The organism is Pseudomonas sp. W2Aug9, assembly GCF_023127755.1.
GTDB classification, from domain to species: domain Bacteria; phylum Pseudomonadota; class Gammaproteobacteria; order Pseudomonadales; family Pseudomonadaceae; genus Aquipseudomonas; species Aquipseudomonas synxantha_A.
In genome coordinates this window covers 285,407-342,094 of the sequence record NZ_SPKL01000002.1, presented here as the reverse complement: position 1 = coordinate 342,094, position 56,688 = coordinate 285,407, and the positions used below count along the sequence as shown (strand labels likewise).

The 56,688-nt window shown below is 59.8% G+C and carries 56 protein-coding genes (1 of these 56 running past the window's edge); 32 read left to right on the top strand and 24 right to left on the bottom strand.

What is annotated here, in order from left to right; all coding sequences use genetic code 11:
• Positions 1-263: 263 nt before the first annotated feature.
• The gene (locus E3O56_RS02735) at positions 264-1,484 is read right to left on the bottom strand and encodes a CaiB/BaiF CoA-transferase family protein (RefSeq protein ID WP_032878530.1); all 1,221 of its coding nucleotides are present in this window, start codon (positions 1,482-1,484) and stop codon (positions 264-266) included.
• 13 nt (positions 1,485-1,497) lie between these two features.
• On the bottom strand, positions 1,498-2,679 hold the full coding sequence (locus tag E3O56_RS02730) for an acyl-CoA dehydrogenase (RefSeq protein WP_005783512.1): 1,182 nt from the start codon (positions 2,677-2,679) through the stop codon (positions 1,498-1,500).
• Between the two features lie 156 nt (positions 2,680-2,835).
• Between E3O56_RS02730 and E3O56_RS02725 the strand changes: the two genes are divergently transcribed.
• The 19 genes from E3O56_RS02725 to E3O56_RS02635 all read left to right on the top strand — a co-directional run bounded on the left by E3O56_RS02725 (position 2,836) and on the right by E3O56_RS02635 (position 23,133).
• Positions 2,836-3,735, top strand: a complete 900-nt coding sequence (locus tag E3O56_RS02725; RefSeq protein WP_005783510.1) for a LysR family transcriptional regulator — start codon at positions 2,836-2,838, stop codon at positions 3,733-3,735.
• Between the two features lie 452 nt (positions 3,736-4,187).
• The gene (locus tag E3O56_RS02720) at positions 4,188-5,309 is read left to right on the top strand and encodes a Re/Si-specific NAD(P)(+) transhydrogenase subunit alpha (protein ID WP_005783509.1); all 1,122 of its coding nucleotides are present in this window, start codon (positions 4,188-4,190) and stop codon (positions 5,307-5,309) included.
• Between the two features lie 15 nt (positions 5,310-5,324).
• Positions 5,325-5,648, top strand: coding sequence for an NAD(P) transhydrogenase subunit alpha (locus tag E3O56_RS02715; protein ID WP_005783507.1), 324 nt, complete (start codon positions 5,325-5,327; stop codon positions 5,646-5,648).
• Positions 5,648-7,084, top strand: a complete 1,437-nt coding sequence (locus E3O56_RS02710; protein WP_005783504.1) for an NAD(P)(+) transhydrogenase (Re/Si-specific) subunit beta — start codon at positions 5,648-5,650, stop codon at positions 7,082-7,084. The genes E3O56_RS02715 and E3O56_RS02710 overlap by 1 nt, the downstream gene beginning before the upstream one ends.
• A 179-nt stretch (positions 7,085-7,263) precedes the next feature.
• The gene (locus tag E3O56_RS02705; RefSeq protein WP_032878531.1) at positions 7,264-8,757 is read left to right on the top strand and encodes an acetyl-CoA hydrolase/transferase family protein; all 1,494 of its coding nucleotides are present in this window, start codon (positions 7,264-7,266) and stop codon (positions 8,755-8,757) included.
• 318 nt (positions 8,758-9,075) lie between these two features.
• Positions 9,076-9,291 (top strand): DUF1127 domain-containing protein, encoded by a 216-nt coding sequence (locus E3O56_RS02700; RefSeq protein WP_005783500.1) that lies wholly within the window; start codon positions 9,076-9,078, stop codon positions 9,289-9,291.
• Positions 9,292-9,619: 328 nt separating this feature from the next.
• A complete protein-coding gene (locus tag E3O56_RS02695) occupies positions 9,620-9,940 on the top strand; it encodes a DUF2388 domain-containing protein (RefSeq protein ID WP_032878532.1) in 321 nt (106 codons plus the stop codon).
• A 105-nt stretch (positions 9,941-10,045) separates the two neighbouring features.
• The gene (locus E3O56_RS02690; protein WP_032878533.1) at positions 10,046-10,354 is read left to right on the top strand and encodes a DUF2388 domain-containing protein; all 309 of its coding nucleotides are present in this window, start codon (positions 10,046-10,048) and stop codon (positions 10,352-10,354) included.
• Between the two features lie 26 nt (positions 10,355-10,380).
• The gene (locus tag E3O56_RS02685; protein ID WP_005783494.1) at positions 10,381-10,701 is read left to right on the top strand and encodes a DUF2388 domain-containing protein; all 321 of its coding nucleotides are present in this window, start codon (positions 10,381-10,383) and stop codon (positions 10,699-10,701) included.
• Positions 10,698-12,659, top strand: coding sequence for a DUF4105 domain-containing protein (locus E3O56_RS02680; RefSeq protein ID WP_248127780.1), 1,962 nt, complete (start codon positions 10,698-10,700; stop codon positions 12,657-12,659). The genes E3O56_RS02685 and E3O56_RS02680 overlap by 4 nt, the downstream gene beginning before the upstream one ends.
• 367 nt (positions 12,660-13,026) lie before the next feature.
• Positions 13,027-14,334 carry a CitMHS family transporter gene (locus E3O56_RS02675; protein WP_003187405.1) on the top strand — a complete coding sequence of 436 codons (1,308 nt, stop codon included), beginning with the start codon at positions 13,027-13,029 and terminating at the stop codon, positions 14,332-14,334.
• Between the two features lie 64 nt (positions 14,335-14,398).
• Positions 14,399-15,166, top strand: coding sequence for a TerC family protein (locus tag E3O56_RS02670; protein WP_005783489.1), 768 nt, complete (start codon positions 14,399-14,401; stop codon positions 15,164-15,166).
• A 212-nt stretch (positions 15,167-15,378) separates the two neighbouring features.
• Positions 15,379-17,037 carry a Na/Pi cotransporter family protein gene (locus E3O56_RS02665; protein WP_005783487.1) on the top strand — a complete coding sequence of 553 codons (1,659 nt, stop codon included), beginning with the start codon at positions 15,379-15,381 and terminating at the stop codon, positions 17,035-17,037.
• Between the two features lie 58 nt (positions 17,038-17,095).
• A complete protein-coding gene (locus tag E3O56_RS02660) occupies positions 17,096-18,481 on the top strand; it encodes a pitrilysin family protein (protein ID WP_248127778.1) in 1,386 nt (461 codons plus the stop codon).
• 69 nt (positions 18,482-18,550) lie between these two features.
• Positions 18,551-19,582, top strand: a complete 1,032-nt coding sequence (locus E3O56_RS02655; RefSeq protein WP_005783485.1) for a DUF5924 family protein — start codon at positions 18,551-18,553, stop codon at positions 19,580-19,582.
• Positions 19,583-19,636: 54 nt separating this feature from the next.
• Positions 19,637-20,785: an ABC transporter permease gene (locus E3O56_RS02650; RefSeq protein ID WP_248127776.1), complete on the top strand. Its 1,149-nt coding sequence runs from the start codon at positions 19,637-19,639 to the stop codon at positions 20,783-20,785.
• Entirely contained in the window at positions 20,782-21,585 is an 804-nt protein-coding gene (locus E3O56_RS02645; RefSeq protein ID WP_014716351.1) for an ATP-binding cassette domain-containing protein, read from the top strand. The genes E3O56_RS02650 and E3O56_RS02645 overlap by 4 nt, the downstream gene beginning before the upstream one ends.
• A gap of 1 nt (position 21,586) precedes the next feature.
• On the top strand, positions 21,587-22,525 hold the full coding sequence (locus E3O56_RS02640) for an MlaD family protein (RefSeq protein WP_005783479.1): 939 nt from the start codon (positions 21,587-21,589) through the stop codon (positions 22,523-22,525).
• Complete coding sequence (locus tag E3O56_RS02635) at positions 22,522-23,133, top strand: ABC-type transport auxiliary lipoprotein family protein (protein WP_103734067.1); 612 nt, start codon at positions 22,522-22,524, stop codon at positions 23,131-23,133. Before E3O56_RS02640 ends, E3O56_RS02635 begins: the two co-directional genes overlap by 4 nt.
• Positions 23,134-23,223: 90 nt before the next feature.
• Here E3O56_RS02635 and E3O56_RS02630 read toward each other — a convergent pair whose 3' ends face one another.
• The 5 genes from E3O56_RS02630 to E3O56_RS02610 form a co-directional block, all read right to left on the bottom strand.
• A complete protein-coding gene (locus tag E3O56_RS02630) occupies positions 23,224-24,453 on the bottom strand; it encodes a spore maturation protein (protein ID WP_005783476.1) in 1,230 nt (409 codons plus the stop codon).
• Between the two features lie 98 nt (positions 24,454-24,551).
• A complete protein-coding gene (gltP, locus tag E3O56_RS02625; protein ID WP_005783475.1) occupies positions 24,552-25,883 on the bottom strand; it encodes a glutamate/aspartate:proton symporter GltP in 1,332 nt (443 codons plus the stop codon).
• 741 nt (positions 25,884-26,624) lie between these two features.
• Entirely contained in the window at positions 26,625-27,092 is a 468-nt protein-coding gene (locus E3O56_RS02620; RefSeq protein WP_103734068.1) for an inhibitor of vertebrate lysozyme family protein, read from the bottom strand.
• Positions 27,093-27,094: 2 nt separating this feature from the next.
• Positions 27,095-27,259 (bottom strand): DUF1328 domain-containing protein, encoded by a 165-nt coding sequence (locus E3O56_RS02615; RefSeq protein ID WP_003187386.1) that lies wholly within the window; start codon positions 27,257-27,259, stop codon positions 27,095-27,097.
• Between the two features lie 78 nt (positions 27,260-27,337).
• Positions 27,338-27,622 (bottom strand): hypothetical protein, encoded by a 285-nt coding sequence (locus E3O56_RS02610; protein WP_005783470.1) that lies wholly within the window; start codon positions 27,620-27,622, stop codon positions 27,338-27,340.
• 392 nt (positions 27,623-28,014) lie between these two features.
• Here E3O56_RS02610 and algB point away from each other — a divergent pair, with 392 nt between their 5' ends.
• Together algB and E3O56_RS02600 are read left to right on the top strand one after the other, a co-directional pair.
• A complete protein-coding gene (algB, locus tag E3O56_RS02605; RefSeq protein WP_032878543.1) occupies positions 28,015-29,361 on the top strand; it encodes a sigma-54-dependent response regulator transcription factor AlgB in 1,347 nt (448 codons plus the stop codon).
• Between the two features lie 10 nt (positions 29,362-29,371).
• Positions 29,372-31,159: an ATP-binding protein gene (locus E3O56_RS02600; RefSeq protein WP_248127773.1), complete on the top strand. Its 1,788-nt coding sequence runs from the start codon at positions 29,372-29,374 to the stop codon at positions 31,157-31,159.
• A 65-nt stretch (positions 31,160-31,224) separates the two neighbouring features.
• Here E3O56_RS02600 and E3O56_RS02595 read toward each other — a convergent pair whose 3' ends face one another.
• From E3O56_RS02595 to E3O56_RS02570, 6 genes are all read right to left on the bottom strand, one after another.
• A complete protein-coding gene (locus tag E3O56_RS02595; RefSeq protein ID WP_078822724.1) occupies positions 31,225-32,001 on the bottom strand; it encodes an N-acetylmuramoyl-L-alanine amidase in 777 nt (258 codons plus the stop codon).
• Between the two features lie 88 nt (positions 32,002-32,089).
• Positions 32,090-34,135, bottom strand: a complete 2,046-nt coding sequence (locus E3O56_RS02590) for a GGDEF domain-containing protein (protein ID WP_248127771.1) — start codon at positions 34,133-34,135, stop codon at positions 32,090-32,092.
• A complete protein-coding gene (locus tag E3O56_RS02585; protein ID WP_248127769.1) occupies positions 34,132-35,010 on the bottom strand; it encodes an endonuclease/exonuclease/phosphatase family protein in 879 nt (292 codons plus the stop codon). Before E3O56_RS02585 ends, E3O56_RS02590 begins: the two co-directional genes overlap by 4 nt.
• 10 nt (positions 35,011-35,020) lie before the next feature.
• Positions 35,021-35,656, bottom strand: a complete 636-nt coding sequence (dsbA, locus tag E3O56_RS02580; protein WP_248127767.1) for a thiol:disulfide interchange protein DsbA/DsbL — start codon at positions 35,654-35,656, stop codon at positions 35,021-35,023.
• Positions 35,657-35,822: 166 nt separating this feature from the next.
• Positions 35,823-36,449, bottom strand: coding sequence for a cytochrome c4 (locus E3O56_RS02575; RefSeq protein ID WP_248127765.1), 627 nt, complete (start codon positions 36,447-36,449; stop codon positions 35,823-35,825).
• Positions 36,450-36,482: 33 nt separating this feature from the next.
• Positions 36,483-36,704 carry a cytochrome gene (locus tag E3O56_RS02570; RefSeq protein ID WP_103734073.1) on the bottom strand — a complete coding sequence of 74 codons (222 nt, stop codon included), beginning with the start codon at positions 36,702-36,704 and terminating at the stop codon, positions 36,483-36,485.
• Positions 36,705-36,896: 192 nt separating this feature from the next.
• On the opposite strand from E3O56_RS02570, the gene yihA reads away from it, so the two are divergent.
• The gene (gene yihA, locus E3O56_RS02565) at positions 36,897-37,538 is read left to right on the top strand and encodes a ribosome biogenesis GTP-binding protein YihA/YsxC (protein ID WP_005783451.1); all 642 of its coding nucleotides are present in this window, start codon (positions 36,897-36,899) and stop codon (positions 37,536-37,538) included.
• 268 nt (positions 37,539-37,806) lie between these two features.
• Here the strand turns inward: yihA and polA are convergent, their stop codons facing one another.
• Positions 37,807-40,602 carry a DNA polymerase I gene (gene polA, locus E3O56_RS02560; RefSeq protein ID WP_078822721.1) on the bottom strand — a complete coding sequence of 932 codons (2,796 nt, stop codon included), beginning with the start codon at positions 40,600-40,602 and terminating at the stop codon, positions 37,807-37,809.
• 74 nt (positions 40,603-40,676) lie between these two features.
• Here polA and E3O56_RS02555 point away from each other — a divergent pair, with 74 nt between their 5' ends.
• A complete protein-coding gene (locus E3O56_RS02555; protein ID WP_032878552.1) occupies positions 40,677-40,967 on the top strand; it encodes a DUF2782 domain-containing protein in 291 nt (96 codons plus the stop codon).
• 55 nt (positions 40,968-41,022) lie between these two features.
• Complete coding sequence (locus E3O56_RS02550) at positions 41,023-41,976, top strand: homoserine kinase (RefSeq protein ID WP_248127763.1); 954 nt, start codon at positions 41,023-41,025, stop codon at positions 41,974-41,976.
• A 112-nt stretch (positions 41,977-42,088) separates the two neighbouring features.
• On the opposite strand, the gene E3O56_RS02545 is transcribed toward E3O56_RS02550, so the two are convergent.
• On the bottom strand, positions 42,089-43,018 hold the full coding sequence (locus tag E3O56_RS02545) for a zinc ABC transporter substrate-binding protein ZnuA (RefSeq protein WP_103734075.1): 930 nt from the start codon (positions 43,016-43,018) through the stop codon (positions 42,089-42,091).
• A 46-nt stretch (positions 43,019-43,064) separates the two neighbouring features.
• Between E3O56_RS02545 and E3O56_RS02540 the strand changes: the two genes are divergently transcribed.
• From E3O56_RS02540 to E3O56_RS02525, 4 genes are read left to right on the top strand one after another with little or no spacing between them, the layout of a single operon-like run.
• A complete protein-coding gene (locus tag E3O56_RS02540; RefSeq protein WP_177327430.1) occupies positions 43,065-43,559 on the top strand; it encodes a Fur family transcriptional regulator in 495 nt (164 codons plus the stop codon).
• Positions 43,559-44,329, top strand: a complete 771-nt coding sequence (znuC, locus tag E3O56_RS02535; protein WP_005783440.1) for a zinc ABC transporter ATP-binding protein ZnuC — start codon at positions 43,559-43,561, stop codon at positions 44,327-44,329. Before E3O56_RS02540 ends, znuC begins: the two co-directional genes overlap by 1 nt.
• Positions 44,322-45,110 (top strand): zinc ABC transporter permease subunit ZnuB, encoded by a 789-nt coding sequence (gene znuB, locus E3O56_RS02530; RefSeq protein ID WP_032878556.1) that lies wholly within the window; start codon positions 44,322-44,324, stop codon positions 45,108-45,110. Before znuC ends, znuB begins: the two co-directional genes overlap by 8 nt.
• 37 nt (positions 45,111-45,147) lie before the next feature.
• A complete protein-coding gene (locus E3O56_RS02525) occupies positions 45,148-45,867 on the top strand; it encodes a PA5502 family lipoprotein (protein WP_005783438.1) in 720 nt (239 codons plus the stop codon).
• Positions 45,868-45,967: 100 nt separating this feature from the next.
• Here the strand turns inward: E3O56_RS02525 and katE are convergent, their stop codons facing one another.
• Complete coding sequence (gene katE, locus E3O56_RS02520) at positions 45,968-48,109, bottom strand: catalase HPII (RefSeq protein WP_078822718.1); 2,142 nt, start codon at positions 48,107-48,109, stop codon at positions 45,968-45,970.
• Between the two features lie 265 nt (positions 48,110-48,374).
• Between katE and E3O56_RS02515 the strand changes: the two genes are divergently transcribed.
• Genes E3O56_RS02515 through E3O56_RS02505 form a run of 3 tightly spaced genes read left to right on the top strand, consistent with a single transcriptional unit; the run spans position 48,375 to position 50,878 of the window.
• Entirely contained in the window at positions 48,375-49,382 is a 1,008-nt protein-coding gene (locus E3O56_RS02515) for a methionine ABC transporter ATP-binding protein (protein WP_032878559.1), read from the top strand.
• Positions 49,382-50,056 (top strand): methionine ABC transporter permease, encoded by a 675-nt coding sequence (locus tag E3O56_RS02510; protein WP_005783435.1) that lies wholly within the window; start codon positions 49,382-49,384, stop codon positions 50,054-50,056. The genes E3O56_RS02515 and E3O56_RS02510 overlap by 1 nt, the downstream gene beginning before the upstream one ends.
• A 51-nt stretch (positions 50,057-50,107) precedes the next feature.
• Positions 50,108-50,878, top strand: coding sequence for a MetQ/NlpA family ABC transporter substrate-binding protein (locus E3O56_RS02505; RefSeq protein WP_032878561.1), 771 nt, complete (start codon positions 50,108-50,110; stop codon positions 50,876-50,878).
• 78 nt (positions 50,879-50,956) lie between these two features.
• On the opposite strand, the gene E3O56_RS02500 is transcribed toward E3O56_RS02505, so the two are convergent.
• From E3O56_RS02500 to E3O56_RS02480, 5 genes are read right to left on the bottom strand one after another with little or no spacing between them, the layout of a single operon-like run.
• Positions 50,957-51,592: an SCO family protein gene (locus E3O56_RS02500; RefSeq protein WP_005783433.1), complete on the bottom strand. Its 636-nt coding sequence runs from the start codon at positions 51,590-51,592 to the stop codon at positions 50,957-50,959.
• Positions 51,589-52,488, bottom strand: a complete 900-nt coding sequence (cyoE, locus tag E3O56_RS02495) for a heme o synthase (protein WP_005783432.1) — start codon at positions 52,486-52,488, stop codon at positions 51,589-51,591. Before cyoE ends, E3O56_RS02500 begins: the two co-directional genes overlap by 4 nt.
• Positions 52,476-53,555, bottom strand: a complete 1,080-nt coding sequence (locus tag E3O56_RS02490; RefSeq protein WP_248127760.1) for a COX15/CtaA family protein — start codon at positions 53,553-53,555, stop codon at positions 52,476-52,478. The genes cyoE and E3O56_RS02490 overlap by 13 nt, the downstream gene beginning before the upstream one ends.
• A 10-nt stretch (positions 53,556-53,565) precedes the next feature.
• Positions 53,566-54,150 (bottom strand): hypothetical protein, encoded by a 585-nt coding sequence (locus tag E3O56_RS02485; protein WP_005783430.1) that lies wholly within the window; start codon positions 54,148-54,150, stop codon positions 53,566-53,568.
• Positions 54,116-54,880 (bottom strand): SURF1 family protein, encoded by a 765-nt coding sequence (locus tag E3O56_RS02480; RefSeq protein WP_078822714.1) that lies wholly within the window; start codon positions 54,878-54,880, stop codon positions 54,116-54,118. Before E3O56_RS02480 ends, E3O56_RS02485 begins: the two co-directional genes overlap by 35 nt.
• Positions 54,881-54,912: 32 nt before the next feature.
• On the opposite strand from E3O56_RS02480, the gene E3O56_RS02475 reads away from it, so the two are divergent.
• Positions 54,913-55,116 carry a twin transmembrane helix small protein gene (locus E3O56_RS02475; protein WP_032878566.1) on the top strand — a complete coding sequence of 68 codons (204 nt, stop codon included), beginning with the start codon at positions 54,913-54,915 and terminating at the stop codon, positions 55,114-55,116.
• A gap of 6 nt (positions 55,117-55,122) precedes the next feature.
• Here the strand turns inward: E3O56_RS02475 and E3O56_RS02470 are convergent, their stop codons facing one another.
• The 3 genes from E3O56_RS02470 to ctaD all read right to left on the bottom strand — a co-directional run.
• On the bottom strand, positions 55,123-56,010 hold the full coding sequence (locus tag E3O56_RS02470; protein ID WP_005783427.1) for a cytochrome c oxidase subunit 3: 888 nt from the start codon (positions 56,008-56,010) through the stop codon (positions 55,123-55,125).
• A 35-nt stretch (positions 56,011-56,045) separates the two neighbouring features.
• The gene (locus E3O56_RS02465) at positions 56,046-56,597 is read right to left on the bottom strand and encodes a cytochrome c oxidase assembly protein (protein WP_078822713.1); all 552 of its coding nucleotides are present in this window, start codon (positions 56,595-56,597) and stop codon (positions 56,046-56,048) included.
• Positions 56,598-56,660: 63 nt separating this feature from the next.
• Positions 56,661-56,688: the 3' end of a cytochrome c oxidase subunit I gene (ctaD, locus tag E3O56_RS02460; protein WP_005783425.1), read on the bottom strand. Its footprint extends 1,556 nt past the window's final position; 28 of the gene's 1,584 nt are visible here — the last part of the coding sequence; its start codon lies off the right edge, out of view — the gene reads right to left on this strand; its stop codon occupies positions 56,661-56,663.

Sequence of the window (56,688 nt, the reverse complement as noted above, 5' to 3'; positions counted from 1 at the left end):
CGTTACACGCTGCTGTCAACACCTCTTTTTCAACTTCCTTTTGGCTTCGATGAACTGAAGCAACCCGCTGCCGAAAACCACGTAACTCATTGTTTACCAAGGAGTTTTCCGTTTCGACTGCGCCGGAAGTGGGGCGAATTATAGGCTTCCAGAATCTGCCGTCAACTCTTAATTCTGCTTTTCTATCAATTAGTTAGAATTGATTAAAAAACCACCACCACTTATAGGAACGTCATGAGTGCCCTCTATATAGAAGGAATCATTCAGACGATACCCGCCTCCTTCAACGCAGCCACATTAGCTGCCCCTAGCCCCAAAATCCCCTGCAGCACCTGAAGCGTGTGCTCCCCCAGGAGAGGTGGTGCATTTCGATATTCCACTGGCGTCTTGGACAAGCGTATCGGGCTGGCAACCTGAGGCACCATCCCCGCCAGCGCATGGGGAAGCTCCATCGCCAGGCCGCGCGCCTGGACCTGAGGATCGGAGAAAACTTGCGCCAGATCATTGATCGGTCCACACGGCACGCCCACTCGCTCCAATTGCGACACCCACTCAGCCGTTGTCTTGAAGACAGTCGCCTGGCGGATCAACGGAATCAGCGCAGCACGGTTGGCCACTCGCGCCTGGTTAGTGGCGAAACGCGGGTCATCCCCCCATTGCGGCTGCCCAGCAACTTCAGCGAACTTGCGGAACTGGCCGTCATTACCCACCGTCAGGATGAAATCACCATCAGCCGTAGGAAAGTCCTGATACGGCACGATGTTCGGATGCGCATTGCCCAGGCGTTTTGGCGAGACTCCGGTGGTCAGGTAATTCATCGCCTGATTAGCCAGGCAAGCCACCTGCACATCCAGCAGCGCCATATCGATATGTTGCCCACCGCCATCATGATCGCGGTGAGCCAACGCTGCCAGGATCGCGACGGTCGAATAGAGTCCCGTGAGAATATCGGTCAATGCCACACCGACTTTCACCGGCCCTGCGCCCTCATCACCTTCAGGCCGGCCGGTCAGGCTCATCAACCCACCCAGCCCTTGAATCATGAAGTCGTAGCCGGCACGCGCGGCATAAGGCCCCGTCTGCCCAAAGCCCGTGATCGAGCAGTAGATCAACTCAGGATTTATCTCCTTGAGCGACTCGTAATCCAGCCCATAAGCCGCCAGACCACCCACTTTGAAGTTCTCGATCAGGATGTCTGACTTGGCCGCCAGATCACGCACCAGTTTCTGCCCTTCAGGCTTAGTGAAGTCGATGGTCACCGATTCTTTATTTCGGTTGGCGGACAGATAGTACGCCGCCTCACTGGTATTTTCGCCGTATGCGTCCTTGAGGAAGGGCGGCCCCCAGGCGCGCGTGTCATCACCGCTGCCTGGCCTTTCGACCTTGATCACCTCGGCCCCAAGGTCCGCAAGAATCTGCCCGGACCAAGGGCCCGCCAGTACACGCGATAAATCCAGTACCCGCAGGTGGGAAAGCGCGCCCATGTCCGTGCTCCTATTAATAGAACGCCTGAAGACCGGTCTGTGCGCGCCCAAGAATCAAGGCATGCACGTCGTGGGTTCCCTCATAGGTATTGACCACTTCGAGGTTGACCAGGTGGCGCGCCACCCCGAATTCGTCGGAGATGCCGTTGCCGCCCAACATATCGCGGGCCATGCGGGCGATGTCCAGGGACTTGCCACACGAGTTACGCTTCATGATCGATGTAATCTCGACCGCTGCGGTCCCCTCGTCTTTCATCCGCCCCAGACGCAGGCAACCTTGCAGAGCCAAGGTGATCTCGGTCTGCATATCGGCCAGCTTCTTCTGGATCAACTGCGTTGCAGCCAATGGCCGACCAAACTGCTGACGATCCAGGGTGTACTGGCGCGCGGTATGCCAGCAGAACTCAGCAGCCCCCAACGCCCCCCAGGAGATACCGTAGCGCGCCGAATTCAGGCAAGTAAAAGGCCCCTTCAAGCCACGCACATCCGGAAAAATGTTCTCGTCCGGCACAAACACGTTATCCATGACAATTTCGCCGGTAATGGACGCTCGCAAGCCGACCTTGCCGTGAATCGCCGGGGCGCTAAGGCCCTTCCAACCTTTTTCCAGGACGAAACCACGGATATCGCCTGCATCATCTTTGCCCCACACCACAAACACGTCGGCTATCGGGCTGTTGGTGATCCACATCTTCGCGCCGGTCAGGCTGTAGCCGCCATCTACCTTTCGCGCACGGGTAATCATCGCGCCCGGATCAGAACCATGGTTGGGTTCGGTGAGCCCGAAACAGCCAATCCATTCTCCGGACGCCAATTTCGGCAGGTATTTTTGTTTTTGCGCCTCGGTGCCGAACTCATTGATCGGCACCATGACCAGTGACGACTGAACACTCATCATCGAACGATAGCCGGAGTCGACACGCTCCACCTCACGCGCAATCAGCCCGTAGCTGACGTAGTTCAAGCCGCTGCCACCGTACTGCTCGGGAATCATCGCCCCCAGCAAACCGGTTTCTCCCATCTCACGGAAAATAGCGGGATCAGTCTTTTCATGACGGAAGGCTTCGAGCACGCGAGGGGCCAGCTTGTCCTGAGCAAACTGCTCGGCACTGTCACGCACCATGCGCTCCTCTTCGGTGAGCTGTTGATCCAGCAGCAGTGGATCGATCCAGTTGAAGCTTGCCTTGCCAGCCATGAATAAGTCCTCGCGGATAAAAACTGAAGTCGTGATTCAGACTAGGCCGGCCACGCGCAGAGGGCAAACGAGGTTTCTGCATAGGGTTGTGCTAATTTCTCACTCCGTAATACTCGAAAAGCCCATAAATGCGCCTTATCTGTGAGGGCAACGTACATGCGCAGAAAAATCCCTAGCACCACCGCGCTTATCAGCTTCGAAGCGGCAGCCCGTCACGAAAGCTTCACCAAGGCGGCACAGGAGCTTTCCATCACCCAAGGCGCCATCTGTCGACAGATCGCCAGCCTTGAGGAGTTTTTAAGTGTCGAACTGTTTCGCCGCTCGCGTCGCGGGGTGAAGCTGACAGAGGCAGGGCTCTCTTACAGCCGCAGAGTTGCTACACAGCTGGACGCCGTAGAGCGCGACACCCTCTCGGTCATGGGTCAGCAGGGCACCAACGCCATCGAGTTGGCGGTGGTACCGACCTTCGGCACGCAATGGCTGATTCCACGCCTCAAGGACTTTCAGGACCGGCACCCGGAGGTGACCGTGAATCTGACCAATCGGACACGCCCGTTCCTGTTCGCCGACACCGCGTTCGACGCCGCGATCTACTTCGGCGATGCCGATTGGTCCGGCACAGAGTCACACCGGCTGATGGGAGAAAACCCTGTCCCGGTGTGCAGTCCACACTTACTTGGAGGCCGCGCGCACTTAACTCCTCAAGAGATCGCCGAATTACCGCTGCTACAGCAGACAACACGCCCCTATGCCTGGCGTCAGTGGTTCAACGCGCAACAGCTGAGTCTGCCTCGCGACATGACAGGCCCTCGATACGAGCTATTCTCGATGTTGTCCCAAGCGGCTATGCATGACATGGGCATCGCACTGATACCACCCTTCCTCATCCAGCGCGAGCTGAAGGAGCAGCGACTGGTGATTGCGAGCACCGAAACGCTAAGCAGCGAAAAGGCGTACTACCTCATGATTCCCGATAAAAAAGTCGAATCGGCCTCCCTACACGCATTCAAGGACTGGCTGATTGAACAATCAAAGCGCTATAACCCCGGCATTTAAAGGATAAAGCTGCCTTGTTGACCCTGTAGTCAGGTTAATTTGAATCCTACAGATATACGTATATGTCGCATTTAGACAGTCTGTACCGGTTGAGCAAAAACAAGGCTCAAAGCCATGATCTACATGGCTTGTAGCGACTAATACCAGCCTATAAGCGACCATTCACATCGGCGATTGGAAAACATCGAATAAATACCCTTGACCCTTTAAAGACTTGTATTTAAAGAGGTTATTCAAGGCGGTTGCGACAATCAGTCACAGGGTGACTTGTAGTTAATTTTTCGTCACCCGTCATAATCTCTTGAAGGCCGTAAAGTTCGCCTGCAAAATGCCGCGCCCCGCTGTCATTTCAGCGGGATCGTGCTGATCGGTCGCCCCAGTTGCGCCACTCGCGGTGCACTGGCCTTTTTACAAAAAGATCAAAAGCAAAAAGATCATGCAGGAGATTTGACGTGCACATTGGTGTTCCTCTCGAAACCCAGACCGGTGAAACGCGGGTGGCTGCCACCCCGGAAACCATCAAGAAGCTGATCGGCCAGGGCCATAAGGTCACTGTACAAAGCGGTGCAGGCATCAACGCCAGCATCGTCGACAGTGCTTATGAAACGGCAGGCGCAACCATTGGCAGTGCCAGCGATGCGTTCGGCGCCGAGCTGATCCTCAAGGTGGTTGCCCCCAGCGACAGCGAACTGGCGCTGATCAAAAGCGGCACCGTATTGGTGGGCATGCTCAATCCGTTCAGCAACGAAACCATCGCCAAGCTTGCCGAATGCGGCATCACCGCCTTCGCCCTCGAAGCCGCGCCACGCACTTCACGGGCCCAAAGCCTCGACGTGCTGTCTTCGCAAGCCAATATCGCCGGTTACAAGGCTGTGTTGCTGGCCGCTCATCACTACCCGCGCTTCATGCCGATGCTGATGACCGCCGCCGGCACTGTGAAAGCTGCGCGCGTGTTGATCCTCGGCGCCGGTGTCGCGGGCCTGCAAGCTATCGCCACGGCAAAACGCCTGGGCGCGGTCATCGAAGCGTCCGACGTCCGTCCGGCGGTAAAAGAGCAAATCGAATCCCTGGGCGCCAAGTTCGTCGACGTGCCCTACGAAACCGATGAAGAGCGTGAATGCGCCGTCGGTGTCGGCGGCTACGCGCGCCCGATGCCCACCAGCTGGATGCAGCGCCAGGCCCTGGCCGTGCACGAACGCGCGAAGCAGGCCGACATCGTCATCACCACCGCACTGATTCCAGGCCGCAAGGCACCTACCCTGCTTAGCGCCGATACCGTCGCGCAGATGAAACCCGGCTCGGTGGTCATCGACCTCGCCGCAGCTCAGGGCGGCAACTGCCCGTTGACCGTCGCTGACCAAGTCGTGGTGGAAAACGGTGTGATCATCTGCGGCCCGACCAACCTGGCAGGCGCTGTCGCCGCAGATGCCTCGGCCTTGTACGCGCGCAACCTGCTGGACTTCCTGAAGCTGGTCTTCACCAAGGAAGGGCAGTTTGAAATCAACCTCGAAGACGACATCGTCGCCGCGTGCCTGATGTGCCGCGACGGCCAAGTCATCCGCAAAAACGCCTAAGCAGGGATTCAGACGATGGAAGAGCTTATCTCCCCCGGTATCTACAACCTGATCATCTTTGTGCTGGCGATTTATGTCGGTTACCACGTGGTCTGGAACGTTACCCCCGCGCTGCATACGCCATTAATGGCAGTGACAAACGCGATTTCCGCGATCGTGATTGTGGGCGCCATGCTGGCCGCCGCCCTCACCGTGACGCCGTTGGGCAAGACGATGGGCACCCTGGCGGTAGCTTTGGCTGCGGTTAACGTGTTCGGCGGTTTCCTGGTTACGCGTAGGATGCTTGAGATGTTCAAGAAGAAAGCGCCCAAAGCTGTGAAAGAAGAGGTGCAGAAGTAATGAGCATGAATCTGGTGACGACGCTCTACCTGATCGCGTCGATCTGCTTCATCCAGGCCCTCAAAGGCCTGTCGCACCCCACCACCTCCCGACGCGGCAACCTGTTCGGCATGCTCGGCATGGCACTGGCGGTGCTGACCACCGTAGGCCTGATCTATAAGCTCGGCGCGGAGCTGGCCACCGCCGGTATCGGCTACGTCATCGTCGGCCTGCTGGTCGGCGGCACGGCCGGCTCGATCATGGCCAAACGCGTAGAAATGACCAAGATGCCGGAGCTGGTGGCGTTCATGCATAGCATGATCGGCCTGGCAGCGGTGTTTATCGCGATTGCAGCGGTCGTCGAGCCGCAATCCTTGGGTATCGTCAAACACTTGGGCGATTCGATCCCGGCCGGTAACCGCCTGGAGCTGTTCCTCGGTGCCGCCATCGGTGCTATCACCTTCTCCGGCTCGGTGATCGCATTCGGCAAGCTGTCGGGTAAGTACAAGTTCCGCCTGTTCCAAGGCGCACCGGTACAGTTTGGTGGGCAACACAAGCTGAACCTTGTGCTCGGCTTGGCAACCCTGGGCCTGGGCCTGGCGTTCATGTTCACCGGCAACCTCACTGCGTTCGCGCTGATGCTGGCCCTGGCCTTCGTGCTGGGCGTGCTGATCATCATCCCGATCGGCGGCGCCGACATGCCGGTAGTGGTATCGATGCTCAACAGTTATTCCGGCTGGGCAGCGGCGGGCATTGGTTTCTCGCTGAACAACTCGATGCTGATCATCGCCGGCTCCCTGGTCGGCTCCAGCGGCGCGATCCTGTCTTACATCATGTGCAAGGCGATGAACCGCTCCTTCTTTAATGTACTGCTGGGCGGTTTCGGCAATACGCCAGACGCCGGTGCAGCAGCTGGCTCGAAAGAAGCTCGGCCGGTGAAGTCCGGCTCGGCCGACGACGCTACCTTCCTGCTGACCAACGCCGACACGGTCATCATCGTGCCGGGCTATGGCTTGGCTGTCGCACGGGCACAACACGCGCTTAAAGAGCTGACCGAGAAGCTCACCCATCGCGGCGTCACCGTGAAGTACGCGATCCACCCGGTGGCGGGCCGTATGCCTGGACATATGAACGTGCTGCTGGCCGAGGCCGAAGTGCCTTACGACCAGGTGTTCGAGATGGAAGACATCAACTCTGAGTTCGGCCAGGCTGACGTGGTGCTGGTGTTGGGCGCCAACGATGTGGTCAACCCGGCGGCCAAGAACGATCCGAACTCACCGATTGCCGGTATGCCGATCCTCGAGGCGTTCAAGGCCAAGACCATCATCGTCAACAAGCGCTCGATGGCCAGCGGCTATGCAGGCCTGGATAACGAGTTGTTCTACCTGGACAAGACCATGATGGTCTTCGGTGATGCCAAGAAGGTCATCGAAGATATGGTCAAAGCCGTCGAATAACACTGCGCCAGCGCAATACCCGAAACCCTGGCCTCACGTAGGCTGGGGTTTTTTATTAGCGGATGAAACCCGACCAAAGGCTCTAAATCGCCACCTGGCATTCGACCATGGTAGCGGGCCGAAACTTTTTGAAATCACTACACTGCCCACCTTGCTTCCGTAGCCTGAGATAACAATTCATGTACCGTGATCGTATCCGCTTGCCTTCGTTGTTGAACAAGGTCATGAGCGCGGCAGACGCCGCTGCACTGATCGAGGACGGCATGACCGTCGGCATGAGCGGCTTCACCCGCGCCGGTGAAGCCAAGGCCGTCCCCCACGCCCTGGCCGAACGCGCCAAGACTTCGCCCCTCAAAATCACCCTGATGACCGGCGCCAGCCTGGGCAACGACCTGGACAAGCAACTGACTGAAGCTGGCGTACTGTCGCGACGCATGCCGTTTCAAGTCGACAGCACGCTACGCAAAGCGATCAATGCTGGCGAGGTGATGTTTATTGACCAGCACCTATCGGAAACCGTCGAGCAACTGCGCAACAACCAGCTCAAGTTGCCGGACATTGCGGTAATCGAAGCGGTCGCCATCACTGAACAAGGGCACATCGTGCCCACCACGTCCGTAGGCAACTCAGCCAGCTTCGCAATTTTTGCCAAGCACGTGATCGTCGAGATCAACCTCGCGCACAATCCGAACCTGGAAGGGCTGCATGACATCTATATCCCGACCTACCGGCCGACGCGCACGCCTATCCCGCTGGTGAAGGTCGACGACCGCATTGGCAGCACTGCGATTCCGATCCCGCCAGAGAAAATCGTCGCTATCGTGGTCACTAACCAGGCCGACTCTGCCTCAACCGTGACGCCGCCTGACGGTGACACTCAAGGCATCGCCAACCACCTGATCAACTTCCTCAAGCAGGAAGTTGACGCCGGACGCATGACCAACAAACTCGGCCCGCTGCAAGCCGGGATCGGCAACATTGCCAACGCGGTGATGTGTGGCTTGATCGATTCGCCCTTCGAAGATCTGACGATGTACTCGGAAGTGCTGCAGGATTCGACCTTCGACCTGATCGACGCCGGTAAGCTGAGCTTCGCATCCGGCAGCTCGATTACCTTGTCGGAGCGCCGCAATGCCGACGTTTTCGGCAACCTGGAGCACTACAAAGACAAGCTGGTACTGCGCCCACAGGAAATCTCCAACCATCCTGAAGTGGTGCGCCGCCTGGGCATCATCGGTATCAACACCGCGCTGGAGTTCGATATCTACGGCAACGTCAACTCCACCCACGTCTGCGGCACGCGGATGATGAATGGCATTGGCGGCTCCGGGGACTTCGCGCGCAACGCGCACCTGGCAATCTTTGTCACCAAATCGATTGCCAAGGGGGGCGCGATTTCCAGCGTGGTGCCGATGGTCAGCCATGTGGACCACACCGAACATGACGTGGACATCCTCGTCACCGAAGTGGGCTTGGCCGATCTGCGCGGCCTGGCACCGCGGGAGCGTGCGCGGGTGATCATCGACAACTGTGTGCATCCGGCCTACCGCGACGCGCTCAATACTTACTTCGAAGCCGCCTGCGCCATCGGTGGGCACACGCCGCATATCCTGCGCCAGGCACTGAGTTGGCACATCAACCTGGAAGAAACCGGGCATATGCTCAAGGCTTGATGAATACAGATCCGAGCTGATGCAACTACAGTTTCATCAGCTCGGCAGCCTAGCCAGTGTCTATGCAAAAAACTGTACTACTGTACCGCTCATTTCCTACTTAAATATCCCACAACTCATCTTGAAAACACCAATTTCGCACCTTTTGGGTGCGCACAGGTACAGTTGCCCCATTTCCGTACCGTACAGCCGTATTAAACAGTTAACTGGCCCCTCACAATACAGGTGAACTGTATCTAGAGAGTCTTGCGCCGGGGGAGGATCATTAGCATCAGTTAAACCACTACCTAATCCCGCCACAAGCGGAAGGATGTCATCATGGAACGTACACTCAGTTCCGAACTGTTCTTCGAAGAGAAAGCTGTAAACACCAACGCTTCCCTGCCTTTGCGCGTTCTCGCCAACCTGATGTTGTGGCAGCGCCGCATCTCCAGCCGCCACCAATTGGCTCGCCTGGATTCGCGTCTGCTGGCTGACGCCGGTATCAGCGAAGCTCAACGCTACGAAGAGCTGAGCAAGCCGTTCTGGCGCTAAGCAGCGCCCGCTGGCCCTGACCCACCGGGTCCACCGCCAGCACTCTGATTTGTTAAAGCAAAGCCCGCCCCGGGTAACCGGAGGCGGGCTTTGTTGTTTCTGCGAAAGGGCATTGAATCGGTAGGATTTCCACCTACAGGTACAGTTTTAATAAAATTATTATTAACCAGTACAGTTAAATTACAGGCTTCCTGTTGCACCGGTCCAAGCCTAATATCCACTCACCACGTGGCGAACCCTGTAGAGCGAGCGTCTGATGCTCAACAGTCCCAGTCCGTCTCACTGTGGCCGCGTCGCGCCACCTTATTTCGTCTACAGGAGTTACCCCATGTCCCGCCTTCGCCTGCTGTGCACCGCCGCTGTGCTGACCCTGGCCGCCAACGCTAACGCGAGCAGCTTCATCATGACCACCGACTCGATCGTTGGCGCCCTGAAAGCCACTTCCGACGCCACCTCCGATGCGACCTCCTCCCTGCGCGACAATAAGGTCGTACAGGCCGCCCGTGATGACGCAGCCAGCTTCGTCGCCAGCGAAGGCGCTATCCGTGGCGTGAAACTGGAAAGCGCCCTGGCCCACATCCGCCAGCAAGCGCCGCAACTGGCCATCGCTACCGATGCACAGCTGGCACAGGCAATCCTGGCGATCTGATCTGCGGCAACAGACGGGAGCGCCTGCCGCTCCCGAATGCCTCGGCGCTGGCCCTCGCCTGGTCATTGCGCTAGCCTTGGCGCTCGTTTTCAGTTGTCGAGTCCCATGGCTTTTTCATACCGCCTGTTGATTGTTCCCGTACTGTTTTGCGCCTGCTGGTCACCCTTGGCTTTGGCCATGGATGTGTCCACCCAGAGCACCGTTGTCAGCGTGTATGCCACCGGCAAGGTGACCTCTGCGCCGTTCGACAACAAGTTGGTGATGGCCGCTCAGGATGATGCTGCCGCTTTCATTGCCACTGACGGCCAATGGCGGGGCGCACGCCTGGAGTCCGCGCTGGATTATCTGCGCCACAGTCGGCCAAAACTTCATGCGAGCGACCTTGAACTGGCGCAAGCAATTCTCGTCCAATAGTTATCTTTGTATTTCGGAGTCACTCGATGCGTAGCCCGTTGATCGTCGCCGCCCTCGGCCTGCTGTTTTTGGTCGATGTCGCCCAGGCGCAAACCTTGAAGGCCACCAGCAACATCATCGTGCGTGCGTCGGCGCGCACCATTGATTTCACCTCAGACACCACCACGTCCATCCGCGACTCCAAAATCGTGCGCGAAGCCCACGACGACGCCGCCAGCTTCGTAGCCACGAATGGAGAGATCCGTGGTGCCCAGCTTGAAGCTGCGTTCGATACCCTTCGCACCCGCGTGCCAGAAGCCCGTGATGCCAGCGACCAGACCCTCGCCGAAGCTATCCTCGCTCTGTGAGGCGCATCAAAACCTGGCTCCTGGCAGGGGTTGTGCTGTTGTGTGCAAGTACAGCCCAGGCCAGCCTGCAACTGCGGCTCAAAACCGATGGTTTGAGCCCGGCCGAACAGCAGGCCAGCCAGGCATTGCTCGATGAAGCGCTGCGCGCCTTGCCGCCACGTTTTGTCGAGCAATTGGATCGGCGGATTGATGTCGGCTGGACCGACAAGATGCCTGAAAATGCCTATGGCCAGGCGTCCCTGGTGTCCGAGCTGGACCTTAATCAAAACCTGCTCGCCAGCCTGACCGACGGCAGCGCCGCCGCCCTCAACACCAATCGCCCCCACGGCACCGTGCGCCAGGAATTGCTCGCCACGGTGCTGCATGAACTGACCCACATCTATGACCGCGCACGCCTGTGGCCCAAAGACGAGCGCGCACTGATCCAGCGTTGCAGTCGCCAGAACAACATTACCGGCTTGATCGGCCTGCCCGATCAATGCCGTGGCCAGAACGACCGGCGCTTCACTCTCAGTGATGATCCCCGCCTGCTGGACCTCGCCGGCTGGCCACAATATGTCGGCCGCCGCGGCGAGCGTGAACAGCATAACAATCAGGTGGTGCGCAGCCCGGACATCTACGAAACCACCAGCCCGTTGGAGTTCGTGGCGGTCAACATGGAGTACTTCCTCCTCGACCCCAGCTACGCCTGCCGACGCCCCGCGCTGTTCCGCTATTACAAGGAACATTTCGGCTGGGCGCCGCCCGAACAGCAACCCTGTGCCAAGACATACCCGTTCCTGAACGCCGGCAATGACTTCGCCAAGACGCCACTGGGGCAAATAGACCCGGAGCGGGTGTATGAAATCGACTACCTGCTCGCCGAAGCCAACCAGAATCTGGTGAGCCGCTGGGGCCATAGCATGCTGCGGCTGGTGATCTGCGCGCCAGGTCGCCCGCGTGGCCCTGACTGTCGGCTGGATCTGGACCGCCACCTGGTGCTGTCCTACCGCGCCTTCGTCGGTGACGTACAGCTGTCGAGCTGGGATGGCCTGGTGGGCAAGTACCCGTCGCGATTGTTCGTATTGCCGCTGGCCCAGGTCATCGATGAATACACCAAGACCGAATTACGAGGCCTGGCGTCGGTACCGCTGAAGCTCAACCGCCAGGAAATCAACGACACCGTCGAGCATGCGGCTGAAATGCACTGGAGCTATGACGGCAACTATTTCTTTATCTCCAACAACTGTGCGGTTGAAAGCCTGAAACTGTTACGCAGTGGCAGTGCCAACCCGCAACTGACCGGCCTGGACAACATCACCCCCAACGGTTTGCTGCAAGTGCTCAGCGCACGTGGCCTGGCCGATACCAGCGTATTGAATGACAAGCGTGAGGCGTTGCGCCTGGGGTACCACTTCGACTCATTCCGCGAACGCTACCAGGCGATGTTCGATGTACTGCGCAAGCGCCTGCCGATCAAGCAGACCCAGGTCGAAGACTGGCTGGCCCTGGATGCGCAAGCGCGCCGCCAGTGGTTCAGCCAGGCCGACCTGCGTACCAGCGCTGCATTGTTGTTGCTTGAACAAGCCAGCTATCGCAAGCAACTGATGCTCGCTCAGGACGAAGTCAAACAGCGCTATCTCAATGCCCGCGAGCTGAAAAATGGCGGCATGGAGAAAGCCAACAACACGCTGCAACAGATCCTCGCCAACAGTGGCTTTCTCAGTCGCCCGGCCGAGTTGCTCGACAGTGGCGGCTATGGCCTACCGCAACCTTCGGAAGCCAAGCGCCTGGAGTCGGAGAGCGCCGAACGTCAGAAGCAGTTGCAATCATTGACCGGCGAGCTGGATAAAGAGGTGAGGGCGCTGCTCGATCCGGCCCGCGCTGCCGAGATTGCGGCCTGTGAGGCCAACCTCAAGCAGTTGGGTGAGCATCTGCGTGCGCTGCATAAAGCGGCCGGCGGCCTCGAACTGCCCTAAAAACATAGCGGTACACAATCAAATTGTGGGAGGGGGCTTGCTCCCGATAGCGGTGTATCAGTCACTGGAAATATTGACTGAACTCCAGCTATCGGGAGCAAGCCCCCTCCCACATTTTTATCTGCATGAGCCTTAAAACCGTGTGTCACCAGTTTCTCCAGCGAAAGCTGGCTGAAAGCTTACCCGTCTAGGATCGCCCCAACTGCCGGCAACAGACCGGCTGTAAACAACAACAATGGTGATTCCCGATGTCCGCTCGTACCCGCCTGTTCGCACCCACTCCACCCGTACGCCTCGTGCCTTTCGTTCTGCGCTGACCCTCACCCGGTTCGCCATTCCCTAGCCGCGCTACGCCTGGAGTATTCCTATGCTGACTTTCCTTGGCTTTGCCATGGTCATCACGTTCATGTTCCTGATCATGACCAAGCGCCTGTCTGCGCTGATCGCCTTGATCATCGTGCCCATCCTGTTTGCACTGTTCGGCGGTTTCGCGCCGAAGATCGGCCCAATGATGCTCGAAGGCATCACCAAGCTCGCGCCAACTGGCGTGATGCTGATGTTCGCCATCCTCTACTTTGCCTTGATGATCGACTCCGGCCTGTTCGACCCGGCCGTGCGCAAGATCCTCAAGATGGTCAAGGGCGACCCGCTGAAAGTCTCGGTCGGCACTGCCGTGCTGGCTTTGGTGGTATCCCTGGACGGTGATGGCGCCACCACCTACATGATCTGCGTCGCCGCCATGCTGCCGCTGTACCAGCGCATAGGCATGAGCCCGCGGATCATGGCCGGTCTGATCATTCTCGCCGGCGGTGTAATGAACATGACACCCTGGGGTGGCCCGACGGCTCGTGCGGCCAGTGCGTTGCATGTTGATCCGTCCGACATCTTCGTACCGATGATTCCGGCCATGGCCGCTGGCGTCGTGGCGATCCTGGTAATTGCCTACATGTACGGCAAGCGTGAGCGCGCACGCCTGGGTGAACTGCACCTGCAGGGCGACGAGATCGACCACAGCGAAATCAGCGTGTCGCAATTCCCCGACGCCCGCCGCCCGAAACTGATCTGGTTCAACGGCGCCCTCACCCTGGCCCTGATGTGCACCCTGATTGCCGGCCTGTTGCCGCTGCCGGTGCTGTTTATGGTGGCGTTCAGTATCGCGATGATCGTCAACTACCCGTGCCTGCAACAGCAGAAAGACCGCGTCGCGGCCCACGCCGGCAGCGTCTTGGCGGTCGTCGGATTGATCTTCGCCGCCGGGATCTTCACAGGCATCCTGTCGGGCACCGGCATGGTCGACGCCATGTCAAAAAGCCTGCTGGCGGTCATCCCGGAAGCCATGGGCCCGTACCTGGCAGTGATCACTGCGCTGGTGAGCATGCCGTTCACCTTCTTCATGTCCAACGATGCGTTCTATTACGGCGTACTGCCAGTATTGGCCGAAGCGGCCAGTCACTACGGCATCACCGCGGTAGAAATGGCCCGTGCGTCGATCGTCGGGCAACCCGTGCACCTGCTCAGCCCGCTGGTACCTTCGACTTACTTGCTGGTGGCGCTGGCGGGTATTGAGTTCGGCGACCACCAACGCTTCACCTTGAAGTGGGCAGTGCTGGTATGCCTGTGCATAATGTTCGCCGCATTGCTGATGGGGATTTTTCCGCTGTTCAGCACTCTATAATCGTACTGACTCACCGCGCGGCGCTACAGCTTGCGCGGTTTAACACTTGCTCAAAGGAATACACATGGAATGGCTGACCAATCCGGAAATCTGGATTGCCTTCTTCACCCTGACGGCTCTCGAGATCGTCCTGGGCATCGATAACATCATCATGATTTCGATCCTGGTCAGCCGCATGCCCAAGCATATGCAGGCGCGCACCCGGATCTTCGGCCTGGCACTGGCCATGGTCACGCGCATCCTGTTGCTGCTGTCGATCACCTGGGTCATGCAACTGACCGCCGACCTGTTCGTGGTGTTTGGCCAGGGCATTTCCGGCCGTGACCTGATCCTGTTCTTCGGTGGCCTGTTCCTGCTGTGGAAAAGCTCCCAGGAGATGTACCACGCCCTGGAAGGGGAAGACGAAACCAACGACGAGCCCAAAGGCGCCGGTGGCAAGTTCATCTACACCATCATCCAGATCGCCATCATCGACATCGTGTTCTCCCTGGACTCGGTGATCACCGCCGTCGGCATGGTTTCCCATGTGCCGGTGATGGTAGCTGCAATCGTCGTGGCCGTACTGGTGATGATGCTGGCTGCCGGCACCATCAGCGAGTTCATCGACAAGCACCCGTCGCTGAAAATGCTGGCGCTGTCGTTCCTGCTGGTGGTGGGTACCGTGCTGATCGCCGAATCCTTCGACGTGCATGTGCCAAAAGGCTATGTCTACTTCGCCATGGCGTTCTCGCTGGCAGTGGAAGCGGTGAACATCAAGATGCGTACCGCCATCGCCAAAAAGAAGAAGCAGCAGGATCCAGTGAAACTGCGTAAAGACATTCCGGGTCAATAAACCTGACCCGCTGCTGAAATGGGGCGCTTGCGCCCCATTTTTTCGTCTGCCAAAAAGCTGATTTCATGACAGTTTTGTTTCAATCCCCACTTTAGCTATGCGATGCTGGCGCAGAGCCCATTCGCCAACTACAGCTTAAGTACAAGACGTAGAACGGCACGCGGTAACTTTCCTTCGCTCCTCCTGGAGCGCACCCACACGGGGGGCCGAGCATGCTGACCCTGCTCAATCTGCTTTCCGCCGTGACCCTGCTTATCTGGGGCACGCACATCGTCCGTACCGGCATCCTGCGGGTCTACGGCTCCAACTTGCGCCAAGTCATCGGGCAGAACATGTCCAAGCGCTGGCTGGCCTTTATCGCCGGGATCCTGGTGACCGCCATGGTGCAAAGCAGCAACGCCACGGCGATGCTGGTCACTTCCTTTGTCGGCCAGGGTTTGATGAGCCTTACACCGGCCTTGGCCACCATGCTTGGCGCCGACGTCGGTACCGCGCTGATGGCGCGGGTGCTGACCTTCGACTTGTCCTGGCTGTCGCCGCTGCTGATCTTCCTTGGGGTGATTTTCTTCCTGTCGCGCAAACAGACGCGGGCAGGGCAGTTGGGCCGGGTGGGGATCGGCCTTGGGCTGATCATCCTTGCGCTGCAATTGATCGTCGAGGCCGCCGGGCCCATCACCCATGCCCAAGGCGTCAAGGTGATCTTCGCCTCGCTGACCGGCGATATCTTGCTCGACGCCCTGGTCGGCGCGCTGTTCGCAATGATTTCCTACTCCAGCCTCGCCGCCGTGCTGCTTACGGCCACCCTGGCCGGCGCCGGCGTGATCGGTTTGCACGTGGCCATCGGCCTGGTGATCGGCGCCAATATCGGCAGCGGTGTGCTGGCATTTCTAAGCACCAGCATGCAAAACACCGCCGGCCGCCAAGTGGCCCTGGGCAGCCTGTTGTACAAACTGATCGGCCTGTTGCTGATCATTCCTGTGCTTGACCCGCTCGTGGGCTGGATGGACGGTCTGGACTACAGCGCACAAGGCATGGTCATCACCTTTCACCTGCTCTATAACGTCACGCGCTGCTTGATTCTGCTGCCCACCATTGGCCCTATGGCGCGGCTGTGCGCCTGGCTGTTGCCCGAGCGCGAAGAAACCAATGGCAAGGCCAAACCACGCCACCTCGACCTGGCCGCGCTCACCACGCCGAGCCTGGCCTTAGCCAACGCCGCCCGCGAAACCCTGCGCCTGGGTGACCTGATCGACAATATGCTCACCTCCATGCAGGAGGTGCTGCGCGGTAATCAAACCGCAATCACCCAGCAAATGCGCAGCCTCAGCGATGATGTCGAGGCGCTCTATAGCGCGATCAAACTCTACCTGGCGCAAATGCCCCGTGAAGACCTGAGCGAACAAGACAACCGCCGCTGGGCTGAGATCATCGAGCTGTCGATCAACTTGAAGTTGGCAGGTGACTTGATCGAACGCATGTTGCGCAAGGTCCAGCAGCAGAAAACCTCGCAGCGGCGGCAATTTTCCGAAGTGGGCCTGGAAGAACTCAGCGGTTTGCACAGCCAGCTGATCGCCAACCTGCGCCTGGGTCTGTCGGTGTTCCTCAGCGGCGACCCGGAGAGCGCTCGCCAATTGCTGCGTGAAAAGCGCCGCTTCCGCGCCCAGGAACGTCGCCTGGCTCACGCCCATGTCAGCCGCCTGCAGCGCAAAATCGTACAGAGCCTAGAAACCAGCTCCCTGCACCTGGAGCTGATCGCCGACATGAAACGCTTGAACTCGTTGTTTTGCAGCAGCGCTTATGTAGTCTTGGAAACGTCCGACACTGGCGCACTCTCCACCGAAGATATTGCCGACATCACCCATTCGCCCTGAACGTACGACGGCCAGTGAAGTCAGTTAACAATGGACCTCACTCGCCAGGAAGCTTGTTATGCGTCGCCTGTTACTCGCCTGCCTGCTTCTAGGATCGGCACACACCTTTGCCTTCGACCGTCAGCAAGTCGAGGGCTACACCTTGCCCAACGGCCTGCAGCTGCTGCTCAAACCGGGCACCGAGCGCGGGCACGTTGCCATCCGCCTGGTGGTCGGCGTGGGCCTGGATGACTTCGGTTGCGAAGACAAAGAGCTGCCACACCTGTTCGAACACCTGCTGTTCAGCGGCATCGACGGCGGTGGCGAGGGCGACCTCGAAGACCGCATGCAAGCGTTGGGCGGCGAATGGAACGCCTACACCAGCAACGCCGACACCACATTCGTCATCGAGGCCCCCGCGCACAACCAGCGCAAGGTGCTGGACCTGCTGCTGGCAATCCTGACCCGCACGCAGTTGACCGATGCCAATATCAACGCCGCCAAGCAGGTGGTCGAGCGCGAAGACGGCGGCCATTATTCGCACCTGCAACGTTTGCTGGATCGCCAAGACCTGGGCCACAGCGCCAGCAACCAATTAGCCGTCGAGTTGGGGCTCAAATGCGCCGAACGCGCGCAGGTCGGCCACCTGACCCGCGATCAGTTGGAGAAACTGCGCAAAGCCTGGTACGCGCCCAACAACATGACCCTGATCGTCGTCGGCGATCTGGACAAGCTGCTGCCAGCCTACCTGGAACGCACCTACGGCCAGCTCGACCCGGTAGACCCGAGCGAGCATCGCCCGCTGCCGCAGATCCAGCACACCGCCGCCCGCCAGCGCGACCTGGTGCATGGCTGGGTCGGCGATGGCGCCAAACTGCACTGGCTGTTCCCCGAGCCGGTGCTGGATGACCAACATGACGAAACCTACGACCTGCTCAAGGACTATCTCGATTGGGCGCTGTATCGACAACTGCGTCTGAAGCACGGTTTGTCCTACGGTCCGTGGAGCGAACGCGAAGTGCTGGGCGGCGTAGGCTTCCTGAGCCTGAACGCCGACCTCGAACGGGAAAATCTCCCTGAAGCCGAGCAAGTCTTGCAAGACCTCAAGGCACAACTGCTCAAGGACGGCCTCGACCCGAAGGTGTTCACTCGCCTGCAGCAGGCTGCCATTGCCCGCCAAGCCTGGGCGGTACAGGGCAACAGTGCGTTGGCCGATTATTACTGGAGTGCCGCCGGCGACTACGCTGACGGCCGCTTCAGCGACCCGGACAAGCGCATCAAGGCAGTGAGCCTTTCGCAAACCAACCAGGCGATGCGCGAGGTCTTCAAGCAACCGGGCTACTGGCGCATCGAAAAGCCGTTGTTGAGCTATGACGCCCTGACCTGGATAGGTGCGGGCGTTCTTGGGCTCATCGCCATAGTGTTGATTGGCGTTCGGCGTTATCGCCAACGGATCATGGAATGAAGCACCGAGCCCAGCGCTAAGACGTTATTCTGTCTGGGATTTTTTCCTACAAAGACTGCGAACCGCCGAATGCCAAACCTGACCCATCTAATCCAGCGCATCCTCGAACTGATCAAGCGCTACCCAGGGGTAATTGCACTCGGCGGTTTTATCTCGGGTGTGGGCAGCTTCATCCTGGTGGACCGCCAGCAAGGCATGGCCAGCTGGATCGCCGTCATCATGCTGGTCAGTTGGTTGTGGCTGATGCTGGAAAACAGCTTCACCCAACTGTTTGCCAAGCTCTTCAAGCGCGAGATCCCGGAACCGCTGCTGCGCTATGCCACGCAGATGATCCACCAGGAAAGCCTGTTCTTTGTGCTGCCGTTCTTTTTCGTCACCACCGCCTGGAACAGCGGCCAATCGCTGTTCACCGGCCTGCTCGGCGCGGCGGCACTGGTGTCGATCATCGACCCGCTGTACTACAAGTGGCTGGCGCCCAAGCGCTCGCTGTTCCTGGCCCTGCACACCCTGACCTTGTTTGCCGCATTGCTCACCGCGCTGCCGATTATCATGCACCTGACCACTGCCCAGAGTTACAAGCTGGCGCTGGGCGTGGCCATGGCGCTGTCGATCCCGAGCCTGGCGGTCAGCCTGCCGCTGCGCAGCCTCAAAGGCTGGGCGATGCTGCTGGGGGTCACGGCTGCGATCGGTTGCGCCGGCTGGTTCCTGCGCAGTTGGGTGCCGCCGGCCACCCTGTGGATGACCGAAGTCGCCATCAGCACCCAACTGCAGGATCGCACCCCGGGCGATGACCTCAAGGAGGTCACCGCCGACCAGTTGCGCAGCGGTGGCCTCTACGCCTACACCGCGATCAACGCCCCACGCGGGCTGGATGAGCGGATCTACCATGTGTGGAAATTCAACGGCAAGGAAGTCGACCGCATTGCCCTGGATATCCATGGTGGGCGCAAGGAGGGCTATCGCGCCTGGACGCACAAGCAGAATTTCCCGGGCGACGCAGCGGGGCGCTGGCAAGTGCAGGTCCTCACCGAGGACGGCCAGGTGATCGGCGTCTTGCGCTTCAAGGTGATCGACACAGCACAAGCGGACAACCCAAAGTAGGTCAGATCGTGCTATTACGTAGCCATTGTGGATAGCCAAACAAGCTCGGAGCTTATGACCACTCGCACGACCGCCGGCGCAGCCCATCTTGATACGTCCAGCACCCCGCCTTCGCTGCGGATTACCGGCGACTGGACGCTTGCCCACTACGCCAACCTGAAAAAGCTGTCGGACACACTCGACGGCCAATACGACACCGGCGCCCGAATCGACCTTAACGGCCTCGGTGCGCTGGATACCGCCGGAGCGTCACTGCTGGTCGAGCTGCTGGGCCCCGACCGCATCGAGCACTCCGCCGAGCAGACCGATTGCAGCCTGTCGGCCGCCGACCGGGCGCTGCTCAAGACGGTCTACCGCTCCCTCAATGATTTTTGCGTCCCGCTCAAAGAGCCGGAAGAAAGCGCCGGCATCCAGGTGCTGGCCCGTATCGGCCGCGCGGTGGACACCGTCTGGCAAGACGCCAAGAAACTCCTGGGTTTTATTGGCCTGATCCTTGAGACCTTCGTCCGCGGGATGTTTCGACCCAAGCGCTGGCGCCTTACGCCGATGGTCGCCCATATCGAACAGACCGGTCTCGATGCCGCACCTATCGTGGCCCTCCTGACCTTTCTGGTGGGCGCGGTGGTGGCGTTTCTTGGCGCCACCGTGCTCAAGAGTTTTGGCGCAACGATTTTTACCGTGGACCTGGTGGCGTTCTCTTTCCTGCGCGAATTCGGCGTATTGCTCACCGCGATCCTGATCGCCGGCCGTACCGCCAGTGCGTTCACCGCGCAAATCGGCTCAATGAAGGCCAACGAAGAAATCGACGCCATCCGCACCCTGGGCCTGGACCCGATGGAGCTGCTGGTATTGCCGCGGGTTCTGGCGCTGCTGGTGGCGCTGCCGATGCTGACTTTCCTGGCGATGCTCTCGGGGATTGTCGGCGGCGGCGTGGTGTGTGCGGTGGCCCTGGATATTTCACCGGCGATGTTCCTCTCGCTGTTGCAATCGGACATTGGCGTGCAGCACTTTTTGGTGGGCATGGTGAAGGCGCCGATCTTCGCTTTCCTGATTGCGGCCATTGGTTGCCTGGAAGGCTTCAAGGTCAGCGGCAGCGCCGAATCAGTCGGCGCGCACACCACCTCCAGCGTGGTGCAATCGATTTTTGTGGTGATCGTGCTGGATGCGGTCGCCGCGATGTTCTTCATGGAGATGGGCTGGTGAGTCGTCTACACCGTGCGCCCACTGAGGCGGTGATTGAAGTGCGCGGCTTGTGCAACCGCTTTGGTAGCCAGAGCGTGCATGAAAACCTCGACCTGGATTTATACAAAGGCGAGATTCTGGCAGTGGTCGGCGGCTCCGGCAGCGGCAAGTCGGTGCTGCTGCGCAGCATCGTCGGCCTGCGTCGGCCCAGCGAAGGTGAGGTGCGGGTGTTCGGCAAGAATCTGCCCAGCCTGCCTGAGCACGAACGCTCGCTGGTGGAGCGGCGCTTTGGCGTGCTGTTCCAGAAGGGCGCGCTGTTTTCCTCGCTGACCGTTACCGAGAACGTTGCCCTGCCATTGATCGAACATGCCGGCCTCAGCCGCGCCGACGCCGAGCACTTGGCGGCAGTCAAGCTGGCCCTGGCCGGGCTACCCCTGTCGGCCGCCGACAAATACCCGGCTTCGTTGTCCGGCGGCATGATCAAGCGCGCGGCCCTGGCCCGTGCGCTGGCACTGGACCCGGACATCCTGTTTCTCGATGAACCCACCGCTGGCCTCGATCCGATTGGCGCAGCGCAGTTCGACCAACTGATCCTGACCCTGCGCGATGCGTTGGGCTTGAGCGTGTTCCTGGTCACCCACGACCTCGACACGCTGTACACCATCACCGACCGCGTGGCGGTGCTGGCGCAGAAGAAAGTGCTGGTGGCCGACGCCATCGATGTCGTCTCGGAAACGGACGACGCCTGGATTCACGAATATTTCCACGGCCCCCGGGGCCGCGCGGCATTGGATGCCGCTCAATCGCTCAACGAGGTATGACATGGAAACCCGAGCCCATCATGTGATGATCGGACTGTTCAGCGTAATTGTGGTGGTCGGCGCTATGCTCTTCGGCCTATGGCTGGCCAAATCCAGCGTCGACAGCGCCTTCCAGGATTACGAAGTGATCTTCAACGAAGCGGTCAGCGGCCTGTCCCAAGGCAGTGCGGTGCAGTACAGCGGGATCAAGGTAGGCGACGTCACCAGCCTGCGCCTGGACCCCAAAGACCCGCGTCGCGTCCTCGCCCGCATCCGCCTGGCCGGGCAGACGCCGATCAAGGAAGACACCCAGGCCAAGCTGGCGCTGACCGGCATCACCGGCACCTCGATCATCCAGCTCAGCGGCGGCACCCCGCAGAGCCCGGAACTCAAGGGCAAGAACGGCAACCTGCCGGAAATCATCGCCTCGCCATCGCCCATCGCGCGCCTGCTCAATAACAGCAACGACCTGATGACCAGCGTCAACCTGCTGCTGCACAACGCCAACCACATGTTCTCCCGGGAAAACGTCGAACGCTTGAGCAACACCCTGGATAACCTGCAACAAACCACCGGTGCCATCGCCGAGCAACGCGGCGACATCAAGGTGGTAATGCAGCAATTGATGCAGGTGAGCAAACAGGCGGGTGCCGCGCTGGAACAAACCACCGTGTTGATGCGCAGCGCCAATGGCCTGCTCAACGAGCAAGGCAAGCAAGCCTTCGGCAGCGCCGAGCAGGCGATGAAATCCCTGGAGCAAAGCACCGCCACCATCAACAGCTTGCTGACCAACAACCAGGACTCGGTGAACAGCGGTATGCAGGGCCTCAACGAACTGGCGCCAGCGGTGCGTGAGCTGCGTGAAACCCTCGGTTCGCTGCGCGCCATCTCCCGTCGCCTGGAAGCCAACCCCAGCGGTTACCTGCTGGGCAGTGACAAGAACAAGGAGTTCACGCCATGAAGCGTGCTTACCTGATGATCGCCCCTGTGGCCCTGGCACTGCTCAGCGCCTGCTCGATTCTGCCCAAGCCTGACCCGTCAGACGTGTACCGCCTGGTGTCCACCCAACCAACCACCCAAGGCACGCCGGTGAGTTGGTCGCTGCGCGTAGCCAAACCCCAGACCAGCGAGTTTCTCGACAGTCCACGCATTGCCGTGGTGCCTGACGGCAACCTGATCAGCAGCTATGCGAACTCACGCTGGAGCGACCCGGCGCCGGTACTCTTACGCAACCGCCTGCTGGACGGCTTCCAACGCGATGGACGGGTAACGCTGCTGAGTACTGACGAGACCAACCTGCAAGCCGACTATGAGTTGGGCGGGCAGTTGCAGGCGTTTCAAAGTGAATACCGGGGTGACGCGGTGGAGGTGGTGATTCGCCTGGATGCGCGTTTGGTGCGCGGCAGCGATCAGCGGATTATTGCCAGCCGGCGGTTTGAGGTAAGGCAGCCGGTGGGTGATACCAAGGTGCCAGCGGTGGTGGCTGCTTTTGGCCAGGCCGGGGATCAGTTGAATAAGCAGGTGGTGGATTGGGTAGTGGCGCAGGGCAATACAGCACCTAGACGCTGAGGGCCTCATCGCAGGCAAGCCAGCTCCCACTTTTGATTGTATTCACAAATCAAAATGTGGGCTGGCTTGCCTGCAATGGCAATTTAAGCCTTAACCGAAAAACCAGTAGCACACCGCAATAGCCGCCACGACACCGGCAAACTCCGCCAGCAACGCACAACCGACGGCATGTCGAGCCCGCTGGATGCCCACCGAACCAAAGTACACCGCCAACACATAGAAGGTGGTCTCAGTACTGCCCTGTATTGTCGCCGCCACCAAGGCCGGGAAGCTGTCCACACCCTGGGTCTGCATGGTCTCGATCAGCATCGCCCGTGCCGCACTGCCGGAGAAAGGCTTGACCATCGCAGTCGGTAGCGCATCGACAAACCGTGTATCCATGCCCGTCCAGGCCACCACATGGCGAATCCCTTCCAGGCCGAAGTCCAACGCCCCCGAGGCCCGCAACACGCCCACCGCACACAGCATCGCCACAAGGTAGGGCAACAGGTTCTTGGCCACGTCGAAGCCTTCCTTGGCCCCTTCGACGAAGGCCTCGTACACCTTGACCTTGCGCAACGCGCCGATCACCAGAAACAGCATGATCAGGCCAAACAACGTGAGGTTGCCCAGGATCGAGGATAAACCGGCCAGCGCCGTGGCCGAGAGTGTCGCCAGCAGCGCCATGAAGCCGCCCAGCACCAACGCGCCAGGAATCAGATAAGCCAGCACCACCGGGTCCCACAACCGCAGGCGTTGCATCACCGCCACCGACAGCAGGCCCACCAGGGTCGATGCGCTGGTGGCCAGCAGGATCGGCAGGAACACCAGCGTCGGATCGGCGGCGCCTTGCTGGGCGCGGTACATGAAGATGGTCACCGGCAACAGGGTCAGCGAGGACGCATTGAGCACCAGGAACAGGATCTGCGCGTTGCTCGCCGTGTTGGGGATGGGGTTGAGTTCCTGCAAGGCCTTCATGGCTTTCAGGCCGATGGGCGTGGCGGCGTTGTCCAGGCCCAAACCGTTGGCGGCGAAGTTGAGGGTGATCAGGCCGATGGCAGGGTGACCGGCAGGCACTTCCGGCATCAGCCTTCGAAACAACGGGCCGAGCGCCTTGGCCAGCCAATCGACGATCCCGGCTTTTTCAGCGATGCGCAAAAAGCCCAGCCACAAGGTCAGGGTGCCGAACAGCAGCACCATGACTTCCACCGACAATTTGGCCATGGCGAAAATGCTTTCGACCATCGCCGCAAAAATCCCGGCGTTACCGCCCACCAGCCATTGCGCCAGTGCTGACACCATTGCCACGACAAAGAAGCCAAGCCACAGGCCATTTAGCATCAGTTGAATCCCCCGAAAGATGGGGCGAATGATAACGGGGCTGACAGAAACGACAAACCCCGGAATTATCCGGGGTTCGTGTCAGCGCAATCGTGCTATCAGCCGCGAGTAGTCTCGCCGGCTGGCAACGCTTCCTTGCTGCGCCAGTGCGGCAGGGAGTTCCAGTAGCGCTCGCCCTTGGCGTCGTCGTACATGCCTTCCCAACGGGAGATGACCAATACGGCCAAGGCATTGCCGATCACGTTCAGTGCGGTACGCGCCATGTCCATCACACGGTCGACACCGGCGATAAACGCCAAGCCTTCCAGCGGGATGCCCACGCTGCCCAGGGTAGCCAGCAACACTACAAAGGACACACCCGGCACGCCGGCGATACCTTTGGAGGTAACCATAAGGGTCAGAACCAGCATCAGTTGCTGGCCGATCGACAGGTCAATGCCATACAGCTGGGCAATAAAGATTGCCGCGATGCTCTGGTACAGGGTCGAACCGTCGAGGTTGAACGAATAACCGGTCGGCACCACGAAGCTGCAGATCGCCTTCGGCGCGCCGTAGGCTTCCATCTTCTCGATCACCCGGGGCAGCACAGTTTCGGAACTGGCGGTGGAGTAAGCCAGTACCAGCTCATCCTTGAAGATGCGCATCACTTTCAGGATCGAGAAGCCAAACAGACGGGCGATCAGGCCCAATACCGCGAAGGCGAAGAACAGAATGGCGACGTAAACCAGGATCACCAGCTTGGCCAGCGGCAGCAAGGAGGCAAAGCCGAAGTTGGCGACGGTCACCGCGATCAGGGCAAACACGCCGATAGGGGCGTACTTCATGATCATGTGAGTGACTTTGAACATGCTCTCGGACACGCCCTGGAACATCGTCACCAGCGGCTCGCGCAGCTCAGGCTTGAGGCTCGACAAGCCCAGGCCGAACAGCACCGAGAAGAAGATGATCGGCAGCATTTCACCACGGGCAACCGCCGCGAAGATGTTCGATGGGATCAGGTTGAGGATGGTTTCGATGAACGCATGTTCATGCTGCACCTCGGCGGCGGTGGCCTGGTACTTGGAGATGTCGACGGTACCCAGGGTACTCATGTCGATGCCGGCGCCCGGGTGGAACAGGTTGGCCAGCAGCAGGCCAACCACGATGGCGATGGTAGTGACCACTTCGAAGTAAAGGATGGTTTTGACGCCGATGCGACCGAGCTTTTTCGCGTCGCCCACACCGGCAATGCCGACGATCAGCGAGGAAATCACAATCGGGATCACGATCATCTTGATCAGGCGGATAAAGATATCGCCTGCCGGCTGCAATACATTGCTGATCCACCAGGCCTTTTCAGCACTGAAATGGTTGAGCACTGCACCGATTGCGATCCCCAGTACCAAACCGATGAGGATCTGCCAGGCGAGGCTTAGCTTTGCCTTCTTCATGTCATTACCCTTACTTCAAGTGGACTTATGGCAAATGCGCCAGCTGCAACGCTCGAAAGCGAAAAAGTGTGTGCATCAGCCTCCATGGAAGGTCACCGCAGCGTGGCCGAAATGGCTTACTGGTAGGCGAAAAAAGGCGCAACTATTCCCATGCAAGGGAGCGACGTCTAATGCCGTAAACGCCTACCCTATGCCGAATCGGCATGGCTTTTTTTGAAAATAATTGTCCAAACGGTCAGTTCGAATACGCCATTCAGGCGGGTGAATATGCCGTGAGGCGGCCAAATCAGGCTCGCTCAGTGATACTGAACGACTTGCAACGTTTGGCAGAAATGCGTGAGAAATCCATCACCTAGCACCGGAAATGTCCTATGGCGCGTCTGAAAATTTCTCGATAGATGGTCGCGTCGACATACCCGGTAATGGTTGGCGAGAGGCAAAAAGCAAAATTGCGACTATGAGAGGCATAAAGCGAGAGCCATGAAGCGAGAGCCAAGCGCGGGCATGAGAGTCATAAGCCCGCCGCAAGTTCAGCAAGCCTGAGGACTTGTGAACTTGCGTCGCAGCTTTTCCCCTGACCCGGCCCTTTCGCAGGCACTCCCTGTGCCCGTAGGTCACGCCGATCTTGATCGATCAGAGCAACCCGGCCCCCTGGTCATGCACCACCCTTGGCGAGTGATGCAAACAGAAAGAAGCGCAGGGGCTTCTTTCTATGGACGCTGGCTCCGTCTCAGACGGAACCTAGTACCAATTCGGATCTTTCTTCAGTTGTTCCATCAACAGCTTTTGCATGCCTTCATCCGGCTTACCGAGGAAACGGTAATCGGCATGCCGTGTGGGGGACTTGTCGGCCGGCAAACCGGCTGGGACTTCCACCAACATCGCGTAGGCATCTTCCTTATCGAAACTGAAGGCCACGATCAAACGCTTGCTCCGGCAGGTATCCGCGGTTTCACACAGCGGCCCGACCAAATACTTGTCGCCATCTTCCTCGACAGCGTTCATTTGCTCAGCGGTGCCGGACAGGTTCATCACCCATTCCGGCAGACGCTCTTCTTTCTTCACTACGCCCTGCCAGGTTTCACGGTATTGCGGATCCGAATTGAGCAATTCGTTCGCCCGGGATTGCCCGTCATTGGCGGCCATCGCCAGGCTGCTGCCGCCCAAGAGCAGGGCGGCAGCAATGGCTTTAAAAGGCAGAGTGGTCATATTCAACCTCGGCCTTTACGACCAAAGAAGAACGAAGCAATGAACATCACCAGGAAGACGACAAACAGGATCTTGGCGATGCCGGTGGCGGTGCCAGCGATACCACCGAAGCCCAGGACTGCAGCGACAATGGCGATGATCAGAAATGTGATTGCCCAACTCAACATGGTGATTCTCCTTATGCTTCTATAGGGGTAACAGCGGTAGTGCCGTGCAGTCGCTCAACACAAGCGACTTGTTCTTGCCTAGAACACCCAGCGCTCTTGAGCAGGCAGTTCGTCCAGAGTGGAATCCTGATCGACCAAGCTCAATTGCGGGGCAGTTACATTAGCGCTGGCGCTGCCAATGGAACGGAAATGGGTCTGGGTCATCACCGGACGCTCAAATTGCGGGGCTGGCTGCTCACTCTGCTGCCAGTGCTGCATCTGCTGGCCGGCAATCAACGTGACCATCAAGGCCAGGCTGGCAAACAGGCCCTGCTGCATACGCAGCGGCGATACACGCAATTGGCTGAGGCTTTGGCGAGTCATGCTGCTGTTCTCCCGCATTCTGATTATTCGTTCATGACACTCTTGGGAGGGATATTGCAGACTGCGTGCCAGCTTTATTGCAAAATAAAACACAATAAAATCAATAGGTTATGTGACATGCAAGGATGTTGCACCCAGCATCCTGCACGATGCCTCTCTAGATGCCGTGCGAAATGCACGATGGCCAGTGGTCGGGTCAGGGGATCGAAAGCGCACGCTCAGTTGCCGAAGTCGCGATAACGCACAAAAAGGCTATCAGCCGGCGCTTTGTAGGAAGGCGTGTAGATACCTACACGAAGATGCCTTTTATGAATCAGAATAAACCATGCAACTTGCCCGATTATTCCGGGACTAAACACCATCTTATTTAATAGTTAAGGAGCGCGGGACAGATGGATTCAGCCAAGGAGCTTCAAGGCCGCATTCTTTTAGTGGATGACGAATCCGCAATCCTCCGCACGTTCCGTTATTGCCTGGAAGACGAGGGCTACACCGTTGCCACCGCCAACAGCGCCGCCCAGGCCGATGCCCTGATGCAGCGCCAGGTGTTTGACCTGTGCTTTCTGGACTTGCGCCTGGGCGAGGACAACGGCCTGGATGTACTCGCGCAGATGCGTATCCAGGCTCCGTGGATGCGTGTGGTGATCGTCACGGCCCACTCCGCCGTGGATACCGCCGTGGACGCAATCCAGGCCGGTGCCGCCGACTACCTGGTCAAACCTTGCAGTCCGGACCAATTACGCCTGGCCACCGCCAAGCAACTGGAAGTACGCCAGCTCTCTGCGCGACTGGAGGCCCTGGAAGGCGCAGTGCGCCAGCCCAAGGATGGCCTCGACTCTCACAGCCCGTCGATGATGGTGGTACTGGAAACTGCGCGCCAAGTGGCCGGGACCGATGCAAACATCTTGATCCTCGGCGAGTCCGGCACCGGTAAAGGTGAGCTGGCCCGTGCCATTCACGGCTGGAGCAAACGCTCCAAGAAGTCTTGCGTGACCATCAACTGCCCGTCACTGACCGCCGAGCTGATGGAGAGCGAACTGTTCGGCCATAGTCGCGGCGCGTTCACCGGCGCCAGTGAAAGCACCTTGGGACGCGTTAACCAGGCTGACGGCGGCACGTTGTTTCTCGACGAGATCGGCGATTTTCCCCTCACGTTGCAACCAAAGCTGCTGCGCTTCATTCAGGATAAGGAATATGAGCGTGTGGGCGACCCAGTCACCCGCCGCGCCGACGTGCGCATCCTCGCCGCCACCAACCTGAACCTGGAAGACATGGTGCGCGACGGCCGCTTCCGGGAAGACTTGCTGTACCGCCTCAATGTCATCACCCTGCACCTGCCGCCGCTGCGCGAACGCAGTGAAGACATCCTTACCCTGGCTGACCGCTTCCTGGCACGCTTCGTCAAGGAATACGCCCGCCCCGCGCGCGGATTCAGTGATCAGGCCCGTGAAGCGCTGCTCAACTATCGCTGGCCCGGCAACATTCGCGAGCTGCGTAACGTAGTGGAGCGCGCCAGCATCATCTGCCCTCAGGAGAAGGTAGAGATCAGCCATTTGGGGATGGCTGAGCAACCGACCAACAACGCGCCCCGTATCGGCGCGGCGTTGAGCCTGGACGAACTGGAAAAAGCCCACATCGGCGCCGTGCTCGCCACCAGTGACACGCTGGATCAAGCAGCCCGCACCCTCGGCATCGACGCGTCGACCCTGTACCGCAAACGCAAACAGTACAACCTGTGAGCAGGACCTTATGAAGCTCGCGATGAAACTGCGCACTCGGTTATTTCTGAGCATTTCAGCGCTGATCACCGTGGCCTTGCTGGGATTGATCCTGGGCCTGGTCAGCGTCATGCAAATGGCCAAGACCCAGGAATCGCTGATTCGCAGTAACTTCATCACCCTGGATCTGGGACTCAAATTGCGTCAGAGCCTGGGCGACCAGCTGATCATGATGCTGGAGAAACGACCCGACCCTGAGGCCCTGAGGGCCTCCAAGCAGCATTATTTCGACCTGCTGGACCAAGGCATTGCCCATGAGCAGTCGATCGGTAAAAGCCATGGCTTTGGCCAGGCCCGCTCCGACTACCAGAACCTGCTCGAAGCGTTCGACCAATCCCAGCAGGAAACACCGCCGCCGGGCAGCAAGGAAAAAATCACTGAAACCTTCAACATACTGCGCAACGGACTGATTGCCGATCACAAGCAGGCACTGGAGAACATCAGCGCCAGCGAGCACAAGTCCCGTGAGCGCGCGTTATTGATTGCAGGGCTGCTCGGGTTGGTGGGCCTCGCAGTGTTGATCATTGGCTTTGTCACGGCCCATGGCATCGCGCGGCGTTTTGGCGGACCGATCGAGGCACTGGCCAAAGCCGCCGACAAGATCGGACAGGGCGATTTTGAAGTGACGCTGCCTATCTCCTCAGCAGCGGAAATGAATCAGCTGACCCGCCGTTTCGGCATCATGGCCGAAGCATTGCGCCAGCATCAGGCCACCAATGTCGATGAACTGCTGGCCGGCCAACAGCGCCTGCAAGCCGTGCTCGACAGTATTGATGACGGCCTGCTGATGATTGATCGGCAGGGCTGCCTGGAGCACCTCAACCCGGTTGCACAACGCCAACTGGGCTGGGACCAAGAGCGCCTAGGTCAGGGCCTGGGCGAAGCCCTGGGTCGTGCAGAGATGGATGAACAACTGCAACTGGTGCTGCGCGGCGGCAACCTGGAGCGGGCGCCGGATGATCTGGAAGTAGAGGTCGAGGGCGAACTGCGCCTGCTGACCTACAGCCTGACCCCTGTGAGCCATACACAGGGCCATATTCTGGGGGCTGTGATGGTGCTGCATGACGTCACCGAACAGCGCGCCTTCGAACGAGTGCGTAGCGAGTTCGTGTTACGCGCCTCTCATGAGCTGCGCACGCCGGTGACCGGCATGCATATGGCCTTCGGCTTGTTTCGCGAGCGAGCCAAGTTCCCGGCCGACTCCCGTGAAGCGGACCTGCTGGATACGGTCAACGAAGAAATGCAGCGCCTGATGCAGTTGATCAACGACTTGCTCAACTTCTCGCGCTACCAGAACGGCCTGCAAAAACTCACCCTGGGTGCCTGCGATGTGACCGACCTGTTGGAACACGCACGGGCGCGATTTGCCGAGCCCGCCAATGCGCAGCACATTGAGTTGCTGGTGGAAGCTCAGCCGGAGTTGCCGCGACTGTATGCCGACCAGGTGCAACTGGAGCGCGTACTCGACAATTTGCTCGGCAACGCGTTGCGCCACACCGCCGAAGGCGGGCAGATTCGCCTGCAGGCACGGCGTCATGGCGAGCGTGTGATTATCAGCGTTGAAGACAACGGCGAAGGTATCGCCTATGGCCAGCAAGGGCGAATCTTCGAACCCTTTGTGCAGGTGGGTCGCAAGAAAGGCGGCGCGGGCCTGGGGCTGGCCCTGTGCAAGGAGATCGTGCAGTTGCACGGCGGCCGCATGGGCGTGTATTCACGACCAGGGCAGGGTACGCAGTTCTATATGGCATTACCGTTGTAAAAAAACAGCGCTCTGTGGCGAGCAAGCTCCCTCGCCACAGCAAGCTCGCTCCTACATCTACACAATCAGCGCTGGTTCAAGGCCCGCAGGATCGCAGCACTTTCAGCATCCGGAGTGCCATCAAACAATGAAGGGCGGAAGCGCATCTGGAAGGCGGCGATCACGTGCCGCGTGGCCACATCCAGCTCCCCGGTCTGCGGCGTCTGATAGCCCAGGCGAGCGAGTTCTTCCTGGAACCAGGTGATGCTCGGCAGCTGAGCGCCGTACTGCACCTGGAATCGGGCCACGGCCTGTGCATCCGGCCAGACGGCCAAGCCTTCTGCGGCCAGACGCTTCCAGGGGAACAGCGGCCCCGGGTCCAGCTTGCGCAGTGGGGCAATGTCGCTATGCCCGATGATGTTCTTGGGGTCGATACCGTTACGCTTGCTGATGTCCTTGAGCAGCACGATCAGCGACTGCACCTGCGCTTCGGAATACGGGTACCACACACGCCCTGTCGGCGTATCACGGAACCCAGGGTTGACGATCTCGATGCCGATGGAGCTGGAATTGAGCCAGGTGCGCCCCATCCACTCGCTTTCCCCCGCGTGCCAGGCACGCTGGCTTTCATCCACCAGCTTGTAGATGGTGCCTGAGGCGTCGTCGCCGATCAGGTAATGGCTGCTCACCTGGCCATGGGTCAGCAATGCCAGCGAGCGCTCAAGGTTGGTAGAGGTGTAATGCACGACAACAAACTGCACGCGGTTGTCGTGGTTCACCGAAGGGTGGCTGGTATTCAGCCGCGGGCCGCTGGCGCAACCGGCGAGCAGGAGAAACACAAAAGCAATAGACAAGGATTTCATGGCAGGAGCAGTACACTGAGAGACGATAATGCAACAGTGTAACGTAACGTAATTAGCCCGGCGGTCAAATTACAAAATGGAACATCTTTTATGCCACCTGCACTTGATTGCGTCCCGCTGCCTTGGCCCTGTAAAGCGCTTCATCGGCTCGCTTGAGGGCCAAGTCGCTGCGCTCGCCAGGTTGAAACTGCGCTACGCCCATGGACACCGTGATCGTCACCGGCTCGCCCTTGAAGTGGAACGGGCATGCCTCGATGGCCGCGCGCAATACTTGAGCGACAGCCAAGGCATCCGCCAAGGCTGAGTCGGGCATCAGCAGCACAAACTCCTCACCGCCGAAACGCGCGATGAAGTCGGTGGGCCGCAGGCGCTTGCTCAGCACGTTGGCGATGATCTTGAGCACCTTGTCACCCGCCAGATGACCGTAGCCATCATTGATGCGCTTGAAATGATCCAGGTCGAGCATCGCCAGCGACAGGCTGTTGCCGCGTTGATGCCAGGCGTTGACCTCGTGATCAAGGCGTTCGCTCCACGCTGCCCGGTTGGGCAGGCCGGTTAGCGGATCGAGCAAGGCCTTCTGGCGCTGTACTTCCAGGTGCTCACGGTAGCCCTGGGCTTCCTGCTCCATGTTGGCCACCCGCTCAGCCAGGGTTTTGAGGCGCGCCGCCACTTCCTGCTCACGTTGGTCACGCTGCTGCTGATGCTCGTCCATGGTCCCGAGCAAGCCTTCGAGATGGCTTTCGAGTACCTGCTTGAGGCTGCTCAGATCGGCGGCTTCCTGCACGCTGCTTTGCAACCCGTCGACCTGTTCACGAATCTGCGTATCCAGCTCCCGCGCGGCCAGGCTGCTATCGGCGTGGCCCTCGCTGGCAACCTGCAGGTGGCCCTGAAATGCCTCAAGGCGCTCGTTGAGTTGCTTGAGATAAGCCTCGAACTCATGCTGGCCACTGTCGGTGATCGCCAGCATCAGCACCGCCAGGTCATCCAGGATCGGGATCAGCTCGTACCAATTCAAGCCGTGGGCAAGCCGCTCGCGCATGGCTTCGGCCTGGGGCCGGTGACGTTCAGGCAGGGACAGATCTTCCAACAGGCCCAGTAACGTATCTTCAATGTGCTTGGCCACCGAGCTGTAGGACGGCTCAGGCGAGTCGGGCAGGGCGTATATCCCATCGGACTGCAGTTCGTCGGGCTCGGGAACTTCCAGCACAGGGGGGAGAGACAGGCTACCTATGCTGGTTTGATCCGGCGCGTCGACTTCAACCTGCGGCGCTTCAATAAAGGCGGCGAGCGCGCTTTCAGGGGCTGGCTCTTCTATCGGCGGCTCAGGGGCCTGCACAGGTGAAGCAATCGGGGCTGCAGAAGGCGGTGCCTCGAATGCGAAGGTGTCGCGAGCCGCTTCCACCGGGGCCGGCGCTACCAGTTCCGATGCGGGAGCGAGCGGCGTTTGTGGTTGCGGTGCAAAGGCACGCAAGGCCTGGGTCAACTCTTCGGACTGTACGGGCTCCTGCGGCTCGGGCGAAGGTGGCGGCGCAGCGGGCTTTGACGGCGCCACCTGCGCGGTGGGCAGTGGCGCAGCGTCAACCTGCGGCGCTTCACTCGATGCCTCCTTACTGCCAAACAGGCGCTGCAGCAGCCCAGGACCCGCGCGTGAGGCTTCGCTTTCAGGCTCCAGATTATTCAGCGCCTGCCCTTGCAGGCTGCTTAGCTCACTGAGCAACAGCGGTATCTCCCGCGCTTGGCCGACGCGGCTATCGAGCTGTTTGGCAAAGGCTTTCAGCGGGCGGGCCACCTCGCGGGGCAACGCAAGCCTTTGCAACTGGGCAACCAGGGCCGTGAGTGCGGTGCTGATCTGGTCAACCCGGGTTTCGCGGCGCTGCTCGGAATCCAGCACAGCCTTTTCCAGGCGCGGCAACAGCGCGGCGAGGGCTGCGTCCATGTCGTCCGTGCGCACTACATCACGCATTTCTTTCATGCATTGATCAACAGCGCGGTCAGTCCCTTCAGCCGCCAGCGTGCTGCGTACCAGGCCGCGGCGCAGCAGGTCGAGGCGGGCGGCCCAGCGGCGTTCGAGCTTGTCTTGTTGCTCGATGCTCTTGAGGTATTTCTCTTTCCAGCGCTGGGCGTCGTCGCTCATGCAAGAGGTCCGCGAGGGCCTGGGCTCAACGCGGGTAATGCATCAGCGGTAAGCGAACCCGGCAGACGAATCTCTACCGCGACGGGCAGGTGATCGGAAATGGGCTGCGCCAGCACTCGCACACTTTCCAGTGTAAGGCTCGGGCTGAGCAGGATGTGGTCAAGGCAGCGCTGCGGGCGCCAGCTGGGAAATGTGGCTTCGACTTGCGGGGCCAACAGGCCCAGGTCGCGCAGCGGGGAATTCTGCAACAGGTCGTTGGCATGGGTGTTCATGTCCCCCATCAACACCTGGTGCTTGTAGTTACCAATCAGGTCACGCACATAGGCAAGCTGCAGGTTGCGGGTACGTCCGCCGAGTGCCAGGTGCATCATCACCACCACCAAGGCTTCAGGACCTTCACCGAAACGCACGAGGATCGCACCGCGGCCTTTCGGACCCGGCAGCGGGTGATCCTCGATGGCGGTCGGCTTCAAGCGGCTGAGCACACCATTACTGTGCTGTGCCAGGCGCCCCAGGTTGCGGTTGAGCTGCTGATACCAGTACGGAAACGCGCCGAGCTGGGCAAGATGCTCCACCTGGTTGATGTAGCCCGAGCGCAGGCTACCGCCGTCAGCCTCCTGCAAGGCGACCAGGTCGAAGTCGCTGAGCAGGTCGCCGATCTTCTGCAGGTTACCGGTACGCCCCTTGTGCGGTAGAACGTGCTGCCAGCCACGGGTGAGGTAGTGCCGGTATTTCTCGGTACTGTTGCCCACCTGAATGTTGAAGCTGAGCAGGCGCAAGCGGCTGTCTGCCGGCAGGCCCGTGGCTTGCAGGTGGCGTTCGTTGACCTGCGGCTCGTGCAAGCCAACAACGCGTTCGGTACCCCAACGGCGCATGGCGGGCCCCTTACTTGGCTGCGCGTTCTTTGGCGATCAGTTGGTCGGCAACATTGAGGACCGCTTCAGGACCACCGGCAGTGCCCAGGTCGAAACGGTACTTGCCGTTGACGATCAGGGTTGGAACACCCGTCACTTCATACTTCTGCGCGAGAGCCTTAGCCTGGGCGATCTGCCCCTTGATAGCGAAAGAGTTGAATGTATCCAGAAACTTCGCTCTATCCACGCCCTGGGTGGCGATGAAGTCAGCCATTTCGTCCGGCTTGGTCAGGCGCTTGCCCTGCTTCTGGATCGCTTCGAAAACAGCGTTGTGTACTTTGTGTTCCACACCCATGGCTTCGAGGGTCAGGAACAGTTGGCCGTGGGCATCCCATGGGCCGCCGAACATGGCAGGAATACGCTTGAAGTTAACGTCCTTGGGCAGCTTTTCCGCCCATGGGTTGATGGTTGGTTCAAAAGCGTAGCAATGCGGGCAGCCATACCAGAACAGCTCCACCACTTCGATTTTGCCGGGTACCGACACCGGTACAGGGTTAGCCAATTCAACGTAGGTTTTACCGGCTTCAAGCGGCACATCGGCTGCTTGCGCGGTCATGCCGAAGAGGCTGGCAGTGACGAGAGCGGCGCTGAGGATCAGATTACGCATGCTTTACTCCTGGACAAATAAAGTCGCCTCACGCGACCTTTGTTGTGACAGGTCTACGCGGGCATGAGTTCGTTAGTGTAACGGCAGCGGCCACAAAAAAGGGCGGCCTGAGCCACCCTTTTATGCTTGCATCGCGGGATTAATCGAGCGTTAACGTCGAACCCGCTCAGTGCAGGCCCTGGATATAACTGGAGACGGCTGCAATGTCTTCGTCACTCAGCTTGCGAGCGATGGTGCGCATGATTGCGGCGTCGCCATCATTCGCTCGTCCGGCCTCTTCCTTACGGAAATCGGTCAGCTGTTTGGCGATATAGGTAGCATGCTGGCCACTCAGGTGCGGGAAGCCAGCGGCGGCGATGCCAGCGCCATTTGGCGAGTGGCAACCGGTGCAGGCAGGCAAGCCTTTTTCCAGGTCACCGCCACGGAACAGCTTTTCTCCGCGAGCGACCAATTTAGGATCAGCAGCTCCCACACTGCCTTTCTGGCTGGCAAAATACGCCGCGAGGTCCGCCAGGTCCTGATCGTTGAGATTGGTCAGCATGCCGGTCATTTCCAGCACTGTGCGCTTGCCGTCCTTGATGTCGTGCATCTGCTTGCTCAGGTAACGTTCACCCTGGCCGGCCAGTTTGGGGAAGTTCGGCGCCGGGCTGTTGCCATCCGGCCCGTGGCAGGCACCACATACGGCGGCTTTCGCTTGACCGGCAGTGGCATCACCTGTGACGGGGCCCTCTGCAGCGACGGCAGCGCCTGTGATGCCCAAGGTCAACAGCAGACTCACGATCAGTTTGTTCATCAGCTAATCCAACTACGGCTAAGGGTTTAAGAGTTATCTACCGGGTTTACTCACCGCCAACTCAATGACGGCCTGGTAATCCTCAGTACTGCAGTCCATGCACAAACCACGCGGCGGCATTGCCTTGAAACCCTGGGTCACGCGCTGCATCAGCGCGACCACACAAACTCGGTTGTACAGCGCTTGTGGATCCTGTGTAGCCTGAGCGCCGTAAAGCGGGTTCAGGACACCAAAAGCGGCAACCATTGAGGCCATACATCGACCTTTTCAGGGTTTGAGAGCGTTTTGCGTTCTAATGCGCAATAAAGGTCTTTCGCTCCCGTGAACTTCATCCTTCGCTGGGACAAAGCACACACAAAATCTGCGGCATTATATACTGGCGCTACTGAAACGGAAACGACACCGCTTGCCGCACCCTTTTTCGGCACCGCCCACATCGGAAATCTCATGCAACTCAAGAATCCCATCCTCGGCCTGTGCCAACAGTCCACGTTCATGCTCAGCGCCGCCAAAGTGGACCAATGCCCCGATGACGAGGGCTTTGAAGTCGCCTTTGCCGGCCGCTCCAACGCTGGCAAATCCAGCGCACTGAACACCCTGACCCACGCCAGCCTGGCGCGCACCTCGAAAACCCCGGGTCGCACGCAACTGCTCAATTTCTTCAAGCTAGACGATGATCGGCGTCTGGTCGACCTGCCGGGCTACGGTTATGCAAAAGTACCTATCCCGCTGAAGCTGCACTGGCAGCGTCACCTTGAGGCTTACCTGGGTGGCCGGGAGAGTTTGAAGGGTCTGATTCTGATGATGGACATCCGCCATCCGATGACTGACTTCGACCTGCTGATGCTCGACTGGGCCGTCGCCAGCGGCATGCCGATGCACATCCTGCTGACCAAGGCCGACAAGCTCACCTACGGCGCAGCCAAGAACACGCTGCTCAAAGTGCAGTCCGACATCCGTAAAGGCTGGGGCGATACGATCACTATCCAGCTGTTCTCGGCGCCGAAGCGCATGGGCCTGGAAGAGGCTTACACGGTGCTGGCCGGCTGGATGGAATTGGCGGACAAAGGCGCAGAAGCTACCGAGTAACTTTTCTGCGGGCAAAAAAAACCCCGGACTTCGTATGGGGAGGGAAGTTCGGGGTCCAAGTTCCGGACCGCTAGGGCGGGGTCCAGATATCTGCCAACACTTAACACAACATAGGAGCATTGAAGGGCTTCACCACCCATTCAGTAACTCTGAGTGGCAGTTCACAGGTTAAGTTCCGGCAGCTCCAAAAAACTATTGGAAATAACTGACGGCGATTTGCGCTCTAAAGCACTGCGCCAGCACCCTCGGTGTTGGCGCAGCTCTGCAATCAGTGCGCTTGGTCCCAGTTATCGCCCACGCCCACATCCACCACCAACGGTACGTCCAGCTGGGCTGCAGCACTCATATGTTCGCGAATCTTCTCGCTGACTTGTGGGACCAGGTCCTCACGTACCTCCAGCACCAATTCGTCGTGCACTTGCAGGATTACCTTGGCATCCAGGCCCGACTCGGTCAGCCAGTTATCCACCTGCACCATGGCTTTCTTGATGATATCCGCCGCCGTGCCCTGCATGGGCGCGTTAATGGCTGTGCGCTCTGCCGCAGCGCGCTCCTGAGGCTTGTTGGAGTTGATATCCGGCAAGTACAGGCGCCGCCCGAAGAAGGTTTCCACATAGCCTTGGTCCGCTGCCTGGGCACGCGTGCGCTCCATGTATTCGCGAACACCTGGATAGCGGGCGAAGTACACATCGATGTAGGCCTTGGCGGTCTTGGTATCGACGCCGATGTCCTTGCCAAGCTTCTGGGCTCCCATGCCGTAGATCAGGCCGAAGTTGATTGCTTTGGCACTGCGGCGCTGGTTGGACGTGACTTCAGCCAGCTCAACCTTGAATACCTCGGCAGCCGTGGCGGTGTGCACGTCCAGATCGTTTCGGAAGGCGTTCATCAGCCCTTCGTCCTTGGACAGGTGCGCCATGATCCGCAGCTCGATCTGGGAATAGTCCGCCGCCAGCAGCTTGTAGCCCTTGGGCGCGACAAACGCCTGGCGAATCCGCCGCCCTTCGGCGGTGCGCACCGGGATGTTCTGCAGGTTCGGGTCGCTGGAGGACAAGCGCCCGGTTGCCGCTACCGCCTGATGGTAAGACGTATGAATGCGCCCGGTGCGAGGGTTGATCTGCTCCGGAAGGCGGTCGGTGTAGGTACTTTTGAGCTTGCTCATGCTGCGGTACTGCATCAGCACCTTGGGCAACGGAAAATCATCTTCGGCCAGTTTGGCCAGCACTTCTTCGGCGGTGGAAGCCTGCCCCTTGCCGGTCTTTTTCAACACCGGCATCCCCAGCTTCTCGTAGAGAATCGCCCCAAGCTGCTTGGGTGAACCGAGGTTGAATTCTTCACCGGCGATCTCGAAGGCCTGGCGCTCCAGCTCGACCATCTTGTTACCCAGCTCGATGCTCTGGATGCCCAGCAGCTCCTTGTCCACCAATGCGCCCTGGCGCTCGATACGTGCCAGTACCGGCACCAACGGCATCTCGATATCCGTCAGCACACTGGCCAGGCTCGGGATCGCGGCCAGCTTTGCGTGCAGCTCCTGATGCAGGCGCAAGGTCACATCGGCATCTTCGGCTGCGTAAGGGCCAGCCTGTTCAAGGGCAATCTGGTCGAACGTCAGCTGCTTGGCGCCTTTGCCGGCAATGTCCTGGAAGCTGACCGTGTCGTGGTCCAGGTACTTCTTCGCCAGGCTGTCCATGTCATGGCGGGTCGCCGTGGAGTTCAGCACGTAGGATTCGAGCATGGTGTCGAAGGCGATGCCACGCACAGTGATGCCCTGTGCAGGGTCGCCACCGATGGCGCAGTTGGCGAGGATGTTCATATCGAACTTGGCGTGCTGGCCAACCTTGAGTTTGGTCGGGTCTTCCAGCAGCGGTTTCAAGGCCAGCAGCACGGTGTCCCGATCCAATTGATCCGGCGCGCCGATATAGGAATGGGTCAGCGGGATGTAGGCGGCTTCATGGGGCTGCACAGCAAACGAGACCCCAACCAATTGCGCCTGTTGAGCGTCAATGCCGGTGGTTTCGGTATCAAAGGCAAACAACGGCGCATCGTTGAGTTTTTTCAGCCACACGTCGAAGGTGGCCTGGTCCAGGACGGTGGTGTAAACCGCCTCTACCGGTACCGATATAACGGCCTCGACCGGCGTTTCGGCGGCAGGTGCAACCTCGCTCGCCGACTTGAGCTCCACACGCTTGGCATCGCGCTGGATCTCGTCGTACCAGCTCTTGAACTCAAGCAGCGTGTACAGCTCCAGCAGCTTTTCGCGATCCGGCTCGATCAGGTGCAGGTCATCCAGGCCCACGTCCAGTGGCACATCGATCTTGATCGTCGCCAACTGATAGGACAGGAATGCCATCTCCTTGTGCTCTTCAAGCTTGGCTGGCAGGGTTTTGGCCCCGCGGATAGGCAGCGTCGGCACAATATCCAGCTGCTCATAAAGCTCTTTGAGGCCGCCATTCACTCCCACCAACAAGCCCGAGGCGGTCTTCGGCCCAATACCCGGGACGCCTGGGATGTTGTCGGACGAATCGCCCATCAACGCCAGATAGTCGATGATCTGCTCGGGAGCGACGCCGAATTTCTCCTTTACGCCCTCAACGTCCATCGAGCTACCGGTCATGGTGTTGACCAAGGTAATGTGCCCGTCCACCAGCTGTGCCATGTCTTTATCGCCGGTCGAAATCACCACCGGGCGGCTGGCGGCCGCGCTGCTGCGCGCCAGGGTGCCGATCACGTCGTCAGCCTCGACGCCTTCGACGCACAGCAACGGGAAGCCCAGGGCGATCACGCTTTGATGGAGCGGCTCGATTTGCAGGCGCATGTCATCGGGCATACTCGGGCGGTTGGCCTTGTACTCGGCGTACATCTCATCGCGAAAGGTCCCACCCTTGGCGTCGAACACCACCGCGAACGGGCTGTCCGGGTACTGCTTGCGCAGGCTTTTGAGCATGTTCAACACGCCCTTGACCGCACCGGTCGGCAGGCCTTTGGAGGTGGTCAGCGGTGGCAGCGCGTGGAAGGCGCGGTACAGATAAGAAGAACCGTCCACCAGGACGAGGGGCGCTTGGCTCATGAGCAGGATCAACCTTTTCGGCGGGTCAGGCGCTAGAATAGCCGGACCAATGAAAACAAAGGGACAAGGTTATCATGCGTACATTCAATCGCCTGCTGTTGACCGGTTTGATTGCACTCGCTCCGATGGCTGCCATGGCGGCAGACGATGCCCCTTCGGCAGACCCGGAAGTTACCATTCGCACGGAAGGCGACAAGACTATTCAGGAGTACCGCCAGAACGGCTTCCTGTACGCAGTCAAGATCACAAAAAAAGGCTTTCCACCGTATTTCCTGGTGCGCGCGGACGGAACCGATGCGAACTTCATCCGCTCTGACCAGCCGGATATGCTGATCCCGTCATGGAAGATCTTCGAATGGAAATGATTTCTTAATTTTAACCGGCGCTGCTAAGCCAGCGCCCGTAACGGCAGTTTTAACCATGTCTGTGTTCACCCCCCTGGCTCGGCCCGAGCTGGAAACCTTTCTCGCCCCTTATGGGCTCGGCCGCCTGCTTGATTTCCAGGGGATTGCCGCCGGCAGCGAAAACACCAATTTCTTTATCAGCCTGGAGCAGGGTGAGTTTGTCCTGACCCTGGTTGAGCGCGGCCCCGTGGCAGAAATGCCGTTCTTCATCGAACTGCTCGACGTGCTCCACGACGCCAACCTGCCGGTGCCTTACGCTTTGCGTACCACCGACGGCATCGCTTTGCGCGAACTCAAGGGCAAACCCGCCTTGCTGCAACCGCGCCTGGCCGGCAAGCACATCAAGGACGCCAACGCCCAACATTGCGCCCAGGTCGGCGACCTGCTCGGCCACCTGCACTTGGCGACTCAGGGCGAAAAAGTGCTGGAGCGCAAGACCGACCGCGGGCTGGACTGGATGCTCAGTGAGGGCGCGCAGCTGATTTCACACCTCAACGACGCACAGCAGCGCCTGCTGCAGGACACATTGAGCGAGATCGAAACCCACAAAGCTGACATCCTCGGCCTGCCACGGGCCAACGTTCACGCCGATCTGTTTCGCGACAATGCGATGTTCGAAGGCACACACCTTACGGGCTTGATCGACTTCTACAACGCCTGCTCGGGGCCGATGCTCTACGACGTGGCGATTGCCTTGAATGACTGGTGTTCGGATGCCGATGGCGTGCTTGATGGGCAACGAGCGCGGGCGCTGCTGGGAGCCTACGCGGGGCTGCGACCGTTCACCGCGAAGGAGGCCGAGCTATGGCCGACCCTGCTGCGTGTGGCGTGCGTGCGTTTCTGGCTGTCACGACTGATCGCCGCGGAGTCGTTTGCCGGCCAGGATGTTCTCATTCACGACCCCGCTGAGTTCGAGCACCGTCTGGCGCAACGCCAGCAGGTCAGTGTCCACCTGCCGTTCGCGCTCTAAAAGGCCTACTCGGTCAAAAAAATGTGGGAGCTGGCTTGCCTGCGATAGCGGTGTCGACTGACACGCCGCCATCGCGGGCAAGCCCGCTCCCACATTGGTTATGCGGCGATGGTTAAAGCGACTCCAGACAGCCAGCCAAATCATTACCTAGCTTCTCCAGGACCTGCTCATAACCCTGAGCGGTAGCCGGGGTATAGCCACCCAACGCATCCAGCTCCGCCAACTTCACCGGCAACCCGGCAACCAGCGTCTCGGCCAATCGCGGCCGCAACGGCGGCTCGCTGAACACGCAGGTCTTGCCCACCTCCTGCAAGCGCGTGCGCATCGCCGCTACATGCTGGGCACCTGGCTGCACTTCGGCGGCCACGCTGAATACGCCGGTGTGCTTGAGGCCGTAAGCCTCTTCGAAGTAGTCAAACGCCTCATGGAATACGAAGTAAGGCTTGCCATCGACGCTCGCCAGTCGCTTTTTCAAGCGCGCATCCAACGCATCCAGGCGCTCACCAAAAGCTTTGGCGTTGCTCTGATAACGCTCGGCGTTTGCAGGATCAGCCGCACTGAGGTCCGCAGCCATGCGCGTGGCGATTACCCGCGCGTTCACCGTTGACAACCATAAATGCGCATCGACGCTGCCAGGTCGATGATCATGGTCATGCTCGTCGTCATCGTCGGCGTGGGAATGGCTATCTTCGCCGAAAATACGTAATTTCATCCCTGGTAGGCCCTGGACGGCCACGGTAGCGGTCGTACGGCCTTTCAACACGCGCGGCAAAAAGGTTTCCATGTCCGGTCCGATCCAATACAACAGGTCCACCGACTGCACGCGCCGTACGTCGGATGGGCGCAATGCGAAGTTATGCGGCGACGCACCCGGCGGCAGCAATACCTCCGGAACCGCCACACCGTCCTGCACCGCCGCGGCAATCAGCTGCAACGGCTTGATGCTGGTCAGCACCTTCACATCGGCCTGAGCGGCACCCGCAACGAACAAACTGGTGACAAATACGACAAAAACGGGAAAAAGTCGGGACACGATGACCACTCAATGGCGTAGGAACGGGTAACATAATAACGTCTCTATCAAATATCTGTCGCCGCTCATGCCTAAAACACCGCTTGCCAGCCGTCCCCACGACCACTCTCACTGCGTGCACACCGCATTGTCAGAGGCCGATACCCTGTGCGCACAAAAAGGCTTGCGCCTGACCGCCTTGCGTCGCCGGGTGCTGGAGTTGGTGTGGCAGAGCCACAAACCGCTGGGCGCGTACGACATTCTTGGCGTACTCAGCGAACAGGACGGCCGCCGCGCTGCACCACCTACCGTGTACCGCGCACTGGATTTCCTGCTGGAAAATGGCCTGGTTCACCGTATCGCCTCGCTCAACGCGTTTGTCGGCTGCAACCACCCGGAGCACGCGCATCAGGGCCAGTTCCTGATCTGTCGCGAGTGCCACGCGGCCATCGAGCTTGAACAAAAAAGCATCAGTGACGCCATTATCCAAAGCTCTGCCGACGTCGGCTTCAAGGTCGAGGGGCAAACGGTTGAAGTGGTCGGCCTGTGCGCGGGCTGCCAGGGGGCTTGATGAGCAACGCGTTGATCCGTCTGGAGCAGGTCGGCGTCACGTTCGCCGGACAGAACGTGCTGGAAAACATCGCGCTGAGCGTGGAGCCGGGGCAAATCGTCACGTTGATCGGCCCCAATGGCGCAGGCAAGACCACCTTGGTGCGCGCCGTGCTTGGCCTGCTCAAGCCCGACAGCGGCAGTGTATGGCGCAAGCCCAAACTGCGCGTGGGCTATATGCCGCAAAAACTGCACGTGGACCCGACCCTGCCGCTGTCCGTATTGCGCTTCCTGCGCCTGGTGCCCGGTGTCGACCGCGCCCGTGCACAGGCCGCGCTCAAGGAAGTCGGCGCCGAGCAGGTGATCGACAGCCCGGTACAAAGCATCTCCGGCGGCGAAATGCAGCGCGTGCTGCTGGCCCGCGCCTTGTTGCGCGAGCCAGAGTTGCTGGTGCTCGATGAGCCCGTACAAGGCGTCGACGTCGCCGGCCAGGCCGAGTTGTACAGCCTGATCACCCGCCTGCGCGACCGCCATGGCTGCGGCGTGCTGATGGTCTCCCATGATCTGCACCTGGTGATGAGCACCACCGACCAGGTGGTCTGCCTCAACCGCCATGTGTGCTGCTCCGGCCACCCGGAACAGGTCAGTGGCGACCCGGCGTTCGTGGAACTGTTCGGCAAAAACGCCCAGAGCCTGGCGATCTACCATCATCATCACGACCACGCCCATGACCTGCATGGTGCCGTTGTCGATACTCCCCACGTTCATGGAGATAGCTGCAAGCATGGCTGATTTTCTGCTCTACGCCCTGCTGGCAGGCTTGGCTCTGGCACTGGTGGCGGGCCCGCTGGGCTCGTTTGTGGTCTGGCGGCGCATGGCCTATTTCGGTGACACCTTGTCCCATGCGGCGTTGCTGGGCGTGGCCATGGGCTTTCTGCTGGACGTGAGCCCGACCATCGCCGTAACCGTGGGCTGCCTGCTGCTGGCGGTACTGCTGGTGACCTTGCAACAACGCCAGCCGCTGGCCTCCGACACCCTGCTGGGCATCCTCGCGCCAAGCACCCTGTCCCTGGGCCTGGTGGTATTGAGCTTCATGCATGAAGTGCGCATCGACCTGATGGCCTACCTGTTCGGCGACCTGCTGGCGATCAGCCCGACTGATCTGGCCTGGATCCTCGGCGGCAGCGCTGGCGTACTGGTGTTGTTGGTGGCCCTGTGGCGCCCGATGCTGGCGATCACCGTGCATGAAGAACTCGCCCGGGTTGAAGGCTTGCCCGTCGCAGGGCTGCGCATGGCCCTGATGTTGCTCATCGCCGTGGTGATCGCTGTCGCGATGAAGATAGTCGGCGTATTGTTGATCACGTCGCTGCTGATCATTCCCGCCGCCGCCGCCCAGCGTCATGCCCGCTCACCGGAGCAGATGGCAATCGGCGCCAGCCTCTTGGGAATGTGTGCAGTGTGCGGGGGCCTGGCGCTGTCCTGGTTCAAGGACACGCCAGCCGGGCCGTCGATTGTGGTTACGGCGGCCGCCCTGTTTCTGCTGAGTTTTGTCCTGCCCCGTCGAGGGGTGTAGACTTGCTCGCTTTTTGCGCAAATAGAGAGTCGCAGGAATGAAGCCGTTCACCTCCCGTTATCTGCTCCTTGCCGCATTTTCCCTGCTGCTGGGTGCCTGTCAAAGCACGCCGCCCGCTGCCCCCGAGGCCCCGGACGCACGCGCTGTGGCCATCGCGCAGCTGGAGCAAAACCTGGCCAGCAGCGAACTGGCAACCGCCGAAGACCAACTTGCGGCGTTGCAGGCCCAGTCCCCCAACGATCCCGCACTTGAGGCCTATCAGCGTCAACTGGCCGAAGCCTACCTGCAGCGCAGCCAGATCGTGCTGCAAAAAGGCGATGTCAACGCCGCCGCCACCGCCCTGAGCCGGGCCCGCGCGCTGATGCCAAAAGCCCCGGCACTGACCGGTGGCGTCAACAGCGCTATCAGCCATGCGCGCAAGGCCGAGCTGGATCAGGCAGAAGCCGCGTTGAAAGCCGCCGAAGCCAAGCCTGCGGCCAAGGTCATCGACCCCGCAGCGCCGAGCACCACCGTGGCGCTGAACCTCGCGGATGTCGAAGACATGCGTCATCAGTTGGACGCCATCGCCACCGACGTGGTGAATTACCAGTGCGATGTCAGCATCCAGGTGCCACGCACCCAGGATTACCCGTGGCTGGCCACATTGCTGACCAAACGGGTGAAACGAATTGATTCGGGGTATGACCTGAAGATTCACCGGCAGATCCTGAAACACATTCCGGCGCAGGTTGTGCTGATTCCGCGCAAGGCGGACTAAAAGCATCGCAGGCAAGCCAGCTCCCACATTTGAAGGGTGAACACATTCAAGTGTGGGAGCTGGCTTGCCTGCGATGACGATCTAACAAACAACCGATAATTTAAGCTGGAATCGCCTTGGATTTCGGCTCCCGCTCCCAAACCCGATGCTGTGCAATCGCAGCAAAGAACGCCTTGAACGCCTTGGCATCAGCGCCCACGATCAACCCCGCATCCGCTTCCAGCTTCAGCAAGTCCAGCAACGGTTTCACATCACTGGCCACCGCAATCGCCTTGAGGTGCTTGTACGCTTCCAGTACGTAATGCAACGCCACGCCATCGCCGCTCAACGCCTTCACCGAGTCCTTACCGCCCGGGATAAACACCGCGTCGAAGGCAATGGACGGCATGCCTTCCATCGAAGCGTCTACGGGTAGCGTCTTGCCATCGGCAGTGGTCACAGGCGCCGAAGTCGGGCCCAGCAACTTGGCATGGGCACCCTCTGCCTCCAGCGCTGCCTTGAGCGCATCAATTGCCGCACCATCAACGCCGTTAGCCGCCAGAATCGCCACTTTGCGCGTCTTGATATCGCCAGACAGCAAATTCACCTGGCTCAATGCCGGTGATTCCTTCAGCGATGTTTCACGTGCGGGCACTGTGCCCTTGGTCGGCGCTGGCAAGCCCAGGTTCTGCGCCACGCGTTTGGCCAGTTCCAGGTCAATGTTGGCCAGGATCTCGTTGACTTGGCGCGCCCGGATAAACTCGCGCTCAACCTTGCCCAACTCGAAGCTGTAGGCCGCGATGATGTGCTCTTTCTCGTGGTGGCTCATGCTGTTGTAAAACAACGTGGCCTGGGAGAAATGGTCGCCGAACGACTCGCTGCGCTCGCGCACTTTATTGGCATCGACGCGCTCGTAGTAGGACTCGAAACCTCCATCGGCAGGACCGGCAGGCGTTTCTTTCGGCCAGCCACCATCAATCGAGTTCGGCTCGTACGAGGCCCGCCCTTTATCGATCACGGTGCGATGTTGAGCGTCGCGCTGGCCGTTATGGAAAGGCACTACCGGGCGGTTGATCGGAATCTCATGGAAGTTGGGGCCGCCCAACCGACTGATCTGCGTATCCGTGTAGGAAAACAAGCGGCCTTGCAGCAGCGGGTCATTGGTAAAGTCGATGCCCGGCACGATATGGCCAGGGCAAAACGCGACCTGCTCGACTTCAGCGAAGAAGTTATCCGGGTTACGGTTGAGCACCATCTTGCCCAGCGGCGTGATCGGCACCAGCTCTTCAGGAATAATTTTGGTCGGGTCGAGCAAGTCGAAATCGAACTTGTGTTCGTCTTCTTCCGCCACGATCTGCACACCCAGTTCCCACTCGGGGTAATCGCCGCTCTCAATCGATTCCCACAGGTCACGGCGGTGATAGTCCGTGTCCTTACCGGCCAGCTTTTGCGCCTCGTCCCATACCAGGGAGCACGTGCCTACTTTTGGGCGCCAGTGAAATTTCACGAAGCTGGATTTACCTTCGGTATTGATCAAGCGGAAGGTGTGCACACCAAAACCCTGCATGGCGCGCAGGCTTTTTGGAATCGCCCGGTCAGACATGGCCCAGATCACCATGTGCGCCGACTCCGGCTGCAACGACACGAAATCCCAGAAGGTGTCGTGTGCCGAGCCGCCGGTAGGTATCTCGTTGTGCGGCTCAGGTTTTACCGCGTGTACAAAGTCAGGAAACTTGATCGCATCCTGAATGAAAAACACCGGCATGTTGTTGCCCACCAGGTCGAAGTTGCCTTCGTCGGTGAAGAACTTCACGGCAAAACCGCGCACATCGCGCACGGTGTCGCCGGAACCGCGCGGGCCCTGCACCGTGGAAAAACGCGCGAATACCGGCGTTTTATGCTCGGGCGTGCGCAGGAAACCGGCCTTGGTCAGTGCCGAATGGTCACCATAGCTCTGGAAATAACCATGGGCGCCGGTACCACGGGCATGCACGATGCGCTCAGGGATACGCTCATGGTCAAAGTGCGTGATCTTTTCACGCATGATGAAGTCTTCCAGCAGCGAAGGGCCACGGGCGCCGACTTTCAGGCTGTTCTGGTTGTCGGAAATCTTCACTCCCTGGTTGGTGCGCAGGGCCTGGCCGGTCGCATCGGAACGGAATTCTTCCAACGCCTGCAATTTGGCGTTGGTATTGCCTCGGTCCAGGGTATCAGTGCCCGCGACTTCACTCTTGGGCGGGGTGGCTGGCTTCTTGGTACTCATCAGTCAAAACTCCTTAGTCAAAGTGGCCAGAGCGTTCCCCGGCTCGTTTGAGCGAAACCCCAGGCACGGCACCCGGGAGATCGAATTGCTTAAGTAGTGACTGACAGGGTTTTGCGCCGTTCCTTTTTTATGACCTTTGGTCTCGTTATTGCCAAATCGCTGGATGGATACGAAATAAATGCTAAGAAACACTAGATGGACAGGCTAAAATGCGCGCCCGGCTAACCGCTGATCCCTTTTCAATGCGCCCCACAAGGTTCGCTACGTGATCGAGTTTCAAAACGTCCATAAAACCTACCGCGTCGCCGGTAAGGATATCCCCGCACTGCACCCCACCAGTCTGCGCGTCGCCAATGGCCAGGTGTTTGGCCTGATTGGCCACTCGGGTGCGGGTAAAAGCACACTGCTGCGCCTGATCAACCGCCTGGAAGAACCCAGCGGCGGGCAGATCACGGTCGACGGTGAAGAAGTCACCGCCCTGGATGCCAACGGCCTGCGGCGCTTGCGCCAGCAGGTCGGGATGATCTTCCAGCACTTCAACCTGCTGGCGTCCAAGACCGTGGCCGACAACGTCGCTCTGCCACTGACGCTTGCCGGTGAATTGTCGCGCAAGGAGATCGACCAGCGCGTGGCTGAGCTGCTTGCTCGCGTCGGCCTGTCGGACCACGCCAGGAAGTACCCGGCGCAGTTATCCGGCGGTCAGAAACAGCGCGTCGGTATTGCCCGCGCCCTGGCGACCAAGCCAAAGATCCTGCTGTGCGACGAAGCCACCAGCGCCCTCGACCCACAGACCACCGCGTCAGTCCTGCAACTGTTGGCCGAGATCAACCGCGAACTGAACCTGACCATCGTGCTGATCACCCATGAAATGGATGTGATCCGCCGCGTGTGTGACCAAGTTGCAGTGATGGACGCTGGCGTGATCGTCGAGCAAGGTTCGGTCGCCGATGTGTTCCTGCACCCAAAGCATCCGACCACCAAGCGTTTCGTTCAGGAAGCCGAACAGGTTGACGAAGGCGAGCAGCGCGACGACTTCGCCCACGTGCCGGGCCGCATCGTACGCCTGACGTTCCAGGGCGATGCGACCTACGCGCCATTGCTGGGTACCGTCGCTCGCGAAACAGGCGTGGACTACAGCATCCTGGCCGGTCGTATCGACCGCATCAAAGACATCCCTTACGGGCAACTGACCCTCGCCGTCACCGGCGGTGACATGGAGGCCGCGTTTGCGCGCTTCACCGCCGCCGACGTTCACATGGAGGTCCTGCGCTGATGGACGTTTTCCTGAGTTTCTTTGCCAATATCGACTGGTCCGAAATCTGGCTCGCCACCGGCGACACCATGACCATGCTGTTCGGCTCGCTGTTCTTCACCGTGCTGTTGGGCCTGCCTCTGGGTGTGCTGCTGTTCCTGACCAGCCCGCGCCAGCTGTTCGAACAAAAAGGCCTGTACGCGCTGCTGTCACTGATCGTGAATATCCTGCGCTCGCTGCCGTTCATCATTCTGTTGATCGTGATGATTCCGTTCACCGTCCTGATCACCGGTACATCGCTGGGCGTTGCCGGCGCGATCCCGCCGCTGGTCGTAGGTGCTACGCCATTCTTTGCGCGGCTGGTAGAAACGGCCCTGCGCGAAGTCGACCGCGGCATCATCGAAGCCACCCAATCCATGGGTGCGAGCACCCGCCAGATCATCACCAACGCCTTGTTGCCCGAGGCGCGCCCCGGCATTTTTGCGGCGATTACGGTGACGGCAATTACACTGGTTTCCTACACGGCCATGGCCGGTGTAGTCGGAGCTGGTGGCCTGGGTGACCTGGCGATCCGTTTTGGTTACCAGCGCTTCCAGACCGATGTGATGGTAGTCACCGTGGTAATGCTGTTGATCCTGGTGCAAATTCTGCAAACCGTCGGCGACAGGCTGGTGGTGCATTTTTCTCGAAAATAACGGCCATTGCCGGCTCACAGCCGGCAGATGCCCGAACAAGGAGCTTGCTGGATGAAAAAACTACTGGTTGCCTTCGCTGCCGTTGCCGCGTTTTCCGCCCATGCCGAGACGATCAAGGTCGCTGCCTCGCCGGTGCCTCATGCGGAAATCCTCGAATTCGTGAAGCCTGCCCTTGCCAAAGAAGGCGTGGATTTGCAGGTCAAAGTTTTCACCGATTACGTGCAGCCAAACGTGCAAGTGGCTGAAAAACGCCTGGACGCCAACTTCTTCCAGCACCAGCCGTACCTGGATGAGTTCAACAAGGCCAAGGGCACTCACCTGGTGAGCGTTGGCGGCGTGCACCTGGAGCCGCTGGGCGCCTACTCCAGCAAGTACAAGAAACTGGCCGACCTGCCTGACGGCGCCAACGTGGTGATCCCTAACGACGCCACCAACGGCGGTCGTGCGCTGTTGCTGCTGGCCAAGAACGGTCTGATCACCCTGAAGGACCCGACCAACATCCTGTCGACCATCAAGGACATCACCGGCAACGATAAAAACCTCAAGTTCCGCGAACTGGAAGCCGCCACCCTGCCGCGCGTGTTGACCCAGGTCGACCTGGCACTGATCAACACCAACTACGCCCTGGAAGCCAAGCTGGATCCATCCAAGGACGCCCTGGTCATCGAAGGCAGCGACTCGCCTTATGTGAACATCCTGGTGACCCGCGAAGATAACAAGGATTCGGACGCAGTGAAGAAGCTGGTTGCAGCCTTGCACACGCCTGAAGTGAAAAAATTCATCGAAGAGAAGTACAAAGGCGCGATCAAGCCAGCGTTCTGATGCCCCGATCTCCAACACACCGGAGATCAAAATGTGGGAGGGGGCTTGCCCCCTCCCACATTTGCTTTGTGTTGCCTGCTACTTGCGCTGTAGCAAGCCTGGCAACTGCGCTACCAGCTTCTGGTTGTTCAACGGCGCACGGATAAACCCACGCTGGGTACCATCCGGGCCGATCAGCGCCAGGTTGCCGCTGTGGTCCACGGTGTAGTTCGGCTTGCTGGTATCTGCCGGAATGAAGGGGATGCTGACGGCATTCGAAACCTTCTGCACATCCTCAACATTCGCGCCGGTCAGGCCCTGGAATTGCGGGTCGAAGTAACCCAGGTACTGCTTGAGCTGGGCCGGAGTATCGCGGTTCGGATCGACGCTGACCAAAATCACCTGCAACTTATCCACAGCCTCTTTAGGCAGCTCGCTCTTGATCTGGCGCAGCTGGGCGAGGGTGGTCGGGCAGATGTCCGGGCAGAAGGTGTAGCCGAAGAACAACAGACTCCACTTGCCTTTCAATTCATTGGCCAGCACCGGCTGGCCGTCCTGGTTGGTCATGCTCACTGCGGGCAACTGGCGGCTTTGCGGCAGCAGGATGATGCCGGCGTCGATCAGCGCGGTCGGGTCGCCCTGGCCTTTGCCCGAGAGCACTTTGTTGACGGTCAGGCCCATGATCAACGCCACCAGGGCCACGAGGATGAAGACGGTTTTTTGAGTTCGAGTCATAGGTTCAACAGTAAGTAGTGGTCTACGAGCAGGGCGATAAACAGCAACAGCAAGTACCAGATAGAGTACTTGAACGTGTTGATCGCCGCGTGCGGCTGGGTGCCACGGTACAGCACCCAGGCCCATTGCAGAAAGCGTGCGCCCAAAACCAGGGCACAGGCCAGGTAGAGCACGCCACTCATATGGATGACATAGGGCATCAGGCTCACCGCCAGCAAGGCGAAGGTATATAGCAGGATATGCACCTTGGTGTAGTGCTCACCATGGGTGACCGGCAACATGGGGATGTCGGCCTTGGCGTATTCCTCTTTGCGGTGAATGGCCAGCGCCCAGAAGTGCGGCGGGGTCCAGGCGAAGATAATCAGCACCAACAGCAGGGGTTCGGCACTCACATGCCCGGTGACGGCCACCCAACCCAGCAGCGGCGGCGCTGCGCCGGCCAGGCCACCGATGACGATATTTTGCGGCGTCGCCCGCTTGAGAAAACCGGTGTAGATCACCGCGTACCCGAGCAGCGACGCCAATGTCAGCCAGGCCGCCAGCGGGTTGGTGAACGCCAACAGCAGCGCCAGGCCCGCCACCGCCAGCAACAACGCAAAGGCCAATGCTGCAGCGGGCGATACACGGCCCTCAGCCAGTGGCCGCTTATGGGTGCGCGCCATCAGCGCATCAATCCGCCGATCAACCACATGGTTCACCGCCGCCGCGCCGCCTGCACACAGGGCAATGCCCAGGTTACCGAACACCAGCACCGTCCACGGCACGCCAGCGCGGGTGGCCAGGAACATGCCCACCAGCGAGGTGATCAGCATCAGCACCACCACTTTGGGCTTGGTCAGCTCCAGATAGTCACGCCAGATTGCCCGATCGTGACCTGCGCCGATCAGGGTCGCCATGGCATCTCTCCTTTAAGGGTGATCAGGCCTGAGACCTGTTTGCGCGGGACGAACCGCCAACCGAGCGTCAGCGGGGCGCGAACCCGGACCAGGCTCGTGCGGGCGTGGTAATTGACCAGCACCAGGCTCAGCAACAAGGCCGCTCCACCCGCGTTGTGACCCACCGCCACCGGCAGCGGCAGGCCGAACGCCACATTGCTCACACCCAGGCAGATTTGCGCAGCCAGGGCGATCAGCAGCAAGCCCGCCAACCGCGTCATGCCCACTGCACGCAGTTGCCAGGCCAACCCCAATAGCACCAAGGTGACCAGTACCGCGCCGATGCGATGGGTCAGGTGGATCGCCGTGCGCGCCTCGCTATCAAGTTGGCCGCCCAGGTAATTGGGGCCGATATGCTGGGTCAGGTGAAAGCCATTGGCAAAATCCGCCGCCGGCCACCATTGGCCGTGACAGGTCGGTAGGTCGACACAGGCCACGGCCGCGTAGTTGGAACTGACCCAACCGCCCAGCGCGATCTGCCCGATTACCAGTACCAGCCCCGCCGTTGCCCAATATTGCAGGCGCCTGGGCACAATCAACGCAGGCAGCACACCGGACAGGCGCAAAGTGAGCAGAAACAACAGGCTCAAGGTCGCAAAGCCGCCCAGCAGATGCCCCGTCACCACCTGCGGCCAGAGCTTCAACGTCACCGTCCACATACCAAAAGCCGCCTGGGCGAACACCACCACCAATACAAACAATGGCAGTTTCACCGGTTGGCCCGGATCGCGTCGATGGCTCCACGCACGCGCCGCCAGCAGCGCGATCAGCAGCCCCAGGGTGCCGGCGAAGTAGCGATGGGTCATTTCTGCCCAGCCCTTGTCAGCCTCTACCGGCGCATCCGGAAAATGCAGTTCGGCATGGGCCAGTTGGGCTTCGCTTTGCGGCACGCTGATAAAGCCGTAGCAACCGGGCCAGTCCGGGCAGCCGAGCCCGGCGTGGGTCAGCCGGGTATAGGCACCGAGCAGCACGACGATCAGCGCCAATAAGGTGGCAAACAGCGCGAGGCGAAATCCAGGCTTGGCCATGACGGTGCCCCTATCCGATGTTCGACAGTTTTAGCAGCAGGCGCAGGTCGTTGAGCAAGTCCTTGCCCTTGACCTTGGCGTCGTAGCGCAGCACCAGGTTGCCGTGGGGGTCGACGATCCACAGTTGAGCCTCACCGGGCGCCGCGGCGTTCCTGGCAAAGGTCGACACATCCAGCGGGTAGCGCTGCAGTTGCGGGTACTCAGCCTTGAGCTTGGCCTCATAGTCGGTGCTCAGCGGTTGCGCAGCCGCCAGGGCATGGTTGGCGCGGGACGCATCACGGCCAAGGCTGATTTGCAGTTGGCGCGCCAAGTACACCAGTTGTTGGCAATCGGCGGCGCAGGCGGTGGGTGCGGTGACCAACAGTTGCCACCGACCTTCGCCGGCCTGCACGCCGATATCGGCACGGGTCTGGCCGTTGCCGATCAGTTCACCGTGATAGCTGCGGCTGTCCGGCACCCAGAACTGCAACTTGTACATGAAGGTGGCCAGCGCCATCGGACCGATCACCATCATGAGGATCAAAATCAGCTGCCAGCGCCCTTTGCGCCGGTCCGGCGTTTCAGACGTGCTGGGTGGATTCATGGCCGCTCCCATGGGGCTTCTCCTTTTTGTTGTGCCATCCGAGGTAGAGGTAAAGCACCAGCAGTGCCAGTGCCATGGCGAACCACTGCACTGCGTAGGCCAAGTGTTTTTCCGGGCCCATGGCAACGATAGGCCAGGTGGTTTCGTACGTACCCGGGCCCGCTTCGGCACGCAGTTCGTAGGCAAAGCCGCTGCGCCCCAGCTCGTCCCACAGCGCGGCGGGATGCAGTGCGGTGAGCAAACGTGGCCATTGCGCGCTGGCAGGGTCGGCATGCAGTTGGAAGGTCTCGCCGGGGGCGACGTACACCCAGGCGTCAAGATTCAATGCCTGTTCAGGCGTGGAGAAGGCCGGCGGCGTGCGCCGGTCCGGCCACGGCAACCAGCCGCGATTAAGCAACAGCCACAGGCCGCTAGCCTGGTCCTGAAAGGGTTGCAGCAGCTCGACACCTGCCTTGCCGTCACGCATACGGTTATCCAGCAATATGCTGTGCGCAGCGTCCAATTGCCCGCGAAGATGGACGCGGCGAAAGGCAGGGTCGGCCATATCATTGAGCTGCGCACTGCTGATCGGCTCGGCAGCGCGGCGCTCGGCATAACGCTCCACCAGCAGCTGTTTTTCATGCCCACGGGACAGTTGCCAGAACCCCAGGCTCACCATGAGCGGCAGCAACACCAGCACCACCAGCGTCGGCGCGATACCTGGACGAAAGCGCTGCATGGCACTGGCTATACTGGATCTCATCGCCCCTCCCTCTGTAGCCCTGGAGCCAGACCATGCTCAAAGCAGCCATTGCCCTGATGCTGATCGCGACTGTCGTGAGCCTGTTCAGTGGCCTGTTCTTCCTGGTCAAGGACGAGGGCAACTCCAACCGCCTCGTCACTGCCTTGACCGTGCGTGTGGTACTGGCCGTGATCACCGTGGGCTTGATCGCCTGGGGCTTTTTCAGCGGCCAACTGGTCTCTCATGCGCCTTGGTAATCCGCCTCACAGCACATAAACAAAGAAAAACAACCCGATCCACACCACGTCCACAAAGTGCCAATACCAACTGGCCGCCTCGAAGCCGAACTGGTGCTCGGCGTTGAAATGCCCACGCAGGATGCGCATCAGCATCACGAATAAAATGATGGTGCCGATGGTTACGTGGGCGCCGTGAAAGCCCGTCAGCATGAAGAACGTGGCGCCGTATACCCCTGAACCCAGGGTCAGGCCCAGTTCTTTATAGGCGTGGATGTACTCCTCGGCCTGGAACCCGAGAAACGCCAAGCCCAACAGCACTGTGATCGCCAGCCAGATTTTCAGCGCACCCCGATGGCCTTTACGCAGGGCATGGTGGGCGATGGTGATGGTCACGCTGGAGCTCACCAGCAGGATGGTATTCACCAACGGCAGGCCCCACGGGCTGATGGTGCCTTCAGGCGCAGGATAGAGCTTGGGGTCAGGGTTATTGAGCAAGGGCCAGGCGAACTCGAAGTTCGGCCACAGCATATGCGCAACGCCTTTGGAGCCCTCACCTGCCAGCCATGGCGCCGACATGTGCCGCACATAAAACAACGCACCGAAGAACGCGATAAAGAACATCACCTCCGAAAAGATGAACCAGGTCATGCCCCAGCGAAACGAGCGGTCCATTTGCGCGCTGTACAGCCCGTCGCGACTTTCCTTGATCACAGCACCGAACCAGCCAAACAGCATGTAGGCCAACAACAGGCCGCCGACGAAAAAGATCCACGGCCCGTGGGATTCGGGGCGCGCAGCCTTCAAGTCGTTGAACCACACCGCCAGGCCGTACACGGTGACCAGCAGGCCAATCGTGGCAATTATCGGCCATTTGCTTTGCGCTGGTACGTAGTACGTATCATGAGTCGACATGTATTCGCTCTCCTGATTGAGGGGGCAAACAGTAGCTAGCCCCCGGTCCTCGCGGCCACGGGCGGTTGGCGCGCAGTGATATCGAACAGCGTGTACGCCAGGGTCAAATGCTTCACATCCTTGGGCATCGCGCGGTCGACGATAAAACGCACCGGCATCTCGATGCGCTCACCCGGCTGAAGCACTTGCTGGGTGAAGCAAAAGCATTCGGTCTTGTGGAAATACATGGCCGCTTCGGCCGGGGAAATACTCGGGATCGCCTGGGCGGTCATCGGCTTATTGGTGGGGTTGTAGGCCACGAACAGCATCTCGTTGACCGCCCCCGGGTTGACCACAATCTCATCGGCCTTGGAATGAAATTCCCAGACCATGTCGATGGCGTTGGTGGACAGAAACTGCACCCGAACCTGACGTGAGGGGTCGACCATTTGCTCGCCCTCGTACTGCCCGGCGGTCTTGCCGTTGATGCCGAAGGCCTTGCACATCACGTCGTAGATCGGCACCAGCGCGAAGCCGAAGGCGAACATCGCCAGTACCAGGATCAGCAGGCGGGTGACCAGGCGTTTGATCGGCACGGAGTCAGACATGACACCCACCCAAGGCTGGTGCGCCCCTCCCACATGGACCGCGTTCGCAACACACAGAGGTATTCATTTGACCTCCGGCGGGGTGGTGAAG

Excerpts from the sequence above, each read along its gene's own strand:
- E3O56_RS02735 (WP_032878530.1), bottom strand. The coding sequence starts at position 1,484 with ATGGGCGCGCTTTCCCACCTGCGGGTACTGGATTTATCGCGTGTACTG.
- E3O56_RS02730 (WP_005783512.1), bottom strand. The coding sequence starts at position 2,679 with ATGGCTGGCAAGGCAAGCTTCAACTGGATCGATCCACTGCTGCTGGAT.
- E3O56_RS02725 (WP_005783510.1), top strand. The coding sequence starts at position 2,836 with ATGCGCAGAAAAATCCCTAGCACCACCGCGCTTATCAGCTTCGAAGCG.
- E3O56_RS02715 (WP_005783507.1), top strand. The coding sequence starts at position 5,325 with ATGGAAGAGCTTATCTCCCCCGGTATCTACAACCTGATCATCTTTGTG.
- E3O56_RS02710 (WP_005783504.1), top strand. The coding sequence starts at position 5,648 with ATGAGCATGAATCTGGTGACGACGCTCTACCTGATCGCGTCGATCTGC.
- E3O56_RS02705 (WP_032878531.1), top strand. The coding sequence starts at position 7,264 with ATGTACCGTGATCGTATCCGCTTGCCTTCGTTGTTGAACAAGGTCATG.
- E3O56_RS02700 (WP_005783500.1), top strand. The coding sequence starts at position 9,076 with ATGGAACGTACACTCAGTTCCGAACTGTTCTTCGAAGAGAAAGCTGTA.
- E3O56_RS02695 (WP_032878532.1), top strand. The coding sequence starts at position 9,620 with ATGTCCCGCCTTCGCCTGCTGTGCACCGCCGCTGTGCTGACCCTGGCC.
- E3O56_RS02690 (WP_032878533.1), top strand. The coding sequence starts at position 10,046 with ATGGCTTTTTCATACCGCCTGTTGATTGTTCCCGTACTGTTTTGCGCC.
- E3O56_RS02685 (WP_005783494.1), top strand. The coding sequence starts at position 10,381 with ATGCGTAGCCCGTTGATCGTCGCCGCCCTCGGCCTGCTGTTTTTGGTC.
- E3O56_RS02675 (WP_003187405.1), top strand. The coding sequence starts at position 13,027 with ATGCTGACTTTCCTTGGCTTTGCCATGGTCATCACGTTCATGTTCCTG.
- E3O56_RS02670 (WP_005783489.1), top strand. The coding sequence starts at position 14,399 with ATGGAATGGCTGACCAATCCGGAAATCTGGATTGCCTTCTTCACCCTG.
- E3O56_RS02665 (WP_005783487.1), top strand. The coding sequence starts at position 15,379 with ATGCTGACCCTGCTCAATCTGCTTTCCGCCGTGACCCTGCTTATCTGG.
- E3O56_RS02660 (WP_248127778.1), top strand. The coding sequence starts at position 17,096 with ATGCGTCGCCTGTTACTCGCCTGCCTGCTTCTAGGATCGGCACACACC.
- E3O56_RS02655 (WP_005783485.1), top strand. The coding sequence starts at position 18,551 with ATGCCAAACCTGACCCATCTAATCCAGCGCATCCTCGAACTGATCAAG.
- E3O56_RS02650 (WP_248127776.1), top strand. The coding sequence starts at position 19,637 with ATGACCACTCGCACGACCGCCGGCGCAGCCCATCTTGATACGTCCAGC.
- E3O56_RS02640 (WP_005783479.1), top strand. The coding sequence starts at position 21,587 with ATGGAAACCCGAGCCCATCATGTGATGATCGGACTGTTCAGCGTAATT.
- E3O56_RS02635 (WP_103734067.1), top strand. The coding sequence starts at position 22,522 with ATGAAGCGTGCTTACCTGATGATCGCCCCTGTGGCCCTGGCACTGCTC.
- E3O56_RS02630 (WP_005783476.1), bottom strand. The coding sequence starts at position 24,453 with ATGCTAAATGGCCTGTGGCTTGGCTTCTTTGTCGTGGCAATGGTGTCA.
- gltP (WP_005783475.1), bottom strand. The coding sequence starts at position 25,883 with ATGAAGAAGGCAAAGCTAAGCCTCGCCTGGCAGATCCTCATCGGTTTG.
- E3O56_RS02620 (WP_103734068.1), bottom strand. The coding sequence starts at position 27,092 with ATGACCACTCTGCCTTTTAAAGCCATTGCTGCCGCCCTGCTCTTGGGC.
- E3O56_RS02615 (WP_003187386.1), bottom strand. The coding sequence starts at position 27,259 with ATGTTGAGTTGGGCAATCACATTTCTGATCATCGCCATTGTCGCTGCA.
- E3O56_RS02610 (WP_005783470.1), bottom strand. The coding sequence starts at position 27,622 with ATGACTCGCCAAAGCCTCAGCCAATTGCGTGTATCGCCGCTGCGTATG.
- algB (WP_032878543.1), top strand. The coding sequence starts at position 28,015 with ATGGATTCAGCCAAGGAGCTTCAAGGCCGCATTCTTTTAGTGGATGAC.
- E3O56_RS02600 (WP_248127773.1), top strand. The coding sequence starts at position 29,372 with ATGAAGCTCGCGATGAAACTGCGCACTCGGTTATTTCTGAGCATTTCA.
- E3O56_RS02595 (WP_078822724.1), bottom strand. The coding sequence starts at position 32,001 with ATGAAATCCTTGTCTATTGCTTTTGTGTTTCTCCTGCTCGCCGGTTGC.
- E3O56_RS02590 (WP_248127771.1), bottom strand. The coding sequence starts at position 34,135 with ATGAGCGACGACGCCCAGCGCTGGAAAGAGAAATACCTCAAGAGCATC.
- E3O56_RS02585 (WP_248127769.1), bottom strand. The coding sequence starts at position 35,010 with ATGCGCCGTTGGGGTACCGAACGCGTTGTTGGCTTGCACGAGCCGCAG.
- dsbA (WP_248127767.1), bottom strand. The coding sequence starts at position 35,656 with ATGCGTAATCTGATCCTCAGCGCCGCTCTCGTCACTGCCAGCCTCTTC.
- E3O56_RS02575 (WP_248127765.1), bottom strand. The coding sequence starts at position 36,449 with ATGAACAAACTGATCGTGAGTCTGCTGTTGACCTTGGGCATCACAGGC.
- E3O56_RS02570 (WP_103734073.1), bottom strand. The coding sequence starts at position 36,704 with ATGGCCTCAATGGTTGCCGCTTTTGGTGTCCTGAACCCGCTTTACGGC.
- yihA (WP_005783451.1), top strand. The coding sequence starts at position 36,897 with ATGCAACTCAAGAATCCCATCCTCGGCCTGTGCCAACAGTCCACGTTC.
- polA (WP_078822721.1), bottom strand. The coding sequence starts at position 40,602 with ATGAGCCAAGCGCCCCTCGTCCTGGTGGACGGTTCTTCTTATCTGTAC.
- E3O56_RS02555 (WP_032878552.1), top strand. The coding sequence starts at position 40,677 with ATGCGTACATTCAATCGCCTGCTGTTGACCGGTTTGATTGCACTCGCT.
- E3O56_RS02550 (WP_248127763.1), top strand. The coding sequence starts at position 41,023 with ATGTCTGTGTTCACCCCCCTGGCTCGGCCCGAGCTGGAAACCTTTCTC.
- znuC (WP_005783440.1), top strand. The coding sequence starts at position 43,559 with ATGAGCAACGCGTTGATCCGTCTGGAGCAGGTCGGCGTCACGTTCGCC.
- znuB (WP_032878556.1), top strand. The coding sequence starts at position 44,322 with ATGGCTGATTTTCTGCTCTACGCCCTGCTGGCAGGCTTGGCTCTGGCA.
- E3O56_RS02525 (WP_005783438.1), top strand. The coding sequence starts at position 45,148 with ATGAAGCCGTTCACCTCCCGTTATCTGCTCCTTGCCGCATTTTCCCTG.
- katE (WP_078822718.1), bottom strand. The coding sequence starts at position 48,109 with ATGAGTACCAAGAAGCCAGCCACCCCGCCCAAGAGTGAAGTCGCGGGC.
- E3O56_RS02510 (WP_005783435.1), top strand. The coding sequence starts at position 49,382 with ATGGACGTTTTCCTGAGTTTCTTTGCCAATATCGACTGGTCCGAAATC.
- E3O56_RS02505 (WP_032878561.1), top strand. The coding sequence starts at position 50,108 with ATGAAAAAACTACTGGTTGCCTTCGCTGCCGTTGCCGCGTTTTCCGCC.
- E3O56_RS02500 (WP_005783433.1), bottom strand. The coding sequence starts at position 51,592 with ATGACTCGAACTCAAAAAACCGTCTTCATCCTCGTGGCCCTGGTGGCG.
- cyoE (WP_005783432.1), bottom strand. The coding sequence starts at position 52,488 with ATGGCGACCCTGATCGGCGCAGGTCACGATCGGGCAATCTGGCGTGAC.
- E3O56_RS02490 (WP_248127760.1), bottom strand. The coding sequence starts at position 53,555 with ATGGCCAAGCCTGGATTTCGCCTCGCGCTGTTTGCCACCTTATTGGCG.
- E3O56_RS02485 (WP_005783430.1), bottom strand. The coding sequence starts at position 54,150 with ATGGGAGCGGCCATGAATCCACCCAGCACGTCTGAAACGCCGGACCGG.
- E3O56_RS02480 (WP_078822714.1), bottom strand. The coding sequence starts at position 54,880 with ATGAGATCCAGTATAGCCAGTGCCATGCAGCGCTTTCGTCCAGGTATC.
- E3O56_RS02475 (WP_032878566.1), top strand. The coding sequence starts at position 54,913 with ATGCTCAAAGCAGCCATTGCCCTGATGCTGATCGCGACTGTCGTGAGC.
- E3O56_RS02470 (WP_005783427.1), bottom strand. The coding sequence starts at position 56,010 with ATGTCGACTCATGATACGTACTACGTACCAGCGCAAAGCAAATGGCCG.
- E3O56_RS02465 (WP_078822713.1), bottom strand. The coding sequence starts at position 56,597 with ATGTCTGACTCCGTGCCGATCAAACGCCTGGTCACCCGCCTGCTGATC.